Annotated in this window: 55 protein-coding genes (2 of these 55 cut by a window edge); 21 read left to right on the forward strand and 34 right to left on the reverse strand. The window is 57.3% G+C overall.

The features are described from left to right. Positions 1–566 carry the 5' portion of a heat-inducible transcriptional repressor HrcA gene (hrcA, locus tag WNY39_RS09120; protein ID WP_341232795.1) on the reverse strand. The gene continues 499 nt to the left of window position 1, outside the view, so only the first 566 of its 1,065 coding nucleotides appear in the window; it begins with the start codon at positions 564–566; the stop codon falls past the left edge of the window. 99 nt (positions 567–665) lie between these two features. On the opposite strand from hrcA, the gene rph reads away from it, so the two are divergent. From rph to hemW, 3 genes are read left to right on the forward strand one after another with little or no spacing between them, the layout of a single operon-like run. Beyond that, complete coding sequence (gene rph, locus WNY39_RS09125) at positions 666–1,379, forward strand: ribonuclease PH (RefSeq protein WP_342845240.1); 714 nt, start codon at positions 666–668, stop codon at positions 1,377–1,379. Continuing rightward, entirely contained in the window at positions 1,376–1,987 is a 612-nt protein-coding gene (gene rdgB, locus WNY39_RS09130; RefSeq protein ID WP_342845241.1) for an RdgB/HAM1 family non-canonical purine NTP pyrophosphatase, read from the forward strand. Before rph ends, rdgB begins: the two co-directional genes overlap by 4 nt. Further along, positions 1,980–3,137: a radical SAM family heme chaperone HemW gene (hemW, locus tag WNY39_RS09135; protein WP_342845242.1), complete on the forward strand. Its 1,158-nt coding sequence runs from the start codon at positions 1,980–1,982 to the stop codon at positions 3,135–3,137. Before rdgB ends, hemW begins: the two co-directional genes overlap by 8 nt. Here hemW and WNY39_RS09140 read toward each other — a convergent pair. The 7 genes from WNY39_RS09140 to WNY39_RS09170 all read right to left on the reverse strand — a co-directional run bounded on the left by WNY39_RS09140 (position 3,134) and on the right by WNY39_RS09170 (position 10,471). Then, positions 3,134–4,021, reverse strand: coding sequence for a ParB/RepB/Spo0J family partition protein (locus WNY39_RS09140; protein ID WP_342845243.1), 888 nt, complete (start codon positions 4,019–4,021; stop codon positions 3,134–3,136). The genes hemW and WNY39_RS09140 overlap by 4 nt on opposite strands. Positions 4,022–4,031: 10 nt before the next feature. Continuing rightward, complete coding sequence (locus WNY39_RS09145; protein ID WP_342845244.1) at positions 4,032–4,832, reverse strand: ParA family protein; 801 nt, start codon at positions 4,830–4,832, stop codon at positions 4,032–4,034. After that, complete coding sequence (rsmG, locus tag WNY39_RS09150) at positions 4,825–5,433, reverse strand: 16S rRNA (guanine(527)-N(7))-methyltransferase RsmG (RefSeq protein WP_342845245.1); 609 nt, start codon at positions 5,431–5,433, stop codon at positions 4,825–4,827. The genes WNY39_RS09145 and rsmG overlap by 8 nt, the downstream gene beginning before the upstream one ends. Beyond that, a complete protein-coding gene (gene mnmG / locus WNY39_RS09155; protein ID WP_342845246.1) occupies positions 5,430–7,292 on the reverse strand; it encodes a tRNA uridine-5-carboxymethylaminomethyl(34) synthesis enzyme MnmG in 1,863 nt (620 codons plus the stop codon). Before mnmG ends, rsmG begins: the two co-directional genes overlap by 4 nt. 15 nt (positions 7,293–7,307) lie before the next feature. Continuing rightward, complete coding sequence (mnmE, locus tag WNY39_RS09160) at positions 7,308–8,594, reverse strand: tRNA uridine-5-carboxymethylaminomethyl(34) synthesis GTPase MnmE (protein ID WP_342845247.1); 1,287 nt, start codon at positions 8,592–8,594, stop codon at positions 7,308–7,310. Between the two features lie 30 nt (positions 8,595–8,624). Further along, complete coding sequence (rho, locus tag WNY39_RS09165; protein ID WP_341232804.1) at positions 8,625–9,896, reverse strand: transcription termination factor Rho; 1,272 nt, start codon at positions 9,894–9,896, stop codon at positions 8,625–8,627. A gap of 125 nt (positions 9,897–10,021) precedes the next feature. After that, complete coding sequence (locus WNY39_RS09170; RefSeq protein WP_342845249.1) at positions 10,022–10,471, reverse strand: CopD family protein; 450 nt, start codon at positions 10,469–10,471, stop codon at positions 10,022–10,024. A 402-nt stretch (positions 10,472–10,873) separates the two neighbouring features. On the opposite strand from WNY39_RS09170, the gene WNY39_RS09175 reads away from it, so the two are divergent. Genes WNY39_RS09175 through dnaQ form a run of 4 tightly spaced genes read left to right on the forward strand, consistent with a single transcriptional unit; the run spans position 10,874 to position 13,572 of the window. Beyond that, positions 10,874–11,473, forward strand: coding sequence for a nucleoside triphosphate pyrophosphatase (locus WNY39_RS09175; RefSeq protein WP_342845250.1), 600 nt, complete (start codon positions 10,874–10,876; stop codon positions 11,471–11,473). Beyond that, entirely contained in the window at positions 11,470–12,303 is an 834-nt protein-coding gene (locus WNY39_RS09180) for a shikimate dehydrogenase (protein WP_342845251.1), read from the forward strand. The genes WNY39_RS09175 and WNY39_RS09180 overlap by 4 nt, the downstream gene beginning before the upstream one ends. Continuing rightward, positions 12,303–12,893 carry a dephospho-CoA kinase gene (gene coaE / locus WNY39_RS09185; RefSeq protein ID WP_342845252.1) on the forward strand — a complete coding sequence of 197 codons (591 nt, stop codon included), beginning with the start codon at positions 12,303–12,305 and terminating at the stop codon, positions 12,891–12,893. The genes WNY39_RS09180 and coaE overlap by 1 nt, the downstream gene beginning before the upstream one ends. Continuing rightward, positions 12,886–13,572: a DNA polymerase III subunit epsilon gene (gene dnaQ / locus WNY39_RS09190; protein ID WP_342845253.1), complete on the forward strand. Its 687-nt coding sequence runs from the start codon at positions 12,886–12,888 to the stop codon at positions 13,570–13,572. The genes coaE and dnaQ overlap by 8 nt, the downstream gene beginning before the upstream one ends. Here dnaQ and secB read toward each other — a convergent pair. Beyond that, positions 13,569–14,060 (reverse strand): protein-export chaperone SecB, encoded by a 492-nt coding sequence (gene secB / locus WNY39_RS09195; RefSeq protein WP_342845254.1) that lies wholly within the window; start codon positions 14,058–14,060, stop codon positions 13,569–13,571. The genes dnaQ and secB overlap by 4 nt on opposite strands. A gap of 63 nt (positions 14,061–14,123) precedes the next feature. Beyond that, entirely contained in the window at positions 14,124–14,621 is a 498-nt protein-coding gene (locus WNY39_RS09200; protein ID WP_341232811.1) for an FxsA family protein, read from the reverse strand. 102 nt (positions 14,622–14,723) lie between these two features. On the opposite strand from WNY39_RS09200, the gene WNY39_RS09205 reads away from it, so the two are divergent. From WNY39_RS09205 to WNY39_RS09215, 3 genes are all read left to right on the forward strand, one after another. Then, the gene (locus WNY39_RS09205; protein WP_341232812.1) at positions 14,724–15,383 is read left to right on the forward strand and encodes a Tim44/TimA family putative adaptor protein; all 660 of its coding nucleotides are present in this window, start codon (positions 14,724–14,726) and stop codon (positions 15,381–15,383) included. Between the two features lie 77 nt (positions 15,384–15,460). Beyond that, positions 15,461–16,414 (forward strand): MltA domain-containing protein, encoded by a 954-nt coding sequence (locus WNY39_RS09210; protein ID WP_342845402.1) that lies wholly within the window; start codon positions 15,461–15,463, stop codon positions 16,412–16,414. Next, a complete protein-coding gene (locus WNY39_RS09215) occupies positions 16,411–16,992 on the forward strand; it encodes a Smr/MutS family protein (protein WP_342845255.1) in 582 nt (193 codons plus the stop codon). Before WNY39_RS09210 ends, WNY39_RS09215 begins: the two co-directional genes overlap by 4 nt. Here WNY39_RS09215 and WNY39_RS09220 read toward each other — a convergent pair. The 11 genes from WNY39_RS09220 to WNY39_RS09270 all read right to left on the reverse strand — a co-directional run bounded on the left by WNY39_RS09220 (position 16,983) and on the right by WNY39_RS09270 (position 32,153). Then, on the reverse strand, positions 16,983–18,209 hold the full coding sequence (locus tag WNY39_RS09220) for an MFS transporter (protein ID WP_342845256.1): 1,227 nt from the start codon (positions 18,207–18,209) through the stop codon (positions 16,983–16,985). The two genes, WNY39_RS09215 and WNY39_RS09220, sit on opposite strands and share 10 nt — an antisense overlap. A 38-nt stretch (positions 18,210–18,247) precedes the next feature. Then, on the reverse strand, positions 18,248–19,555 hold the full coding sequence (gene hslU / locus WNY39_RS09225) for an ATP-dependent protease ATPase subunit HslU (protein WP_341232815.1): 1,308 nt from the start codon (positions 19,553–19,555) through the stop codon (positions 18,248–18,250). Next, positions 19,552–20,109: an ATP-dependent protease subunit HslV gene (gene hslV, locus WNY39_RS09230; protein WP_341232816.1), complete on the reverse strand. Its 558-nt coding sequence runs from the start codon at positions 20,107–20,109 to the stop codon at positions 19,552–19,554. Before hslV ends, hslU begins: the two co-directional genes overlap by 4 nt. Positions 20,110–20,276: 167 nt before the next feature. Next, on the reverse strand, positions 20,277–20,597 hold the full coding sequence (gene trxA / locus WNY39_RS09235) for a thioredoxin (RefSeq protein ID WP_341232817.1): 321 nt from the start codon (positions 20,595–20,597) through the stop codon (positions 20,277–20,279). Positions 20,598–20,634: 37 nt separating this feature from the next. Then, complete coding sequence (gene addA, locus WNY39_RS09240; protein WP_342845257.1) at positions 20,635–24,012, reverse strand: double-strand break repair helicase AddA; 3,378 nt, start codon at positions 24,010–24,012, stop codon at positions 20,635–20,637. Continuing rightward, complete coding sequence (gene addB / locus WNY39_RS09245; RefSeq protein ID WP_342845258.1) at positions 24,009–26,972, reverse strand: double-strand break repair protein AddB; 2,964 nt, start codon at positions 26,970–26,972, stop codon at positions 24,009–24,011. Before addB ends, addA begins: the two co-directional genes overlap by 4 nt. Beyond that, positions 26,965–27,657: a nucleotidyltransferase family protein gene (locus WNY39_RS09250; RefSeq protein WP_342845259.1), complete on the reverse strand. Its 693-nt coding sequence runs from the start codon at positions 27,655–27,657 to the stop codon at positions 26,965–26,967. The genes addB and WNY39_RS09250 overlap by 8 nt, the downstream gene beginning before the upstream one ends. Next, positions 27,633–28,637 (reverse strand): phosphotransferase, encoded by a 1,005-nt coding sequence (locus tag WNY39_RS09255; protein ID WP_342845260.1) that lies wholly within the window; start codon positions 28,635–28,637, stop codon positions 27,633–27,635. Before WNY39_RS09255 ends, WNY39_RS09250 begins: the two co-directional genes overlap by 25 nt. Beyond that, complete coding sequence (gene tsaE, locus WNY39_RS09260) at positions 28,634–29,104, reverse strand: tRNA (adenosine(37)-N6)-threonylcarbamoyltransferase complex ATPase subunit type 1 TsaE (protein WP_342845261.1); 471 nt, start codon at positions 29,102–29,104, stop codon at positions 28,634–28,636. The genes WNY39_RS09255 and tsaE overlap by 4 nt, the downstream gene beginning before the upstream one ends. A 50-nt stretch (positions 29,105–29,154) precedes the next feature. Continuing rightward, complete coding sequence (locus WNY39_RS09265; protein ID WP_342845262.1) at positions 29,155–30,666, reverse strand: PAS-domain containing protein; 1,512 nt, start codon at positions 30,664–30,666, stop codon at positions 29,155–29,157. A 95-nt stretch (positions 30,667–30,761) separates the two neighbouring features. Then, the gene (locus WNY39_RS09270; RefSeq protein WP_342845263.1) at positions 30,762–32,153 is read right to left on the reverse strand and encodes an ActS/PrrB/RegB family redox-sensitive histidine kinase; all 1,392 of its coding nucleotides are present in this window, start codon (positions 32,151–32,153) and stop codon (positions 30,762–30,764) included. 100 nt (positions 32,154–32,253) lie between these two features. Here WNY39_RS09270 and WNY39_RS09275 point away from each other — a divergent pair, with 100 nt between their 5' ends. Next, the gene (locus WNY39_RS09275; protein WP_342845264.1) at positions 32,254–32,871 is read left to right on the forward strand and encodes an SCO family protein; all 618 of its coding nucleotides are present in this window, start codon (positions 32,254–32,256) and stop codon (positions 32,869–32,871) included. A gap of 77 nt (positions 32,872–32,948) precedes the next feature. Beyond that, the gene (locus WNY39_RS09280) at positions 32,949–33,503 is read left to right on the forward strand and encodes an ActR/PrrA/RegA family redox response regulator transcription factor (protein ID WP_341232826.1); all 555 of its coding nucleotides are present in this window, start codon (positions 32,949–32,951) and stop codon (positions 33,501–33,503) included. A gap of 3 nt (positions 33,504–33,506) precedes the next feature. Here the strand turns inward: WNY39_RS09280 and WNY39_RS09285 are convergent, their stop codons facing one another. Beyond that, entirely contained in the window at positions 33,507–33,992 is a 486-nt protein-coding gene (locus WNY39_RS09285) for a GNAT family N-acetyltransferase (RefSeq protein WP_342845265.1), read from the reverse strand. After that, positions 33,989–34,585, reverse strand: coding sequence for an HD family hydrolase (locus tag WNY39_RS09290; RefSeq protein WP_342845266.1), 597 nt, complete (start codon positions 34,583–34,585; stop codon positions 33,989–33,991). Before WNY39_RS09290 ends, WNY39_RS09285 begins: the two co-directional genes overlap by 4 nt. 186 nt (positions 34,586–34,771) lie before the next feature. Between WNY39_RS09290 and ahcY the strand changes: the two genes are divergently transcribed. Together ahcY and WNY39_RS09300 are read left to right on the forward strand one after the other, a co-directional pair. Further along, a complete protein-coding gene (gene ahcY / locus WNY39_RS09295) occupies positions 34,772–36,160 on the forward strand; it encodes an adenosylhomocysteinase (protein ID WP_341232829.1) in 1,389 nt (462 codons plus the stop codon). A 165-nt stretch (positions 36,161–36,325) separates the two neighbouring features. After that, the gene (locus WNY39_RS09300; RefSeq protein WP_342845268.1) at positions 36,326–37,486 is read left to right on the forward strand and encodes an aminotransferase class I/II-fold pyridoxal phosphate-dependent enzyme; all 1,161 of its coding nucleotides are present in this window, start codon (positions 36,326–36,328) and stop codon (positions 37,484–37,486) included. Here WNY39_RS09300 and WNY39_RS09305 read toward each other — a convergent pair. Further along, positions 37,483–38,598: an aminotransferase class V-fold PLP-dependent enzyme gene (locus WNY39_RS09305; protein ID WP_342845269.1), complete on the reverse strand. Its 1,116-nt coding sequence runs from the start codon at positions 38,596–38,598 to the stop codon at positions 37,483–37,485. The two genes, WNY39_RS09300 and WNY39_RS09305, sit on opposite strands and share 4 nt — an antisense overlap. A gap of 120 nt (positions 38,599–38,718) precedes the next feature. Here WNY39_RS09305 and WNY39_RS09310 point away from each other — a divergent pair, with 120 nt between their 5' ends. From WNY39_RS09310 to WNY39_RS09325, 4 genes are read left to right on the forward strand one after another with little or no spacing between them, the layout of a single operon-like run. Next, complete coding sequence (locus tag WNY39_RS09310) at positions 38,719–39,510, forward strand: cyclase family protein (protein WP_342845270.1); 792 nt, start codon at positions 38,719–38,721, stop codon at positions 39,508–39,510. A 56-nt stretch (positions 39,511–39,566) separates the two neighbouring features. Beyond that, positions 39,567–40,049 carry a MarR family transcriptional regulator gene (locus tag WNY39_RS09315; protein ID WP_342845271.1) on the forward strand — a complete coding sequence of 161 codons (483 nt, stop codon included), beginning with the start codon at positions 39,567–39,569 and terminating at the stop codon, positions 40,047–40,049. 10 nt (positions 40,050–40,059) lie between these two features. Then, the gene (locus tag WNY39_RS09320; RefSeq protein WP_342845272.1) at positions 40,060–42,198 is read left to right on the forward strand and encodes an indolepyruvate ferredoxin oxidoreductase subunit alpha; all 2,139 of its coding nucleotides are present in this window, start codon (positions 40,060–40,062) and stop codon (positions 42,196–42,198) included. After that, the gene (locus WNY39_RS09325; RefSeq protein ID WP_342845273.1) at positions 42,195–43,727 is read left to right on the forward strand and encodes an indolepyruvate oxidoreductase subunit beta family protein; all 1,533 of its coding nucleotides are present in this window, start codon (positions 42,195–42,197) and stop codon (positions 43,725–43,727) included. The genes WNY39_RS09320 and WNY39_RS09325 overlap by 4 nt, the downstream gene beginning before the upstream one ends. Here WNY39_RS09325 and WNY39_RS09330 read toward each other — a convergent pair. The 6 genes from WNY39_RS09330 to xylF form a co-directional block, all read right to left on the reverse strand. Further along, on the reverse strand, positions 43,701–44,393 hold the full coding sequence (locus tag WNY39_RS09330; RefSeq protein ID WP_342845274.1) for a DUF1045 domain-containing protein: 693 nt from the start codon (positions 44,391–44,393) through the stop codon (positions 43,701–43,703). The genes WNY39_RS09325 and WNY39_RS09330 overlap by 27 nt on opposite strands. 30 nt (positions 44,394–44,423) lie before the next feature. Next, entirely contained in the window at positions 44,424–45,722 is a 1,299-nt protein-coding gene (gene xylA, locus WNY39_RS09335) for a xylose isomerase (RefSeq protein ID WP_342845275.1), read from the reverse strand. Positions 45,723–45,744: 22 nt separating this feature from the next. Then, positions 45,745–47,178: a xylulokinase gene (gene xylB / locus WNY39_RS09340; protein ID WP_342845276.1), complete on the reverse strand. Its 1,434-nt coding sequence runs from the start codon at positions 47,176–47,178 to the stop codon at positions 45,745–45,747. Positions 47,179–47,200: 22 nt separating this feature from the next. Further along, positions 47,201–47,947, reverse strand: coding sequence for an ATP-binding cassette domain-containing protein (locus WNY39_RS09345; protein WP_342845277.1), 747 nt, complete (start codon positions 47,945–47,947; stop codon positions 47,201–47,203). After that, entirely contained in the window at positions 47,944–49,257 is a 1,314-nt protein-coding gene (locus WNY39_RS09350; RefSeq protein ID WP_341232840.1) for a sugar ABC transporter permease, read from the reverse strand. Before WNY39_RS09350 ends, WNY39_RS09345 begins: the two co-directional genes overlap by 4 nt. Positions 49,258–49,381: 124 nt before the next feature. Next, positions 49,382–50,404: a D-xylose ABC transporter substrate-binding protein gene (xylF, locus tag WNY39_RS09355; RefSeq protein ID WP_341232841.1), complete on the reverse strand. Its 1,023-nt coding sequence runs from the start codon at positions 50,402–50,404 to the stop codon at positions 49,382–49,384. Between the two features lie 280 nt (positions 50,405–50,684). Between xylF and WNY39_RS09360 the strand changes: the two genes are divergently transcribed. Together WNY39_RS09360 and WNY39_RS09365 are read left to right on the forward strand one after the other, a co-directional pair. After that, the gene (locus WNY39_RS09360; protein WP_342845278.1) at positions 50,685–51,884 is read left to right on the forward strand and encodes an ROK family protein; all 1,200 of its coding nucleotides are present in this window, start codon (positions 50,685–50,687) and stop codon (positions 51,882–51,884) included. Next, positions 51,881–53,395 carry a CRTAC1 family protein gene (locus tag WNY39_RS09365; RefSeq protein ID WP_342845279.1) on the forward strand — a complete coding sequence of 505 codons (1,515 nt, stop codon included), beginning with the start codon at positions 51,881–51,883 and terminating at the stop codon, positions 53,393–53,395. The genes WNY39_RS09360 and WNY39_RS09365 overlap by 4 nt, the downstream gene beginning before the upstream one ends. Here WNY39_RS09365 and WNY39_RS09370 read toward each other — a convergent pair. Continuing rightward, positions 53,392–54,744: a cytochrome c peroxidase gene (locus WNY39_RS09370; protein ID WP_342845403.1), complete on the reverse strand. Its 1,353-nt coding sequence runs from the start codon at positions 54,742–54,744 to the stop codon at positions 53,392–53,394. The genes WNY39_RS09365 and WNY39_RS09370 overlap by 4 nt on opposite strands. A gap of 211 nt (positions 54,745–54,955) precedes the next feature. Between WNY39_RS09370 and WNY39_RS09375 the strand changes: the two genes are divergently transcribed. Beyond that, positions 54,956–55,297: a DUF2853 family protein gene (locus tag WNY39_RS09375; protein WP_342845280.1), complete on the forward strand. Its 342-nt coding sequence runs from the start codon at positions 54,956–54,958 to the stop codon at positions 55,295–55,297. Positions 55,298–55,548: 251 nt separating this feature from the next. Here WNY39_RS09375 and WNY39_RS09380 read toward each other — a convergent pair whose 3' ends face one another. The 3 genes in view from WNY39_RS09380 to WNY39_RS09390 are tightly spaced (at most 1 nt apart) and all read right to left on the reverse strand, a layout consistent with a single transcriptional unit that may run on beyond the window. Continuing rightward, complete coding sequence (locus WNY39_RS09380; protein ID WP_342845281.1) at positions 55,549–55,968, reverse strand: EVE domain-containing protein; 420 nt, start codon at positions 55,966–55,968, stop codon at positions 55,549–55,551. Continuing rightward, the gene (locus WNY39_RS09385; protein ID WP_342845282.1) at positions 55,968–56,240 is read right to left on the reverse strand and encodes a YciI family protein; all 273 of its coding nucleotides are present in this window, start codon (positions 56,238–56,240) and stop codon (positions 55,968–55,970) included. The genes WNY39_RS09380 and WNY39_RS09385 overlap by 1 nt, the downstream gene beginning before the upstream one ends. A gap of 1 nt (position 56,241) precedes the next feature. Continuing rightward, positions 56,242–56,606 carry the 3' portion of an NAD(P)H-dependent glycerol-3-phosphate dehydrogenase gene (locus WNY39_RS09390; protein ID WP_342845283.1) on the reverse strand. Its footprint extends 589 nt past the window's final position, so the window shows 365 of its 954 coding nt (coding positions 590–954); its start codon lies beyond the right edge, outside the window; its stop codon occupies positions 56,242–56,244.

Consider the following 56,606-nt stretch of genomic DNA (forward strand, 5'->3'; position numbering starts at 1 on the left):
AGAAAATTTGCCGCCTCGCGCATGCTGCTGGGGGTTTGGCCGGGCGGCGGAGTGAACAACCGGTTTTCCACATGACCGTCCGAGAATACGAGCACGACCAAGGCTCTATCCTGCGAAAGAGAGACGAATTCGATATGTTTGATCGGGGCCTCGTGTTTGGGGGTCAGCACCAAGGATGCGCCTTGCGTCACGCCTGACAATGCCGATCCGACGCGGTCCAGAATCCCGCTTACATCTGCGCCATTATCCCCCATGGTCGCGTCGATTTTTTCGCGGTCGATATCCGTGGGATCCCCGATTTCAATCATCCCGTCCACGAACATCCGCAGACCCATCTGTGTCGGAATGCGGCCCGCGCTGACATGCGGGCTGCCAAGCAATCCCATATACTCAAGGTCCTGCATCACGTTCCGGATCGTCGCGGCGCTGACCTTTTCGCTGAAATCGCGGGTTAGCGTGCGCGATCCGACAGGATCACCGTTCGCCAGATATCCTTCGACCACGCGGCGAAAAACCTCGCGCGACCGATCATTCATTTCGTCTAGAACTGTAGGTATTTTTTCCATGCTGCCTTAATAGAAGGGCTATGACCGCAAACGTCAATCGGGGTTGCATCAACACAGCGTGCGGCGTTATCCCCAATATAAATCAAAAAGGATAATCTTATGCGCCCCTCCGGTCGGAAACTTGACGAAATGCGTGCCGTGTCTGTTGAAACAGGCTTTACCAAACACGCCGAAGGCTCTGCCCTGATCAAGATGGGCGACACACATGTGCTGTGCACCGCCACCATCGAAGACCGCGTGCCGCCGTTTATCAAAGGGTCCGGTCTGGGCTGGGTCACCGCTGAATACGGCATGTTGCCCCGCGCCACAAACACCCGGATGCGCCGGGAATCTGCGATGGGCAAGCAAGGCGGGCGCACCGTTGAAATTCAACGCTTGATCGGTCGCGCCCTGCGCGCGGGCGTTGATCGCAGCGCCTTGGGCGAACGTCAGATCACCATCGATTGCGATGTATTGCAGGCTGATGGCGGCACGCGCTGTGCATCCATCACCGGCGGCTGGATCGCCTTGAAACTGGCCGTGAACAAGCTGATGAAAGCCGGCGATGTGACCAGCGACCCGCTGATCGATCCGGTCGCCGCAATCAGCTGCGGCATCTACGCGGGGCAGCCCGTGCTTGATCTCGACTACCCCGAGGATTCAGAGGCGGGCGTTGACGGCAACTTCATCATGACCAGCACCGGCCGGTTGATCGAAATCCAGATGAGCGCCGAAGGATCCACCTATTCCCGCGAGCAGATGAACCAGCTGATGGACCTTGCTGAAAAAGGTGTGACGGAACTGGTTAACATTCAAAAAGAAGCCACCGCATGACACGCAAATTCACCGGCGATCAAATCCTGATCGCCACCCATAACGCGGGCAAGCTTGAGGAAATGGCGGAACTCTTCGCCCCTTTCGGTGTGCGCGTTGTGGGTGCCGCCGAGATGAACCTGGCCGAGCCAGAAGAAACCGAAGACAATTTTATCGGTAATGCCCGGATCAAGGCCGTTGCCGCGGTAAAGGCCACCGGCCTGCCCGCCTTGGCTGACGATTCAGGGATCGAGGTTGAGGCATTGGACGGCGCCCCCGGTGTTTACACCGCTGATTGGTCCGAAACCCCCAATGGCCGCGATTTCGTGATGGCGATGACCAAAACCCATAACCTGCTCGAGGAAAAGAACGCCCCCCACCCCCGCCGCGCCCGTTTTTGTGCGACTTTGGTACTGGCATGGCCCGACGGTCACGAAGAGATATTCGAGGGTCGCGTAAATGGAACGCTGGTTTGGCCCATGCGCGGTAACATCGGCCACGGATATGACCCCATGTTCCAGCCTGATGGCAATGATCAGACATTCGCCGAAATGCCCCATGACGAGAAGAACAAGATCAGCCACCGTGCAGATGCGTTCACAAAACTGACCTCGGCCTGTTTTGACTGAAGACTGGCGTCAGGGCGGTTTCGGCCTCTACATCCACTGGCCTTTTTGCGAGGCTAAATGCCCGTATTGTGACTTTAACAGCCATGTTAGTCGCACAATTGATCAACGGGCTTGGCGCGATGCCTACCTGCGAGAGCTTGAACGCGGCGCTGCCGAAACCAAGGGCCGCGTGTTGAATGCAGTGTTTTTTGGCGGCGGCACCCCCAGCCTGATGGACCCCGAGGTCGTCGCAGATATCATCGCAGCCATCTATCGGCTGTGGCCCGTCGCAAATGACATGGAAATCACGCTTGAGGCGAACCCAGGCTCCGTTGAGGCCGGACGTTTCAAGGGATTTCGGGATGCTGGCGTAAATCGCGTGTCGATGGGCATTCAAGCGTTGAACGACCCGGATCTAAAACGTCTTGGCCGTATTCATACAGCGACCGAGGCGATGACGGCGTTCGATATCGCGCGCTCTACCTTTGACCGGGTCAGTTTCGATCTGATCTATGGCCGTCAAAACCAAACTCTTCCTGAATGGCGCACCGAGCTGAAACAGGCACTATCCCTAGCGATAGACCATATTTCTCTGTACCAGCTGACCATTGAACAAGGCACCGCTTTTGGTGATCGCTATGCAATTGGCAAGCTGCGCGGACTCCCTGACGATGATCTGGGCGCCGACATGTACAGTGCCACGCAAGAGATTTGCGATGAAATGGGAATGCCGTCTTACGAGGTGTCAAATCACGCGCGTGACGGCGCACAGTCACGGCACAACCTGATTTATTGGCGCTACGGCGATTACCTTGGCATCGGCCCCGGCGCCCACGGTCGGTTAACGCAGAACGGCACACGATTTGCCACCGAATGCTTCAGCAATCCGCAGCGTTGGCTTGATGCATCTGCCACTGGCAAAACCGAAAAGCCACGCGAGCCCCTCGTCCCCGCAGATCAGGCCAGTGAATTTCTGATGATGGGGCTGCGTTTGAAAGAAGGCGTTGACCTGAAACGTTACACCACGCTGGCAGGTGCACCTCTCTCAAAGAAAAAGATCATCCGGATGCAAGACATCGGGATGATCAATTTGGTAGGCGACCAGTTAAGCGTTACAAACCAAGGATTTATGGTGCTTAACGCGATCTTGGCAGAGTTGCTGTCAGACTAACTGCCCGAGATCAGCCGACACAGCTCGTCCAGCTCGTCCATTGTTTTATAGCTGAGTATCATTTGGCCGGATTCTTGGCCCGGCTTGTGGTTCAGCGTTACTTTTATGCCCAGACTGGCTGTTAGATCACCCTCAAGCGCACGTGTATCGGCGTCTTTCTCGGCAATTGATTTCGGGGCTTTCTTCTCGGCCGCATCGCCGCCGCCAGCCTGATCCTTTTTAACCAAGGCCTCAGCCGCGCGAACGGACAGACCGCCTGCGATAATCTGCTTTGCCAGTTTCACTGGGTCATCCGCAGGCACCAGCGTTCTGGCGTGGCCCGCCGTCAAATCGCCATCACGCACCATCTCCAACACGCTTTCGGGCAGGTTCAAAAGACGCAGCAAGTTTGCAATGTGGCTCCGGCTTTTACCAAGCGCCTCGGCCATTTTCTCTTGGGTGTGGCCGAACTTATCCATCAGCTGACGATAGCCCGCCGCCTCCTCGATCGAGTTCAGATCAGCGCGCTGAATGTTCTCGATAATCGCGACCTCTAGGACCTCTACATCGGTAAATTCACGAACAATAACAGGGAGTTCATGCAGTTTGGCCATCTGCGATGCGCGCCAGCGACGCTCCCCCGCGACGATCTCAAACGTGCCGTCCGCGCGTTGGCGTACGATCAAGGGCTGAATTACGCCCTTCTCCTTGATCGAATTCGCCAGATCTTCCAAATCCTGGGAATCAAACCGCTTTCTCGGCTGCTCAGGGTTGGGGGAAATCTGTTCAATCGGAACAAAGCGTTCGGCCGCGCCTTCGGATGCGACCGTTTGGGTTTCCGCCACATCCGCCATCAAAGCCGAAAGGCCACGCCCCAGCCCGCGCCGTTTTTCTCTGTCTGCCATTGTTGTGCCCCTAGACTACGCCATTAACCAAAATTTCTTGCGCCAGATCGCGGTAGGCTTTTGCGCCCTTGGAACCGCTATCATAGCTGAGCACCGGCATTGCAAAACTCGGTGCTTCGCTCACGCGGACATTTCGCGGGATCACTGTTTTGTACACCAGCTCCCCCAAATTTGCGCGCGCGTCTTCCTCAACCTGCTGAGACAGGTTGTTCCGCCGATCGTACATTGTCAGAACAACCCCTTCAATCCGAAGGTCCTTGTTCCCGCTTTGCCGGACTTCTCTGATGGTTAACATCAGCTGGGAAAGCCCCTCCAACGCAAAAAATTCGCTTTGCAGCGGCACCAGGACCGAATGCGCGGCGATCATCGCATTTACCGTCAAAAGGTTAAGCGACGGTGGACAATCGATCAGAATATAGTCGAACGCATAGCTGTCCATCTGGGTCTGCCGCAAAGCATCATGCAAAAGAAAGCTGCGCTTTTCGTTCGAGATCAGCTCCAGATCGGCGGAGCTGAGATCGACCGTGGCTGGCACGACGTGCAGACCGGGTGTTTCCGTCTTCAATACCACCTTATCCAAGCTGATATCCTCAAGAAGAAGCTCATATGTTGTGTATTCACGATCTTCGACATCAATACCTAGTCCGGTAGATGCATTCCCTTGGGGATCAAGATCAACCACCAAAACCCGCATATGCCGTTCAGCAAGGGCCGCTGCAAGGTTAATTGTCGTTGTCGTTTTACCCACGCCGCCCTTCTGATTTGCCACCGCAATAATCTTTGGGCCCACAGGGCGCGATGGATCAGACATGAGATATATCCTTAATTCTAAGTATCGCCGCAGCGGGGTTTGTTAAACTCGGAACCGGCTCGCAAGTATAGTGCCACAAGGTCTTTGCGTCGGAATCTTCGGCCTTCCAGTTCTCACCCTTCGGAAACAAAGCAATACCGTCACTGCTCAGATGCAGATCAGCGTATTCAAGAAGCTTAGACAAGTCAGAAAGCGCCCTAGCTGACAAAATATCTGCTTCAAGCGCTGGAATGTCCTCAATTCGCTTATTAAGAACTTCTCCGTTCAGTCCCAGCTCGCGGACAGCAGTGCGCAAGAAAACACACTTACGCTGATCGCTTTCTACCATGGTGAACTTGGTATTGCGCCCGTCCTGCTTGGATAGGATCGCAAGAACGATCGCGGGAAAGCCCCCGCCGCTTCCCAAATCGACCCAGTGATCTGCTTCCGGAGCATGGCGATACAGCTGAACGGAATCGTTTATGTGACGTTCCCAAATATGGGGAACGCTTGGCTTGGAAATTAGGTTGATCTTGGTGGTCCACCTCTCAACCAACCCCGCGAATTGCGTAAGCTGATCAAATGTTTCACGTGAAACATCTTCCCCTTCAAATGCGCTCACGCCGACTTCTTTCTGCTTCCACGCTTTAAGTGCGACAGTATGAGGGTCAATGCTGCAGGTGTCATGCCATCAATCCGCGCTGCTTGTGCCAGGTTTGTAGGTGCTGTTTTTTCTAACTTTGATGTTAATTCATTCGAAAGCCCATCGATGACCCGATAGTCGAAACCTGATGGAATAACATGCGCTTCGTCTTTTTGAAGAAGGTCGATGTCCCGCTGTTGCCGCGCGATATAATTGGCATAAAGCGCGTCACGTTCCACCTGCCTGCGGATATCATCCGCTACATCCGCAAGCACAGGATTCAACACAATCAGATCTTCAAAGACAACATCTGGGAACGCGAGCAATTGGAAACCTGTCCGCTTGGTACCGTCTTGGTTAATCCTGATACCTGCTTCGGAAATCTCCTTGGGCGACCATTCTGATCCAAGCAGCGTCTGCATAGCGTCATCCATGCGGCGCATCTTATCCGCAAAAACCTCTGCACGCTCAGCGGATACGCAACCAAGCTGCATTGCAAGGGGCGTCAAGCGTTGATCGGCATTATCGGCGCGCAGAGAAAGCCGGAACTCCGCCCGCGAGGTGAACATCCGATAAGGCTCTGTCACGCCGCGTGTCGTAAGATCATCAATCATCACGCCGATATAGCTTTGCGCACGGCTAAAAATTACCGGCTCTTTGCCTTGCGCCTCAAGCGCGGCGTTGAGCCCAGCAACAAGTCCTTGGGCAGCTGCCTCCTCATACCCCGTCGTACCGTTAATTTGGCCAGCAAGGTAAAGCCCTGGAACACTGCGCACCTTTAGCGTCAGGTCCAGCGCGCGCGGATCGACATAGTCATATTCAATCGCATAGCCCGGCTGAAGAATTTCGACATTCTCAAGACCCGCCATAGACCGGACATACTCAAGCTGCACGTCTTCCGGCAAAGAGGTCGAGATTCCGTTTGGGTAGATCGTGTGGTCGTCAACGCCTTCGGGCTCAAGAAAAACCTGATGGGATGTCTTGTCGGCGAAGCGCACGACTTTATCCTCGATCGACGGGCAATACCGCGGCCCGACCCCTTCGATATGACCACCATACATGGCGGATCTTTCAAGGTTGCGCTTGATAATCTCGTGCGTTTTCTCGTTCGTATGTGTGATCCCGCAAGATATCTGCTTGGCTGATATACCCTTGGACATAAACGAGAAAACGACGGGCTCATCATCGCCGGGTTGCATTTCCAGATTGGTCCAGTCAATTGTGCGACCATCCAAACGCGGCGGCGTACCGGTCTTTAACCGACCCAATGGGAGGTTGAAGGAATCGATGCGCTTCGCCAAATCAACCGAAGCTTTATCACCCATCCGCCCACCGGAGCGGGACACATCACCGATATGGATCACCCCGCGCAAGAAAGTGCCCGTCGTTAGAATGACGGAGTTTGAACGGATCGACATCCCATCGGCCAGAATAGCACCACAAACCCTGCCCTCTTCGACGATGAAATCAACGACCTCGCCTTCGACAATCTCAAGGTTTTCGCGTTGTTCCGTCTCAGCCAGCATTTCAGTCCGGTAGATTCCCCGGTCCGCCTGGGCGCGTGGGCCTTGGACTGCGGGGCCTTTACGTCGGTTAAGTAGTCGGAACTGAATTCCCGCCTTATCAGCGACGCGCCCCATCACGCCGTCCATGGCATCAATTTCGCGGACAAGGTGACCTTTGCCCAAGCCACCAATTGCGGGATTGCACGACATAACGCCGATGCCATCGCGTGACATCGTAATCAGCGCGGTCGACGCACCCATGCGCGCCGAAGCATGCGCTGCTTCGGCACCGGCGTGCCCGCCGCCAATAACGATGACTTCAAAATGTTTCACGTGAAACACTCCAATCTATTTACCCAAGCAAAAGCTGGCGAATATGACATCCAGCAGGTTTTCAGCGTCGATACGGCCCACCAATGCTTCAAGTGCACGAATCGAATGCCGCAACTCTTCTGCAGCTATATCATATTCATCCGGCCCATGATCCAGAACCGACATCGCGAATGCTAGCCCATCAGCGGCTTTCTGCAAGGCCACTCGATGACGTTCATGTGTGGCAAGCCCAGCCGTCAAGCTGCGCGTTGTCAGAACCGATTGAATTTGCGCGATCAGATCAGACACGCCCTGACCTGTTACACCTGAGATAGAACCCGATGGGTCGTCGCGCAAGTCCGCCTTGGGCAAAAGGCGGATATCGTCAGGTTTTGCCTTAACAGGAAGGTCTTCGCCCTCTTCCACCAGAAAAACACGCAAATCAGCGGCGGCTGCACGGGACAAAGCACGGTCGATCCCAATCGCCTCGACCTCGTCAGCGCCTTCCCTGAGGCCAGCCGTATCCAGCAAGGTCACCGGAAGGCCGCCCATATCCATACGTACCTCGATCACGTCGCGGGTTGTACCGGCGATCGAAGAGGTAATCGCCGCGTCCCGACCCGCCAAGGCGTTCAAAAGCGTGGACTTTCCGGCGTTTGGTTTGCCGATAATTGCAACTTCGAACCCGGTGCGAATACGTTCTGCCGTATGGGTGCCTTGGATTTCTTTCAGCAGATCATCATTGACCGAACTCAGAAGCTCGCGAACTTCGCCAGACACATCTACAGGAACATCTTCATCGGCGAAATCGATGGTAACTTCTAACAAAGCTGCGGCGCGGATCAGCTTTTCGCGCCATTCGTCGACGCGTTGACCCAGATGGCCAGACAATACGCGCAGCGCTTGTTTACGCTGTGCTTCGGTTTCGGCCTCGATCAAATCGCCAAGACCTTCGACTTGGGTCAGATCAAGCTTTCCGTTTTCCATCGCGCGGCGGGTAAATTCGCCAGGTTCGGCCAGCCGTGTATCCGGAAAGGTCGAGAGCAGCTCCAACACCGCTTTTACCACAGCGATGCTGCCGTGCAGATGCAGCTCCACCACGTCTTCTCCGGTAAAGCTGCTTGGCCCCTTGAACGCCACGACCAACGCGCTGTCGATGGTGCCGCCATCGAGGCCAGTGATCGGCCGTACGGCAGCGTGACGAATAGCAGGCAGCGGTGTCGCTATTTTCTGTGCAATATCAAACGCTTGAGGACCAGAGATACGAATAACGCAAACCCCAGCACGCCCTAGCGCTGTAGCCTGAGCAAAAATCGTATCCATTGGTCTAACCCACTGTTATAATTTAATAACTTAGGTGTTCATCGAGTCGAAGAAGTCTGAATTCGTCTTGGTTTGCTTGAGCTTGCCAATCAGGAATTCAATCGCATCTGTTGTGCCCATCGGGTTAAGAATGCGACGCAGGACAAAGGTTTTCTGCAGGTCAATTTTATCAACCAACAGATCCTCTTTGCGGGTACCTGATTTGAGAATATCAATCGCAGGGAACACACGTTTGTCGGCAATCTTGCGATCCAGAACGATTTCAGAGTTACCGGTCCCTTTGAATTCCTCAAAGATAACCTCGTCCATGCGGCTGCCCGTATCGATCAGTGCGGTCGCGATGATGGTCAGCGATCCGCCCTCTTCGATGTTACGCGCGGCACCAAAGAAGCGTTTAGGGCGCTGCAAGGCGTTGGCGTCAACACCACCGGTCAGAACCTTGCCCGACGATGGCACAACGGTGTTAAAGGCACGGCCCAGACGGGTGATCGAATCGAGGAGAATGACAACGTCACGCTTGTGTTCGACCAGACGCTTGGCCTTTTCGATAACCATTTCGGATACCGCAACGTGACGGGTGGCCGGTTCGTCAAAGGTCGAGGAAACAACCTCTCCCTTAACCGAGCGCTGCATGTCGGTAACTTCTTCGGGGCGTTCATCGATCAGCAAAACGATCAGATAACATTCCGGGTGGTTTTTTTCGATAGAATTGGCAATGTTCTGAAGAAGAACGGTTTTACCGGTCCGCGGCGGGGCAACAATCAGACACCGCTGGCCCTTACCGATAGGCGAAACCAGATCGATAATGCGGGCTGAACGGTCTTTGACGGTCGGATCTTCAACCTCCATCGTCAGACGTTCATCCGGATAAAGCGGCGTCAGGTTTTCAAATGCGACCTTGTGACGGGCCTTCTCGGGCTCTTCAAAGTTAATCTTGGTGACTTCGGTCAGGGCGAAATAACGCTCTGTATCATCGGGCGCCTTGATCAGCCCTTCGATCGTGTCACCGGTGCGCAGCGAATGCTGGCGGATCATTTCGGGTGAAACGTAAATATCGTCGGGGCCCGGCAGATAGTTTGCCTCGGGCGAGCGCAAAAATCCGAACCCGTCTTGCAGCACTTCCAACACACCGTCGCCCGAGATTTCCCAGCCTTCATCCGCGCGTTCGCGCAGGATCTGGAACATCATCTCGCCTTTGCGCATGGTCGACGCGTTTTCGATCTCAAGCTCTTCGGCCATCGCCAAGAGGTTCTTGGGGGTCTGCGCCTTAAGATCAGCGAGGTTCAGCGTTTCGGTTGTCATGGAAATATCCTGTACCGGCCCAATCAGATCAGGCGGGTCGTATCGTTAAATTTGGCAGACGGATGCGATCCCAGAACTGGGTGCGAGGCGATACATAGTCAGATACGGGGCTTTCGTCAATCCGCTTAGAATTTCACGACCACGGACAGGACGATGATGATCATTAAAACTGTCGGGACTTCGTTCATCATCCGGTATTGTTTGCCGGTTAGGGTGTTCTGACCGTCAGCGAACCCTTTGACCCGCGCGTACAGCCATTCATGGAAGCCTGTCATTGCGATCACGGCACCTGCCTTGGTCCAGGGCCATATCATCGACCAATCGACGATACCGGGCGTAAAAACCAGAGATAGGCCAAAGATCCACGTGGCAATCATTGCCGGGCGCATGATCACATTCGCCAGCTTAAACTCCATCATGGTAAAAAGCTCGTGCGTTTCGCCGCTTAGCCCAACGCGTTCGGTGTGATGCACCAACAAGCGCGGCAGATAGAACAGCGCAGCCATCCACGAGATGACCGCCATAATATGGATCGCCTTTGTCCAAGGGTATGCGAGGGCTAGAAGATCAAACATATCACACTCCGTTCATTGCTCTCTTTCTAATATAAATAAGAAAAGAAGAAAGATGATGATGTAAGTAGGGAGCGTGATTTCTGTGGATTATCGAGATATACTAGGGTTTATCCACTTGTTAACTTTTCAATAAGGTTAGGGCTAACAAAAAGACATGAACAAATAAAATTTAATTTATACAATAGTTTAGAAGATTATTATCTAGCAGAGACCCTGTACAAAACTGTGGATAATTGGGCGGCAAAGTAAAACCACCCACTTGACAAGTTATCCTTATCCCACCCCGCATAAAATTGAATAGTCGGGTTGGAAATCTAAGATATCCGGCAGCGGTGTACTGTCTCTCGTATTCTCAGGGATAAGTCCCTAAAAACTCCTAAACATCGCACACAGGTTATCCACATGGTTCAAACCCTTATCCTTGCCTCGGGGTCGTCGATCCGGGCGCAGCTGCTGACGCAGGCCAATATTCCACATCAGGTGAATGTTGCACGCATAGATGAACAAATGATCAAGGCGGCCATGCTGTCCGAGGGGGCACCGCCCCGCGATATTGCCGATACCCTGGCCGAGATGAAGGCGCGCAGGGTTAGCGACAAAACCCCCGGCGCCTTGGTTTTGGGGTGCGATCAGGTTCTTGATCATCGTGGCACGTTGCTGTCGAAACCCAAAACCCCGCAAGATGCGATTGATCAACTGACCAGCCTGCGCGGGGACCGGCACAGCTTGCTGTCGGCCGCCGTTATTGTTGAGGATGGTAAACCGATTTGGCGGCATGTCGGTCAGGTGCGTTTGCGCATGCGCGATGTGTCAGACAGCTATCTTGCCGATTATGTTGATCGCAACTGGGATAGCATCCAGCACGCCGTTGGATCATACAAACTGGAAGAAGAAGGTGTTCGCCTGTTCAGCGGGATTGAAGGGGATTACTTTAATGTCCTAGGATTGCCGCTGATCGAGCTTATTAACTATTTAACGATCCGAGGGGACCTGCCCGTATGAGTTTGCCAAAAATACCGCTCGCCGCCGTGATAGGATCGCCAATCGCGCATTCAAAATCGCCCCAAATTCACGGGCATTGGCTGGAAACGATGGGCCTTCAGGGGGCCTATATCCCGATGGATGTCTTGCCAAAGGATCTGGAACAGGTGCTGCGGACCATGCCCAAGATGGGTTTTGTCGGCGCAAATATTACCGTCCCGCATAAAGAGGCGGTGATGAACATCGTTGATACCGTAACGGATCGCGCCGCATTGATCGGCGCGGTGAATATGCTGGTCTTTTGCGACGATGGTAAAATTCTGGGCGATAATACAGATGGTTACGGTTTTCTGGAAAACCTGAAATCCGGTGCGCCTAATTGGGTGCCCAGCGATGGCCCGGCCGCAATCTTTGGCGCAGGGGGTGCTGCACGCGCGGTTATTTCGTCGCTGCTGGATGCAGGTGTGCCCGAGATTTTACTGTCTAACCGGACCCGCGTGCGGGCCGAGAACCTGCAATCCGTATTTGGCGCCCGCGTGACCGTTTATGACTGGACCAAAGCTGGCAATATGCTTGAGGACGCAGCCCTGCTGGTGAATACGACCTCCCTTGGGATGTTGGGCAAATCCGATCTCCGCGTGCCGCTGGATGGTTTGCGCGCGCGGACTGTTGTGACTGATCTGGTTTATAATCCGCTCAAGACCAAGTTGCTGGAAACTGCCGAAGGCGTCGGTTGTGTCACCGTTGACGGGCTTGGTATGCTTTTACATCAGGCGGTTCCCGCGTTTGAACGCTGGTTTGGCACCCGCCCCGTGGTGGATAACGCCACCCGTCTGGCGGCGCTGCGCTGATGTTTTTGCTGGGGCTGACAGGGTCGATCGGCATGGGCAAATCGACAACCGCTGCCATGTTCGCCGATGCCGGATGTGCGGTCTGGGATGCAGATGCCGCCGTTCACCGTCTTTATGCCAAGGGGGGCGCCGCCGTGCCCGCATTTACGGAGGCCTTTCCAGAGGCCGTGATTGATGGCGAAGTGTCACGCCCCGCGCTTAAGACAATTATCGCCAACGACCCAACAGCGCTGAAAAAGATCGAAGAAATCGTGCATCCGCTTGTCGGTCAGGACCGTGCTGCCTTTCTGGAAAACGCGAGCTCTGATATTGTTGTTCTCGATATTCCGCTGATCTTTGAAACCGGCGGTAATAAACGCATGGATGCGGTTGCCTGTGTCACCGTTTCCGCAGAAACACAGCAAGAACGCGTTATGGCACGGGGCACGATGACGTTGGAACAGTTCGAAAATATACGGTCCAAACAGATGCCAAATGATGAAAAATGTGCGCTGTCCGATTATGTGATCGAGACGGACACCATCGAACACGCCCGCGCCCAAGTATTGGCCATCATCGACGACATCAAAGGAAAATTAACCCATGCGTGAGATCGTTCTTGATACCGAAACCACCGGTTTTGATCCCGAAAGCGGCGACCGCATTGTCGAGATCGGTGCCGTTGAGCTGATGGGCCACGTGGCGACTGGCGAAACCTATCATCAATATATCAACCCGGAACGCAGCATGCCGGACGAGGCATTTCAGGTGCACGGGCTTGGCGATGAATTTTTACGCGATAAGCCCAAGTTTGCGCATATCGGACAGAAGTTCCTTGATTTCATCGGTGATTCCAAGCTGATCATCCACAACGCGGCATTCGACATCAAATTTTTGAACGCTGAACTCAGATGGATGGGGCTGCCGCAGATTCCTTGGGAACAGGCGCTTGATACGCTGGCCATTGCACGCAAACGGTTCCCCGGTTCGCCCGCATCGCTGGATGCGCTGTGCCGCCGATTTGGGATCGATAACACCTCGCGCACCTTGCACGGCGCTTTGCTGGATAGTGAAATTCTGGCCGAGGTGTATCTGGAACTGATCGGCGGGCGCCAACCGGACTTTGGTCTGTCAACCAAGCCTGAGCGTAAAGCCGGTGATGTTTCACAAGAATGGACGCCAAAACCGCGGCCCAATCCCCTGCCCTCGCGGGTATCGCAGGACGAGGCCGCCGCCCATGCTGAGTTTGTCAGCAAACTGGGCGACGGCGCGCTTTGGAAGACGCTTTAGGCGTCGGCTTTTGGTGGGTTTTCTGCCTGACGGCGGGCAATTTCATTGCGGTAAAGCGCAACAAAATCAATGTTTTCCAAGTTCAACGGTGGGAAGCCACCATCGCGTGTGACGTCGCTAACAACGCGGCGCAGGAATGGGAAAATCATCCGTGGGCATTCGATCAGCAAGAACGGGTGAATCTGATCTTCTGGCACGTTTTCGATGTGGAAAATGCCGACATAATCGATTTCAAGCAAGAACAGCATCGCGTCGCCGTCTTTGGCCTTTGATGTCACTTTCAGCTTGATCGCGGATTCATATTGGTTGTCGGCGGCACGCTTTTTCGCATCCAGATTTACCTGAACCTGCACGTCGGGCTGCACGTCGGTTGGCGCGCCTTTTTGGGCCATAATATTCTCGAACGACATGTCGCGAATAAACTGACCCAGAATGCGCATTTGCGGCTGGGCTGCTAGTGTTGGTTGTGGTGCTGCTTCTTCAGCCATGTTGCGGGCTCCTTGAGGGTAAAAAATGCGTTTGGCTGGCTTTATCAGACCTCGGGGCGGCCCTCAATGCTTTGTCCAGCCGGACGGGTGCTGGGTCTTTTTATCCTCGTCGGACAGCTCGTGATATTCGCCGTCAATCACGTCACCTTGCATGGGGCGGTGTGGCTGTTTGGGGGCGTTCGTAAACCCGCCACTGAAATTCACCGACCCGCTGACGTTAACCCGTGACCGCATCGCCTGAAATACCACCGTGCGGATGCCCGGCACCAACAGCGCAAAGCCAAGGGCGTCGGTGAAAAACCCCGGCGTCAGCAACAAAGCGCCCGCAAACAGGATCATCGCGCCATTCACCAAAGGTTCGGTTGGATCGCGGACTTCGGACAGGGATGATTTGATCTGGCCTAGCGCCATGGCACCCTGCCTACGCATCAAAGACGTGCCGATAAGTGCCGTCACCACGACGATGGCCAGCGTCCAGCCAAGGCCGATTGCCCCACCTATCTGGATAAACAACGCAATTTCGATCAATGGTACGGCAATAAATGCTAAAAACAGCCACATGGGGCGGGTCCTTTCATAAGGGCCAGAGTGGACTTGGCCCGGTTCACACCCTACATAAGGGCAACAGACCCACGTTTCCATGTTTCTCACCAAGAGGTCCCTATGAATTCGCCCCTAATACAGCTTCTGGTGCTTGCCGGCATTGCAGTATTCCTGATTTTGCGTTTGAAAAATGCATTGGGAACACGCGAGGGGTTTGAAAAAACGCCCGAGGTGGACAGCCCCGCCAAGAAATCCGCAGGTCCCGCGTTCGAAGTTATCGAAGGCGGCCCCGATCTGGACATCACCGATCACGCGCCCGAAGGGTCTGACATGGCGATTGCCCTGGCAGACATGAAACGGGTCGAACCCTCCTTTGGCGTCAATGATTTTCTGGGCGGCGCACGTGGTGCCTATGAGATGATCGTGATGGGATACGAGCATGGCAATCTGGACGAAATCAAACCGTTCCTGTCCGAAGACATCTATGAAAGCTTTGTTGACGGTGTTGCTGCCCGCGAAGATCAGGGCCTGACGGTTGAATCCCATTTCGTCGGTATTCGTGAAATGGAGCTGGACAACGCGACGATGGACAACGCCACCAACGAGGCAGAGCTGACCATCCGGTTTGTTGCTGAAATGACGTCGGTCGTGACAGATAAGGAAGGCAACGTTGTTGAGGGCAGCCCGACCGAAGTGATACGTCAAAAAGACACGTGGGTATTCTCGCGCGTCATGGGCTCGGATGATCCAAATTGGCTGCTCGTTTCTACAGACGGTTAATTCGTGCCTGTGCGGGTACACTCCTGTGGGCGGGCCTGACGGTGCCGCCCGCTTTTGCAGATGTGACCTATACCGTTATGGATTTCGGGCAGCTGGACGCGTGGGAAACCGATGACCACGCCGCCGCCCTTGCGACATTCCTGAACACCTGCCGCGATCTGGAAGACGTTGACTGGCGCAACTTGTGCAGCTTTGCCGAAGCCAACCCGGACCCGCGCCAGTTCTTTGAGCTGTTCTTTCGCCCTGTCCTGATCGAAGACGGGCAAGAGGCGATGTTTACCGGCTATTATGAACCCGAGTTGGATGGCGATCTGTACCCGTCCTCGCGGTTTAAATACCCGGTCTATTCCATGCCGAAAGAGGCGAAGTCGAGCAATCCATGGCTGTCGCGACGGGAAATTCTCGATACCGACGTGATGAAGGGCCGCGGCCTTGAGATTGCTTATGTCGACGATCCGGTTGAATTGTTTTTCTTGCAAATTCAGGGGTCTGGCCGCATCCGCCTGCCGAACGGGGAATTTATCCGCGTCGGATACCGTGGCGCAAACGGGCATCCCTATCGGTCTATCGGTGTCGAACTGGTGCGGCGCGGGGTTTATGACGCGCATCAGGTCAGCGCCGAAGTCATCAAAAACTGGGTGCGCCGCAACCCCAACGACGGGCGTGATTTGCTGTATCACAACCCGTCCTATGTTTTCTTTCGCGAGGTCAACCAAGTGCCTGCTGACAAGGGGCCGCTTGGCGCGATGAACCGGTCTGTGACGGACATGCGCACCATTGCTGTTGATCCGAAATTTGTCCCCCTTGGTGCGCCTGTCTGGGTTGAGAAAGACGGCGAAACACCGCTGCACCGCCTGATGGTTGCCCAAGACACAGGGTCGGCGATCAAGGGCGCGCAACGTGCCGATATCTTCTTTGGCACGGGCGAAGAAGCTGGCCGTGCGGCTGGCAAACTGCGCGATCCCGGCCGGATGATGGTGCTGATGCCGATCCAACGCGCCTATGCCCTGCTGCCAGAGCCGTTGCTATGAGCCGCAAACGATTGAACAAAGACGACCTTTCGCTGTGGCAGAAGGTGACGGAAAGGACGGAAAAACTGGACCTGAACCAGCTGTTTCGCGCTGAAATTGACGGCCCTGCCCCAAGCGCCCCGCAAATCCGCAAAACGACGTCGGTGATAATGGGGAAACCGAACCCGAAACCGCGCCGTTTGACCCATGATCTGATGCCATCCCTGCCCGACCAGATTCGCAAATCGCCTGTCCAGATGGACAGCAAGGCATTTACCAAGCTTAAGCGCGGGAAGCTAAGCCCCGAAGGCCGGATTGACCTGCATGGCATGACGCTGGATCGCGCCCACCCTGCCCTGACGCGGTTCATCTTGAACGCGCACAAAAGCGGCAAACGGTTGGTGCTGGTCATCACCGGCAAGGGCAAGATGCGCGACGAAGGCGGGCCCATTCCGGTGCGCCACGGTGTCTTGCGCCATCAAGTGCCGCAATGGCTGTCGATGCCGCCACTGGCCAGCGCGGTTTTGCAGGTCAGTCAGGCCCATATCAGCCACGGCGGCGGCGGTGCCTATTACGTCTATCTGCGCCGTCAACGCTGAGAGCGGGCCAGCCTGCCCTGATATTTCAAGATGCCCGTGGTCGCCATGGCGGCAGCAATCACATAATAGATCGCAATCGGGATCATCTGTTCGGGGAAATCCACGCCCAGATCGATGAACAGGCCCGTGATCCCGGGGCCAATTGCCGATCCGAAAACCATCAACGCGGCCGCAACCGCCTTGATCGACCCGATATAGCGCGTGCCGTAAAATTCAGCCCAGAACACGGATGTCGCGGTGGCCTGCATCCCCTGCCCGATGCCAAAGATCATCAGCCCGACCCCCGCCATCGCAATCGTGTCAGCAAAGGCAAGCACCGCAAAAGACACCGCAAAGGGCAGCATTTGCACGGGCGTCACACGGTTCACCCCGAAACGGTCAACCGCCCATCCGGATACGAACGTCGAAATCACCGATGTGACGGTATAAAGCGGCATCAGCGCGACGAAACTGACCAGTGACCAGCCTTTAACCTCGGTCAGGTGGACCTGTTGGAAAAACAGCGCGGTTCCCCATGCTGCCGGCCCGATAATCATCGGGATCATCAGCCAGAACAGCCCGTGGCGCATCATCTGCATGCGGGTCCAATGCGCCCCATCCATCCCTGCCACCTGCGTGGTTTCAGCCATGGATTGCGGGGTGCGTTCGTGGCGCAACAACGCCAACATCACCGGCATGGTGAGCAGTACCAAAGCAGCGGCCAGAACCCACAGGCTGCGCCAATGAAAACTGGCGAAAAGTGCTACAAATACAATGGGTAAGATGGCTTGGCCCGCAGCAAACCCCATCGACGATAGTGAAAGCGCCTTGCCGCGTGTCGCCTCGAACCAGCGGACCATGGCGACTGATCCCAGCTGTGACATCATCCCCTGCCCGGTCAGCCGCAGCGCGTAAATCACAAAGATCAGCGCGATCCAGTTTGGCACAGCGGCCATCGCCAGACAGGCCGTGGCAAGCGCAATCATCACCCAGAATGACAAACGCCGGACGCGAAACCGATCCGTCAGAACCCCAGCCCAAACCATCGTGATCGCCGAAAGCGTCGTGCCGATGGTATAGATGCCACCCCATTGGCCATCGCTTAGGCCGAAACTGCCCTTAATCTCGCCCGCGAAAAGCGAGATAAAGTAGGTTTGCCCATAGGACGACGTAAAGGTCAGCAGAAAACCTGCCAACAAAAACAGCCAATTGGCGCGGATGAATTGAAAATATGCCATGCGCCATCATTCTCAGGCGCATGGCAGAAAGAAAAGTCCTAAAGCACGTAGCGCGACAGGTCGGAGGAGCGGACAAGCTCGCCCAGGTTCTTTTCGACAAAATCGCCATCCACGGTGATTTTTTCGCCGCTACGGTCGGGCGCGGTGAAGGACAGTTCCTCGAACACCCGCTCCATCACCGTGTACAGACGCCGCGCACCGATGTTTTCAATCGATTGGTTCACATCGGCGGCGATCTTGGCCAGCGCCTTGATACCGTCATCGGTGAATGTCACCTCGACCTCTTCGGTGCCCATCAGCGCGGTGTATTGCAGCGTCAGCGCATTGTCGGTTTCGGTCAGGATGCGCACGAAATCGTCTTCGGTCAGGGCGCGTAATTCGACACGGATCGGCAAACGGCCCTGCAATTCGGGCAAAAGGTCAGACGGTTTTGCAATGTGAAACGCACCGGACGCGATGAACAGAACGTGGTCGGTTTTCACCGGGCCATATTTTGTGGAAACGGTGGTGCCTTCGATCAGGGGCAGCAGATCGCGCTGGACCCCTTCGCGCGACACATCACCGCCACGGGCATCAGACCGCGCGCAAACCTTGTCGATTTCATCCAGAAACACGATGCCGTTTTGTTCAACCGCATCAATGGCGGCACGGTTAACGGTCTCATCATCCAGCAGTTTATCAGCCTCTTCGCCAATCAGTATTTCATAGCTTTCCGATACCGACAGACGCTTCTTGGTTTTGCGACCGCCCATGGCTTTGCCAAACAGATCGCCAAGGTTCATCATTCCCATGCCACCGCCGGGCTGGCCGGGGATATCCATTGTCGGGAACGGGCTAGAGGTATCAGTGACCTCAAGATCGATCATTGTGGCGTCCAATTCGCCCGATTTCAGCTTTTTGCGAAACATCTCGCGGGTGCCTTCGCGGGCGTCTTCACCGGCGATGGCATCAATCACGCGCTCTTCGGCAGCCTTGTGGGCGCTGGCTTTGACGTCTTCGCGCATGTGTTCGCGGGTCATCAGAATGGCGCTGTCCACCAGATCGCGGATGATCTGTTCAACATCGCGCCCGACATAGCCGACTTCGGTGAATTTCGTGGCTTCCACCTTGAGGAACGGCGCGCGGGCCAGCTTGGCCAAGCGGCGGCTGATTTCGGTTTTGCCGACACCTGTGGGCCCGATCATCAGAATGTTCTTGGGGTACACTTCGTCGCGCAGGTCATCGCCCAACTGTTTGCGGCGCCAGCGGTTGCGCAAGGCCACGGCAACGGCGCGTTTGGCGTCGTTCTGGCCGATGATAAACCGGTCAAGCTCGGATACGATTTCGCGGGGGGTTAGATCGGTCATGGTTTGATTTTCTCCACCGTGAGGTTGCCATTGGTGTAAACGCAGATGTCCGAGGCAATTTTCATCGCATCGCGGGCCACGGTTTCTGCATCGCGGTCGCTGTCCATCATGCCGCGCGCCGCCGCTAGGGCATAGTTGCCCCCGGATCCGATGGCCGCGACGTTATGTTCGGGTTCCAGCACGTCACCGGCACCGGTGATAATCAGCAGCTCGGTGCCATCGGTGACGATCAACATCGCCTCAAGCTTTTGCAGGTATTTATCCGTGCGCCAATCCTTGGCCAATTCAACGCTTGCCCGCGCCAATTGGCCCGGTGTCGCCTCAAGTTTGACCTCCAGCCGTTCCAGCAAGGTAAACGCGTCTGCTGTCGATCCGGCAAAGCCCGCAACCACGTCAAAACCACCGGGGCTAAGCCGGCGAACCTTGCGGGCGGTGCCCTTGATCACGGTTTGGCCCAGACTGACCTGACCGTCGCCTGCGATGACCACTTCACCGTCTTTTTTAACGCCGATAATCGTCGTTCCGTGCCATCCGGGAAATTCTTGGCTAGACATGCTCGGTCTCCTTCTTTGACTTCTATATGGTCCCCGAAAACGCAGGGGGCAAGGGTGCGGCCCTTGGCACCGGCGGGTGTTTGCGGGTTTGGGCGCGTCGTGGCCGGACCATACACAAAGGGCGCCCCGTTTCCGGTGCGCCCTTGGCTAAATTACATGAATTTGGTTCAGATCGACTCTTCGATCCAGCTTTGAATCTGGCCCTTTGGGCGTGCGCCGGACAGGTTGGAAACGACTTCGCCGCCTTTGAAAATGAACAGGGCAGGGATGCCGCGAACACCCATTTGCGCCGGGCTGTTGGGGTTTTCGTCAACGTTTACTTTGACGATTTTGACCTTGCCGCCCATTTCTTCGGAAAGCGCCTCAAGGGACGGTCCGATTTGCTTGCAGGGACCGCACCATTCTGCCCAGAAATCCACTACGACAGGGATATCGGAATTTTTAACTTCAGCGTCGAATGTTGCGTCTGTGACTGCGACCGTGGCCATGATGCTCTCCTGCACAAGGAATGATTAGAATGGGAACCTATGTAGCCGCTGTGCCTTCGTCAAGATCGACAGCGCGGGACAGGGCATTTGTGATCAGATCGTCGGGCAGTTCCATCAGGGCGGCATCTCGCGTCCATAAGATTGCCGTGCGAATACGGTGGTTTGGAAAGACTTGCGCCAAGGCGGCGGCATAGGCACCCATTTGGCGCAAAATCCCGTCGGGGCAGGCGGCAGGGGTGGATGGCACTACGCGGTTGGTTTTGAAATCAATGGCCAAGACATCCGTATCCGACACCAGCAAGCGGTCAATCGACCCGTGAATGCGCCATTTGTTGATCTGGGCTGTAATCGGCACCTCTAGCAACGCATCGGGGGCAAAGACGTGGGCGATCTCTGGCTTGGTCATGACGCTCACGGCCTCTTGCAGGGCGCGGTTGGCGACGGTCGGATCATACCCGTCGCTGATGCTGCGCAGCTGATCATCCCAGATGTCAGTGGGCAAGGCGGGCATGGTCTCAAGCAGTTTATGGACAAGGGTGCCATAGGCTTTGGCCTCATCCTCGGTCATGCCGTCCTCTCCGGGCAGTGCTTTGGCACCGCCGAGGTCCGACGGGGATTTGGTTTCAAAGCGGTGTGGTATGTCCGTGACCTTGCTTGCGAAAACAGGCTCTAACGATGGGCGAATTGTGGCATCTGCTTTGTGATCCCGAATGGGCAGCCCGTCCCAATCGCCAGCCTGAAATCGCAGCTTACCGCTTTCTCCGACAGGGGTGGCACCGGCCTGACCCATGGCGGCACCGATCATTTGGTACCAACTGCTGTCATCCTTGGGCAGGTCACCGGCGGCGGCCACGATCAGCCATTTTTCCGCCCGCGTCATCGCCACATACAGCAGGCGCAAACGCTCATCACGTTCGCGATCCTTTCGGGCTTCCAATGCATCGCGCATGGCGCTTGGCATATCGGTATCAGACATCTTCCAGACGGGTGTATCGCCCATTTTGATAATCTCGTCGCGGATCACCAGATTGCGTTTGCCGGTATCGGGCAGGATCACGATCGGCGCCTCAAGCCCCTTGGCACCGTGCACCGTCATCACCCTGATCTGGTCCGACGCATTGTCGATCTGGCGCTTGATCTCAAGGTCGTCGGTCTGCATCCACACCAAAAACCCAGTTAGGCTAGGGATCGCGCCGCGCTCATAAGACAGCGCTTGGGCCAGCATCGCGTTAATGCCATCCTCAGCCTCTGGCCCCAACCGTGCGAGCAGCTTACGGCGACCTTCATGGCGGGTCAGAATACGCTCGATCAGGTCATAGGGCCGCAGAAAATCAACCTTATCGCGCAAATCCCGCAAGATTTCGACGGTTTCGGGGTAATCGGGATTGTCGCGCAACGCCTGCCACAGGTGGTCTTCGGTCCTGTAATGCGACAGCTTGAACAGCATCTGTTCGGACCATCCGAACAGGGGCGATTTCAGCGCCGTGGCCAGCGACAGGCTGTCTTCTGGCGTGGCAAGGAACGACAGCAGCGCCGCCAGATCCTTGACCGCTAGTTCTGCCCCAACCTTGAGGCGATCTGCACCTGCAATCGGCAAGCCCGCTGTCTTGCAGGCGCGAATAATCTCGGAAAACAGGGCGCTGCGCCGCTGAACCAAGATCAGGAAATCACCCGCCCGAATGCGCCGTCGCTCAAACCCGCCGGGCGCATCTGCATCAACGGGGATATAATGTTCGCCCTCGGTCAAGGTCTTGATCTGCGCGGCAATTTTATCGGCCAGAACCACGGTATGATGGTGATCTGATTGTTGATCGACGGGGTCGGACCATTCGCGATCATCCGGTTCTTCTGATTTTTCGACCAGGGGCCACAAATCAACGCGGCCGGGCAGGGCGGATTTGAACGCGATATGTTTGCTATCAGCGGCAAATCCGGCGCTGGCATGGGGGGCAAAGCTGGTATCGACCAATTGCAAAATCGCGGAGGACGACCGGAACGAATAATCCAGACTGCGCCGTTGGAAAACCTGCCCGGCATCGGTGATTTTGCCTTCGAACAGGGTTTGTTTGTGGTCAAATTCGCGCGGGTCGGCCCCTTGGAACGAATAAATAGACTGCTTTTTGTCACCCACCACGAACAGGGTGCGCGCGTCACCCTCGTTGGCACCATCGCCGCTGTAAAATTCATCCGTGAGCCGTTCAATCACGTCCCATTGGCGCGGGCTGGTGTCTTGTGCCTCGTCCACCAGAATATGGTCAATTCCGCCATCGATCCGGTACAGAACCCACGCGGCAACGGCGGGGTTGGTCAGCAAAGCGCGCGCTTTGAGGATCAGATCGTCAAAATCCAGCCAGCCGCGTTTTTGTTTTTCCAGCGCATAGCGTTTCAGGAACGCATGGGCGAATTGATGCAAAACGAATGTTCTTTGCGCCGCTTTCAGCGACAACCGCGCATTGCGGGCGCTTTCCACCCGCGCCATCAGATCATCAACCTGCGCCATGATATGCGACAACGCTTTTTGCGATGCCTTGGTGGGCACACTGCCAATTTTCGCGCTAAACGGCGACGCGGCAGACCCGCCGGTCAGAAACACTCCTTCGAGGACGGGCAGCGCAGTGAAGTCGAGCGCGCCAATCGACCGCAGCTTGTCGGCGTTTTTCTGATCTGTGACGCCTTTGTCTTTCATGACGCTGATCATCTCGTCGATGATGCTGCGTTCGGACCCCAGAAAAACCGAGGCCGCGATGGTGTCTTCGGTCAGGTCAGCGGGTTGATCGAACAGCGCCAGCGCATCACCCCATGTCAAAGGCACCTCGAACCCTTCGCGTTCGCCAACAATGGCGCGGGTCAGTTTGCTGAAATCCTCGCCAGTGTAATGCCGGGCAAGGGCGACCACATATTGCCCATCTTGGTCTTCGACCATTTTATCGACAATCTCGGCCCGCAGCAGATCGGCGGCGCGGTCTTCGATTTCGGTGAACTGCGGGCTTACCCCCGCCTCAAGCGGAAAACGCCGCAGCAAGGACGCGCAAAATGAATGGATCGTTTGAATCTTCAGCCCGCCGGGCGTTTCAATCGCGCGGGCAAACAACGTGCGCGCCATGCGCAGCTTTTCGGGGGTAAATGCGTCGGTGACACCCAGTTCAGCCAGTGACGCGCGCAGATCATTGTCCTTAAGCATCGCCCAAGCGCCCAGTCGTTTGAACAACCGGTTTTGCATCTCTGACGCGGCGGCCTTGGTATAGGTCAGGCACAAAATATGCTGTGGTTCGACCCCGTTCAGCAACAAACGCGCGACACGGTCGGTCAAAACCCGCGTTTTGCCGGACCCCGCATTCGCCCCCAACCAAGTGGACGCATCGGGGCGGGCGGCATCGATTTGCGCGCGGGTTGCATCATCGAAATGCGCGGTCATGTCAGATCCTCCGGCACGGGGTCATTCGTGCCATCCCATTCGCCAAAGCGGGCAAGCTGATCGTAGTCGCCTGCGAAATCGGTGGTTTTGACCATGCGGCGGGACGTGAACCCCTGATCGTCCGACAGATAGCTGGTCATTAGCGCGTGCAGCTTGGCCAGCACCTCGTGCGGCGGCTCTTCCTCGAGCGGGGCAGAAAGCTCGACCGGGTTGCTGCCCAGCCCGATATAGGCGGCATTGGCGACATGGGCGGGGCCGATCTGTTTGAAACCACCTTCCTCGACCATCGCGGCCTCAAGCAACAGTTGTTTATCAAAGGCTTTTTGCTCGGCCTTGCTGGGTGGTGCGCCGGTTTTGTAGTCATAGATCAGGATGTCGCCATCATCCGTGCGGTCGATCCGGTCGGCAAATCCGGTAAGGGTAAAGCCAAGATCGGCAAAGCTGTGGCTGCCCTTTGCGGCCTTTTCAAACGCGGCGGGGCTGGAATAGCTTTGGCGCTTGGTCTCGTTCTCGATGAACCAATCGGCGATGCGTTCGATTTTGGTCAGCCACATAACACGGGCAGCAGGCCAGGGGGCTTCGGCCTCAAGAACCTGCGCGGCAGTCTCTAACAAGTGGGATTTTGTCAGGTTTGCGGGGTTCGCGGACACCGATTTGATGAACCGTTCCATGATTTCATGCACGATGATGCCGCGTACAGGCGCGTCAGGCGATTGAACCAACGGATTGAGCGCGCGCAGTTTCAGGCTGTGTTTGGCATAAACCGCATATGGGTCGCGGATCAGGCGTTTGATTTCGGTCACCGACAGCGCATGTGGCCGCGCGGCCCGCGGCGGCCGGGGCGAGGGGCGTGTCGCGGGATCGACACGGGTGACCGTTTCCAAGGCGCGCGCCTGTTCAAGCCAATGATCACCACGTTTAATCATCGCATTCCACGCGGTTTTGCCGCCCTGATCGGGTAACCCGTTCAGCAGATTGCCAAGCCGGTTCAGCCAGCGCGACGGCACGGTTTCAGCCTCGTCCGACCGGATGGCGCGGGTCAGGCAGACCTCGGGCGCGGCGATGGATTGTTGATAGTCATGGGCAGACAGGCCAATGCGCCGTTCCGGCAACAGCAACCCGGCTTTTAGACGCATTTGACGGTTCAGCCACGGATCGGGCGGCGGTGCCTCGGGCCAAGTGCTGTCGTTCAGACCGCCCATAATGATCAACTCGGCGCCTTGAACGCGGGCCTCCATCGTGCCCCAGATCATCACATGGGGGTGGGGGGCGTCGCGTTCGCGGATTTCGCCGTTTTGCAGCAGGGCACTGACCAGATCGGCATAATCCGACGCAGACATGTCACCGCCATACTGCGCGTTTTCAGCCAGATCGGTCATGACTTTCTGTGCTTCTTCGCCCGCCGTTTGATGCCACAGCCAACTGTTTGATGTGGGGTTTGATCCGTCTGCGATGGCTTTTGCCTGACTTAGATGTTGTGCGACCCAAGCTTCGAGCGGCAGGTCGCCAGCAATCTCAAGATCGGTGAAATTCTCGCCGACCCAAGTGGCCCAAGCGTCCATCTGATCGGGCTGCTTTGACCGCGCCACGGATTTTCGCGCCAAGCGCAAGATACCTTCGGCATCGGGATAGGGCAGACCGTCGCGGCGCAATTGCAGCTCTAACCGTTGGGTGTTGAGCTGATGCAGGTTCCGATCGCCGCCGCTGTGGGTGAGCGGATGTTTGAGGATGGTTAAAAGCGCCTCTGAATCCAGCTTGCGCAGGAACAGATCGGCGATGTGGCGCAGGAAACGGCCGGGGGGCGACAGGTGCAGGGGCGATCCGGCGCTGTCATCGGGCAGGATATTCCAGCGGTCCAATGCCGACGTGACCTGTCGCGACAGCATCCGGTCCGGCGTGATTAACGCTGCGGTTTGGCCGTCTTCCACAGCTTGGCGCAGACGCATCGCAATGGCCAATGCCTCGGCCCGCGGCGTTGGGGCTTGGATCAGGGTTAACCCTTGGGTCGCGCGGTTAAGATCGGGCAGTTTCGGCCCTTCGGTCAGCCACACATGGGTCACCGGGGCAGGGCGCAATGACAATGATACCAATGCGTTACGTTCGGGCGACGGGGGTGGTTGATCCGTCCACGCGGCGACATTTCTGTGCGACATATCAAGCGCGCGCAACATGTCGCGGAACCGGTATTGCGGGTGGTCTTGCGACAGTTTTTCCTGATCCTCGCCCAGATCTGTCCAGACATTTCCGGGCATGTCAAAATCGAAACCGGGCAAGATGATCGCACCTTGGGGCAGTCGGGAAATGGCCTGCATCAACAGTGCTGATGTGCCCCGCGACCCGGTTGAACCGGCCACGATAATCGGATGCTGGGGCGGGTTTTTCGCCCAGCTTGCGATCAGCTGCGCCGCGACCTGACGTTGACGTGCGCGCGGATCAGGGCGGGTGACGCTTTCGCCCAGATAGCGGTGCGCGATGTCCAGAAATTGCTTGGCGCGTTCCCAATGGCCTGACTGATCGCTGACATCCAGATTGGTGATCGCCTCGACCGGAACCCCTTCGCCCTGCATTTCGTCGATCAAACCGGCCAGACTGTCGGACAGATCATAAAGCGACGCGCGCGGGGCCAGATCGGGCGCTTGATCCAGCAGTTTTGACACCAGCGTGATCAGCTCTAGCCGCCGTCGTAACGCGGGGCTGGGGCGGGGCAGGGCCACGCCGGAGGACAGAGTATCAAGGTTGTCAATCATATGGATGCGCGGCAGCAGGCTGGCCGGACCGGTATCAAAGAACCCGCGCAGCCGGCGCTGCATACGGCGGGTGTTTACCACCAGATCAATGCGCGCAATCGCTTGCGGGGGATGCCCCTTTAGTCGGTCAAGCAGACCTTTCAGTAGCTCTTGGGGGAAGTCCACGCCGGGGGCGAGGCCATAGACGCGCGGCGTGCCAGAGGGTTCAAACATCGGCATCCCTTAGCATGTTTTCCGCAAGGGTGATCCCCTCGGGGTGGCCCACGTCGCACCATTTTCCAGTATAGCGCACACCGTACATGCGGCCCATCGTTAGCATCTTGTCCCACAGCAGGTTCAGGGAAAATGCGTGGTCAGGAATAGTCTCTAACAAGTCGGTTTTGATGATTTGTACGCCGCCATAGATCACGCCGGGGCCACGGGTCAGCCGCCCGTCCTGATCCATAACAAAGTCGCCTGTGCCTGAATGACCGACGGCCTGCGCGGTGGGGATGCCGATCAGCAGCGCATCCATGATGTCGGGGTTCCACGCGTCTTGTAGTATCGCCAGCGGGTTCGGCCCGGCCCAGATCGCATCGGTGTTCATGGTGAAAACCGGCCCCTTGCCCAGCAACGGCAAGGCATTGCGCAACCCGCCGCCGGTTTCAAGGATATCTGGCGTTTCAACGATGGTTTGAACGTTGCGGCCCTTAAGGTGCGCCAGCAGCGGTTCGGGTTTGTAATGCAGGTTCGCGACAATGCGATCCGGCGCGATCCCGTTCGCCAGATCAAGCGCGTGATCAATCAGCGGCCGACCAGCGACCTTGACCATCGGTTTGGGCTGATCTTGGGTCAAATGTTTCATCCGCGTGCCAAAGCCCGCGGCGAACATCATCACGGATTTGGGTGTGTCGCGCATCGTGCTTTCAAATCCTCAAGGAAGTCGGGGCTGGGGTTGGGCAGGGTTTCTGCCAGAAATGCGGCCAGATCTGCCAGATCGGGGTGTTCAAGATTGCGCTGTAGATAGCCCCAGACGCGGGGGATGAAATCCACATAATGCGCCTTGCCGTCGCGCAGGCAAAGCCGTGCAAATATCCCCAAGATGCGCAGGTTTCGCTGGGCCCCTATGATGGCATAGGCGGTATGGAATGCCGCAATTTTTGTGCGGGTATTTGCACAGTAACGCGCGATCATCTCGGCCTCGATTTCAGGGGCTACGTCGCGGCGGGCGTCTTGGAGGATCGACACCAGATCATAGGCGGGATGGCCTAGCAGCGCGTCCTGAAAATCAAGCACACCAACACGTGCGATGCCCGTCCGTTCAGGGAGCCACAGCAGGTTTTCAGCATGGAAATCGCGCAGGATCACGACGCGGGGAACGGGGTCAAGCAGCTGCGCCAAGGGGCGGAAGAGCGTGTCAAAACGGGCAAAAGCCGCGCCATCGCCGGCGTACCAGTCAAAAACCAGATCGGTCATGGCAACCAGCCAGTTGGAATCGCAGATCGGCAGTTCCAACGGTTCGGTCTTGTGCAAGCTCACCAGCATGTCGGTGGCGGCTGCATAAAGCGGGCCGGTGATTTCCGGCTGATCGACCATCAGCCGCGCAAATAACGCGTCGCCCAGATCCTCGATCAGCAGAAACCCGTTGTCGGGGTCTTGGGCCAGAATGCGCGGGGCGCTGAGCCCGTTTTCGATCAAAAACTTGGCGATGTGGACAAAGGGGCGCACATCCTCCCCCTTGGCGGGCGGAGCATCCATGAAAATTGCGGTGCTGCCGTCCGGCGCGGTCAGGCGGTCATAGCGGCGGTTAGATGCGTCGCCGGCCAGCAGGGATTGCCGGGCATCGCCCCAACCCGCGGCTTTGATAAACTCTTGTGACGCGGTCTTGCGGTTGGTCATGTGCGCCAGCCTTTCAATTTGGCCACCCATTTATCGTCTTCCCAAGATGCGGTCAGAACCCGGCTGTCTTCGCCCGTGGTTTCAAGGGTGATTTCCAATGCGCCGTCTGGCTTCAACTCTCCAAGGCGATCGGGCCATTCGACCAAGCATATCGCATCCTGAAACGCATCGGACAGGCCCAGCTCCTCAATCTCGAATGTGGATGTCAGGCGGTATAAATCGGCGTGCCAAATCGCCCCCGCCGATGTGTCATAGGTTTGTACCAGCGTGAATGTCGGCGATGGCACGTCTTCGGGTGTGGTCAGCAGGGATTGGATCAAGGACCGCGCAAAATGGGTTTTGCCAGCCCCCACGTCGCCGGTTAACAAAATCGTATCGCCTGCCGTCAACGCGGCACCAAGGGCGCGCGCCGCTTGGCTTGTTTCTTCCGCGTTTTGCAGATCAAGGGAAAGGGTGTGGTCAGACATGTGCCCAAGCTACTTGGCCGGGCAGGTGCGCCGCAAGGCGAAAGGCGACGTTAAACGTTGCTCAGCATATCTTGGGGCGATCCTAGGCGGGCGCGGGCATCAGGCCGTTTGACGATGTGAAACCTGATAAGCGTCGCACCGGCAACGATGGGCGAAATCAGGCATGTCATATGGGTGCCGTCGGTCAGGTAGACCGGAATGCTCCAGCTTTTGCGATCCTCAAAACTGCGCACAAAGCTTTCAATCTCGGGCCACATTGGGTTTTCCGCGGCCTTGCGTTTCCAGTCCTGAATGGAATCGTGGATTGTCACATCGGCAAAGCTGGTTTCGGCGTCTACTTTCCAAAGTTTCTGATAGGCTTTGTTCGAGAATGTCAGAATGCCGGTGCCGGAAAATACCGCGATGCCGTCATCCAGCGTATCGAAAATGGATTGCCCCAGCTCAAGCTCGGCCCGGAAATGACGTGTCAGGCTGACCTCGGCAGTGATGTCTTCGATCAGCAGGGCCGTGGCCCCATCGGGGTGCGGGCGGCCCTTTACCCGAAAGGTCTGACCTGAATCCAGCGACCACGTGTCGTCATACCTGCCATCATTCGCCGCGTTTACCAGTTCGGAAATCGCTGTGCGCCAATTGGCATAGTTCTTTGGCTCGGGCATTTTGCGGGTTTCACGCAGGCGGTCAAAGAAGGTTTGCAGGGCGGGTCTGGTGCTTAAAAACTGGGCCGGGAGGCCGGTCAGATCGACCAGTGCCGGGTTGAACAACGCGAGCTGCCCGTTCCGGTTAAAGATCGCCAGCCCTATCGACAATTGTGCAAATGTCTTGGTCATGGTTTGCACGAAATTGCGCTGGGCCTCTTCGGCGTGGACAAGGTTGCTGATGCAGATGGCTTGGTAATTCAGCACGCCGTCAACCTCGCGATAGGTGACGTCGAACCATTCTTTCTTACCGGTGGATACGTCGCGCACGGAAACCCGCTGGCAGGTTGTTTCGTCTTCAGGCGGGAAAATCAGCTTATCCTCAATAGGAAGGGCCGGAAAAACGCGGGCGTGCAGGGCCTCGTAGGCCGGGTTCCACCAGATCAAGGCACCATCGTTCGAGACCTGCCAAACAGGTATGGTCAGGCTGGCGGTCAAGCCGTGCGACATGATCCGGCTTTCCAGCGCATCTGACGGTTGATCGTCTTCAAGGCTTAGAAACTGCACCCAGTTCAGCCCGTTGTCCCAACTGATGTTGATCTGTGTCGGCCCGTTCATGTCAATCGCATCAAGGGTCATACTGCCGGTGCCGTAAAGCTTGGGCTGCTTTGGAAATAACGTAAAGCGATCTACGATCTTTTCGCGCAGATCGGTCCATTCGTGAAAGCCAGCCTCGAGCGGGACCAGATTTTGGGTCGCTTCTGATGCGTGTTGCAGGACGCCCTGATCAAAAAGATAGACTTGATCTGTCGTGGCTTCCGCACGGCTGGGCGTGGGGTGTTGTTGAGGGGTATTCAGCCAGGCAAAGGCCATCGCACCGCAAACGGTGGCGGCGCAAAAGACTAAAAAGATATCAAAGAGCAGCATCAACCAACACTCCGGGCTTCTTAACGGAATGGTAGGTCCCCAGATATTAACTTTTCGTTAATCGCTTGAGTGGTGTCCGTAAGGTAAATGCACCCCTAGGTAGTGATCGGCATGTTTTTACCGGTGGGGATCGACGTCTCGCCATACACGGCATCAATCTTGCTGCGGGGCCAGACCAGTTCGACCACGGCGCCCAATTTGCGTTGGTCCGCCCGCGATGCGCTGTCTGATCCATTGGCAAAGTGTAGCTCTGCACCGGAGCGTTCCAGCAAGGTTTTCGCGATGAACAGCCCCAGGCCCATCCCTTCGTATTCGGGGCGCTGGGGCGCGCTGCCGTGCGACCGGCGTCTGCGCATCAACGGGTCGCCAATGCGGCCAAGCAGATGTGGGGGAAACCCCTTGCCGTCGTCAAAAATACGTATCGATATCTGCGTGTCGGTCCAGTTTGCCTCGACCCAGACGGTGCTATCGGCAAAATCGACAGCGTTTTGTATCAAATTGCGCAGGCCGTGGATGATCTCGGGTTTGCGCAGAATTGACGGCTGATGGGATGTTGATCCGCTGTCTTGGCCAAAGGAAAACTCGATGGTTTTACCGCGGGCGATATGGGGTTCAGCGGCCTCTTCTATAACCGCGCTTAGCGGGGCTTGCCGCAGGTGCAAATCGTCTTTGCCCGCGCGGCCCATGTCACGCAGAATATCGCGGCACCGGTCGGCCTGATTGCGGATCAACGCGGCATCGGCTGCCAGCTCTGGGTTGTCTTTCAATTCGTCCAGCAGTTCCGCGCTAACCAGTTTGATCGTGGCCAGCGGCGTGCCCAGCTCGTGTGCGGCTGCGGCCACGACACCACCCAGATCGGTCAGCTTTTGTTCACGGGCCAGTGCCATCTGCGTGGCAACCAAGGCGTCTGACATCGAATGGATTTCGGTCGTCACCCGCCGGGAATAGGCGGTCGAAAACAGGATCGAGATCACAAGCGCAATCCAATGGCCGAACACGAAAATGCCGGGCATCATCAACACGCCGCCGTTTTGGGTGTTCAACGGAAAGTGATAGACGCCCAACAGGCTGGCAAGGCCGATTGCGGTGCAGCACAAGATTACCGTCGATCTCAGGCTAAGCGTCGTGGCCGAGATCGTGACCGGCCCCAGCAGCAACAGGCAAAACGGATTGTGCAGGCCGCCCGTCAGGAACAGCAAAAACCCAAGCTGAAGCAGATCGAACAGAACCATCGACAGGTTCTCATACTCTGAAAGGCGCTTGTTTTCGGGGAAAACAAATATCGCGACCAGATTGCCGACCACCGAAACGCCGACGGCGAAATAGCACAGCCCCAGCTCAAGCTGGAGGCCGAACAGACGATCCGCTACGGTAATGGCGGTAAGCTGCCCCGCAATGGCGACCCACCGCAGCACAATCATGGTACGCAGCCTGATCCAATTCGCACGGGTGCGATCGCCCAACGGTTTGATTGTGGCCTGCGTCATTGGCGCACCTTTTCAAGTTAGCCCATTGCATTGATAGGTAAGAAGCGTAGGTCTGCCGTAATCAGTGATCAAGAGCGCCTTTTGGCGTAGGAGAATGGATATGAACAAAATACTGGCAATAGGTGCCGTCGTCGTAGCGGTTGGGTTTGTTGCGATTTCCTATGTAATGGGCCTGAATGGTGATGGCGATGACAAGTATGCGCAATGTAAAAATTCTGCCGTTGCCGGCGGTGATAATCTGGGCGGCCCGTTTGAGCTGGTGAATGCCGAAGGTCAAACCGTGACCGACGCGGATGTCATTACTGAACCCAGCTTACTCTACTTTGGTTACACTTTCTGCCCTGATGTTTGCCCCCTTGATGTTGCCCGCAACGCAAGCGCGGTTGATGTGCTTGCTGAACGCGGCATGTCGGTCACGCCGGTCTTTATCTCGATCGATCCGGCGCGGGACACCCCCGAAGTCGTGGGCGATTTTGCCGATAACATGCATCCCAAGATGATCGGCCTGACCGGGTCACCGGAACAGGTAAAAGCCGCAAGCGAGGCATATCGCACCTATTACAAGGCCCATGACGCCGAGGATGAATTCTATCTCGTGGATCACTCTACCTTTAGCTATCTGGTGATGCCCGGCGAAGGGTTTGTGGATTTCTTTAGGCGCGATGTCACGCCCGAGCAAATGGCTGACAAAATTGGTTGTTTCATCGATTATCAGTGAAAAGTTGACATAAATTGGGCGGCACTACATAGCTGCTTGGTAATGTGACGACGAAACCAATGATTGCGAGGCATGAAATGGCTGAGAATAACGCGCTTGATCTAGGTGAAGATCCGACATTGCTGTTGGTGGATGACGACGAACCGTTTCTGCGTCGTCTGGCCAAGGCGATGGAAAAGCGCGGGTTTTCCGTTGAAACTGCCGGCTCTGTCGCCGCTGGTCGGGCCATCGCAACCGCGCGTCCGCCAGCTTATGCCGTGATCGATCTGCGTCTGGAAGACGGCAACGGTCTCGACGTCGTCGAGGTGTTGCGCGCCAAGCGTCCTGATGCGCGTGTTGTCGTGCTGACCGGATATGGTGCGATTGCGACGGCTGTGGCTGCCGTAAAGATCGGCGCGACCGATTACCTGTCAAAACCTGCGGATGCGAATGATATCACCAATGCCCTGCTGGCGACGGGGGATGATCTGCCACCGCCCCCTGAAAATCCGATGAGCGCGGACCGCGTGAAATGGGAGCATATTCAGCGCGTATACGAGCTGTGCGACCGCAACGTGTCAGAAACCGCGCGGCGCCTGAACATGCACCGCCGCACATTGCAGCGTATTCTGGCCAAACGAAGCCCGCGCTAGGGTTTAGATGTCGTACCGCTTGCTGATCCTGTCCACGACCAAGCCCGATGCAAGCTCGACCCCTTCGTCATAGTGCCAGTCGCGAAAGCCGCGGCTTTGGTAATAGGTCAGCCCGCCGGTATTATCGGCGCGGATTGTTGCGTTGATCCAGACATAGCCCAACTGCCTTGCCGCGTCAGAGGTGGCGTTAAACAGCCCGGACCCGATGCCAAGGCCGGTGCGCCCGACCTGCACGAATGTCGCGATATCGCAGGCTTCGGCTGGCAACTTGGTATGGGGGCTGATCCATTGAAACCCGACGACCTTTTCATCGCTATCCAAGGCAACATGCCATGCGCTTTGGTCCGGGTTTGCTGCCATCCGTTCTTTTAGATCATCGCCGGTGACCGGCCGCGTCATCGCAGTGGTCCCGCCAATTTCGATAATCTCGTTCAGCAGTTGCGCCATACTTGCGGCGTCCAGCGCGCTGGCGCGTCTTACGTTGATCATGACATCTCCGCTAGCAGGGCCGCATGACGGGCCGTGAAATCATTGCGGGTTTCAACCGGGGGGCGCAGCACGATTGTCAGGTCTCGGGTAATGCTGGTATCGGGCTTGCCGAAAAACCGTGTGGCCTCGGCCTCTTCAAACCCGGCGATTTGGGTGGCTTCCATCCAGGCGCTGATCCTGTCGGCCTTTTTTATCTGCTGCTTGACCGTTTTGGGGATCGCTGCAGGCAGTCCAAACCGGATGTGGATCGCCGCCGTTAACCGTTCGTCCAATGCACCATACCCCGGCCCGACCGCCGATTTAACGGGTGAAATCATATCGCCGATCACATATTCCGGCGCGTCATGCAAAAGCGCCGCCAGCTTCCATTTCGTCGGTGCCTTTGGGTTCAGCCGCGCAAACAGTGTCTCCACCAACAGCGAATGTTCGGCAACGGAATAGGCGTAGTCGCCGTGGGTTTGGCCATTCCAACGGGCAACAAACGCCAGCCCATGGGCGATATCTTCAATCTCGATATCGACCGGGGTGGGGTCTAGCAGGTCCAGCCTGCGACCCGAAAGCATGCGTTGCCACGCGCGGGGCTGCTGCGCCATATCGGTTCTCCGTTTCTGTGTGTCTGTCCGTTCTTCCCACGAAGCCCGCGATCATGAAACCGTAAATACACGCGGCATCGGCGCAAAATAGCGGTGGTACGCCACCATTCCCATCAATCGTTGAGATTAAAGATTTAAAGTGCTACGCGCGTGGCAAATATCCGATCTTTTGAAAAGGGATGCCAAATGGCCAACGATTATATCGTTAAAGACATTAGCCTTGCCGCGTATGGCCGCAAGGAACTTGATATCGCCGAGACTGAAATGCCGGGCCTGATGGCGTTGCGTGCCGAATATGGTGAAAGCAAACCGCTGGCCGGTTCGCGCATCGTCGGGTCGCTGCACATGACGATCCAGACCGCTGTTCTGATCGAAACGCTGGTTGTGCTGGGTGCCGATGTGCGCTGGGCGTCCTGCAATATCTTTTCGACCCAAGACCACGCCGCCGCTGCAATTGCTGCGGGCGGTACACCTGTTTTCGCGATCAAAGGCCAGTCGCTGGAAGAGCATTGGGATTACCTGGATAAATCATTCCAGTTCCCCGAAGGCCCGAACCTGATTTTGGACGATGGCGGCGACGCGACGTTGTACATCTTGCTGGGTGCCCGCGCCGAAGCAGGCGAAGACGTGATCGCCGTGCCGACTTCCGAAGAAGAAGTCGCGATCAAAGCGCAGATTAAAAAGCGGATGGAAGCCTCCCCCGGTTGGTTCACCAAGATGCGCGACCAGATCAAAGGCGTGTCCGAAGAAACAACAACCGGCGTTCACCGCCTGTACGATCTGGTGAAACAGGGCCAGCTGCCCTTCCCCGCGATCAACGTAAACGATAGCGTGACCAAGTCGAAATTCGACAACAAATACGGCTGCAAGGAATCGCTGGTCGACGGTATTCGCCGCGCCACAGACACGATGATGGCCGGTAAGGTCGCCGTGGTTTGCGGCTATGGTGATGTTGGCAAAGGGTCGGCGGCATCGCTGGCCGGCGCTGGCGCACGGGTCAAAGTCACCGAAGCCGACCCCATTTGCGCGCTGCAGGCCGCAATGGATGGTTTCGAAGTCGTGCTGTTGGAAGACGTGCTGGCAACCGCTGACATCTTTATCACCACCACCGGCAACAAAGACGTGATCCGGATCGAGCATATGCGCGAGATGAAGGACATGGCGATCGTTGGCAACATCGGCCACTTCGACAATGAAATTCAGGTCGCCGCGCTGAAGAACCACAAATGGACGAACATCAAAGAACAGGTCGACATGATCGAGATGCCTTCGGGCAACCGCTTGATCCTGCTGTCCGAGGGTCGTTTGCTGAACCTTGGTAACGCCACCGGCCACCCGTCGTTTGTGATGTCCGCGTCCTTTACCAACCAAGTGTTGGCGCAGATCGAACTGTGGGAAAACACCGGCAAATACAAAAACGAAGTGTACATCCTGCCCAAGCATCTGGACGAGAAAGTCGCCCGCCTGCATCTGGATCGTATCGGCGTAAAGCTGACCCAGCTCAGCAGCGAGCAAGCGGCCTATATCGGCGTCAAACCCGAAGGTCCGTTCAAGCCGGAACACTACCGCTACTAACTTCGGGCCAACCCGCCCAAGATCGCGCCGCTTCGACATCTGTCGGGGCGGCGTTTTTCGTTTCAGGGGGCCGCAATTCCTGTCACCCTTTAAGCTTGGCTTTTGATCCCGGACCGCGTTATCAAAATAGGTGCAAACGCATGTATCTCATGCAAGGAGAGCCTGATGCCCATTCGCCCTGCCCGTCGGATTACCGACACCAGCCCGAAAAACTTTGGGATGTTCTCCAAAGCCGTTGGGATGTCGGAGGATTTGATCCATCTGGAACTGGGGATGCCCGCCGAAGACACCCCTCAGCATATCAAGGACGCGACGATTGCTGCGCTGCAAGCCGGGGCCGTTCATTACTCCGATCTGCAAGGCCTGCCCGAACTGCGCAGCGCGCTGGCGGAAAAGCTGCGGGATCAGAACAAGCTGGACGTTACAGCCGATAATGTGTTGATCACCAACGGCCTAACCCAAGGGTCCTTTGCCGCGTTCATGGCGTTTCTGGATGACGGTGACGAGGCGCTTTTGCTGGCCCCGTATTACCCCCAACATATCGGCAAGGCCGAGCTGGCCGGGGCCAAAGTGACCATCGCGCCCTTGGACGCAAGCAATGGGTTTTCGATCAATCGCGCCTTGATAGAGCCGCATATTACCCCGGCGACCCGCGTGATCGCCTTGATCAATCCGTGCAATCCGACGGGCCGTGTCTACACCCGAGCTGAGCTGCAAATCATTGCCGATCTCGCGCAAGAACATGATCTTCTGGTGATTTCGGACGAGGTGTATGAAGAGATCACCTATGGCGAAACGCATATCTCGATCGCGTCCTTGCCGGGCATGAAGGAACGCACCATTTCGATGTTCGCCTTTACCAAAGCCTATGCAATGGACGGTTGGCGGCTGGGCTATGTGGTGGCGGACGCGGCGTTGATGGGCCCGTTGATGAAAATCACCACGAACGAGGTCACCCATGTGAACACGTTCATCCAGCACGGTGCACTTGCCGCTGTCACGGGGGACGCGTCTGTTCTGGCGGGTATGGTCGCGCGGGATCGCGCCCGCCGTGATCTGGTGGTTGGACGTCTGAACCAGATGCCCGGCGTCACCTGCGCCCCGGTTGAGGGCACGATTTACGCCTTTCCCAGCATCGCTGCGACGGGCCTAAGCGCGCAGGATTGCGCGGACCGTTTGCTGGAGGAAACCGGCGTCGTGGTCGAGGCAGGCAGCTTTTACGGGGATGTGGGCGAGGGGCATTTGCGCGTGTGTTTCGGCTGCGCGGAAATTGACGTGCTGACCGATGCGATGGACAGGATGCAGCGGTTCTTTAACGCGCTTTAGATCACCGCCTTCAGCGCCTGAAACAGACCCTCCACATGCGCCGCTGATGTAATCGCCCCCGGCGACAGACGCAGGATCTGCCCGCGACAATCGACGTGGATGTTCTGCGCGCGTAACGTGCCAACCAGCGCCGGCGCGTCAACAATTTCCGGTAATTTTACCATAACAGACCCGCCGCGCTGTTCAGCATCCCTAGGCGTGGCAAGGGTTAGGCCCGCATCATCCGCAGCCGTAATGATTTGATCGGTCAGCGCGCGGTTATGGGCCAACAGATCAGACTGCCCCGCATGCCAGCGCAATGCAGGAATAGACCCTAAACAGGCCAAAACGGATGGTGTGCCATGATCAAACCGCCGCGCATCGGGGGCATAGTCAAAACCGTTCAAATCCCACGAAAACGGGTTATCCTGCGAAAACCAGCCGCGCAGCTCGGGCGTTGTTTGCTCGATCAGATCACTCCGCATCTGGATAATACCCGCACCCGGCGTTCCGCACAGCCATTTCAAACTGGTCGAGATCACAAAATCGGCGGCATAGTCATTCAGCGAAAACGGGATGATCCCGATCCCTTGGGTCAGGTCCACCCCGATCAGCGACCCCATCGCGCGCCCATGTGCGATCAGCCGCTGCAAATCACAGCGGTGCGAACTGGTCGAGGTGACAAAGGTTAACAGCGCGAGACCAACATCCGCGCCCCACGCATCAAGCAGATCATCATCCGTCACCCAAAATGCGCCGTCGCGTATCGGCACGGTATGCAGGGTGAACCCCATGCGATCTGCCAACCCGTTCAGCAGAAAATGCAGCGAGGGAAAGCAATCTGCCCCGATCAACACCCGCTTGCCGCGCAACTGTCCGACGGGCAGGCCGCCAAGGATCGAAAACAGCGCCGTGGTGACATTTTCAGCGCTGGTCAGCGTGTCATCTGGTGCGTCTATCAGATCGCGCCAAAGGGCCAGGAAATCTTGTCTTTTGGTTAGAACCGACGGCCATTGGCTGTCATCTGGCGTGCCCCAGACATCTGAAAAATCGGCCAAAGCGGCGGCCATATCCTGCGCTTTTCCCGGATATTGACCGATAGAATGATAAAGAAAGTAGCCGAGATCAGGCATAAGTCCCTCAATTTATTACGTAAATTCGTTAGCACGCTAATTTTATTGCAAATGCATATAACGCTACGTAGCATCCTTTATCAACAACAGTGCAACAGCATACCCACGGGAGATATGATGATGAGCGGCGCAGAAACTCTGACGAACCTTGCAATGATGTTGGCAACTGGCGGTGTTGAGGTGATCGACTGTTCAAGCAGCCTTGGCCCCGATACGCCGATTTTAGAACTGCCCGAGGATTTCGCCAAGAACACCCCAAAGATCGAAATTCACAAGATCAGCGAATATGACAATGACGGTCCGTTTTTCGCGTGGAACTGGCTAAAGCTGGGCGAACATTCCGGCACCCATTTCGACGCGCCGCACCATTGGATTACCGGCAAGGATTACGAGGACGGCTATACCGATACGCTGGATGTGCAACGCTTGGTCGCGCCGGTTAATGTCATCGATTGCGCCGCCCAATCCGCCGAGAGCGAGGATTTCCTGCTGACCGCCGATGGTGTGAAAGCTTGGGAAGCTGAACATGGGGCGATCGGCAAGGGCGAATGGGTCGTGATGCGCACCGATTGGGACAAGCGCGTGCATGACGCCGCAAAGTTCCTTAACGCCGATGACGCTGGCCCGCACAGCCCCGGACCGACGCCTGATTGTATCGAATATCTGCTGTCCAAGGGGATTGTCGGTTGGGGCACACAATGTATTGGCACCGACGCGGGCCAAGCGGGCGGAATGGAACCGCCATACCCCGCGCATAACCTGCTGCACCTAAACAATTGTTTTGGCCTCGCCTCGCTTGCCAATCTAGACAAGCTTCCTGCCAAGGGGGCCATTCTGATCGCGGCACCGCTCAAGATTGAGCGTGGCACAGGCAGCCCGATCCGTGCGCTCGCGCTGGTTCCAAAAGGTTAATTCACACATCATGCTCGGCCCGATCACCCCTTCTGCATCAGGGAAAGGACCCTTGAATGGACGTCAAAGACAGCCCTGAAAAGCACGACAATACGACATTGGGCGAGGTGGGGCTGGATCAGTTCGCGCCTTACCTGATGAACCGGATTATGGGGCGCTATAATGCGGCCATGCAGGAAGAAATGGCTAAGCTGGGCCTGACAACCCCGCAGATGCGGTCGCTTGCGGTGTTGTCCGTACGCGACGGTATTTTGATCCGCGAATTGGCCGTTTTTGCGGTCGTGCAGCAATCTACGCTTAGTCGTGCCTTGGATACATTGGCGCAAAACGGGTTGGTTCGCCGCCAGCCCGACCCCGACGACAGCAGGGCCACCCGCATCTTTCTGACCGACAGCGGGCGCGCGGCGTTTCAACGGCTTTGGCCGCATATGTCCGATGCCTATCAGGCGATGTTCGCGGGCATTGATGCTGACGAAAAACAGGCCTTTGTCGGCACGTTGCAAAAGATGCTGAAAAACATCCGTAAACACGACTTTTGAAAGGGCCCAGATGGCCGAACGTTCCTTCAAAAAAGAGGTAGAGCACCTGCGCAAAGGCGAGGGTGATGTCTTTACCGGCGAAGGTATATTGGCCCTGACCAAGGCGCTGTTGGAAAATGGCGTGGGCTATGTTGGCGGCTATCAAGGCGCGCCGATCAGCCATTTGATGGATGTGCTCGCCGACGCGCAGGATGTGCTGGGTGAACTGAGCGTCCGGTTCGAGGCAAACGCAAGCGAGGCCGCCGCCGCCGCGATGTTGGCCGCCTCTGTCCACTATCCCATTCGGGGCGCTGTCACCTTCAAGGGGCCGGTTGGCGTCAATGTCGCGTCTGACGCCTTGGCCAACCTCAGCTCGTCCGGTGTGACGGGCGGTGCGCTGGTGATTGTGGGCGAGGATTACGGCGAAGGATCGTCGATCATGCAAGAGCGGTCCCACGCCTTTGCCATGAAATCACAGTTCTGGATGCTGGACCCTCGCCCGAATTTACCCAGTATTACCAAGGCCGTAAAAGACGGGTTCGAGCTGTCGGAAGCCAGCAATACCCCGGTGATGTTGATGGTGCGGATCAGATCGTGCCATGTCACGGGCAGCTTCGAAACCCGCGATAACGTCCCGCCGCCGCTGACCGTGCGCGACGCGCTGTCCGCCCCGCGCAGTGATTTCGCCCGCGTTGTCCTACCCCCAATGAGCTATCTGCACGAGCAGGATAAAATTCAAAACCGCTGGCCTGCGGCTGAAAAATTCATCGTTGAAAACAAGCTGAACGAGGTGTTCGGCCCCGACCGCGCGCCTTTGGGCATTGTGGTTCAGGGGGGCATGTACAACGGCGTTGTGCGCGCGCTTCAGCGGCTTGGGTTGGCCGATATCTACGGCAACAGCGATGTGCCACTTTATGTTTTGAATGTCACCTATCCCTTGGTCAAAGACGAATTTGACCGGTTTTGCCAAGGCAAAGAACACGTGCTGGTCGTCGAGGAAGGGCAACCCGACTTTATCGAACAGCAGCTTGGCAGTTTTCTATACAAATCGCGCAGTTCGGTCGAATTGCACGGCAAGGATATGCTGCCGATGGCGGGCGAATACACCGGGCAAGTCATGCTGGACGGCGTGACCGCGTTCCTGAAAACCGCCGCGCCCGAGATGCTGCCCGGAACGGTGCGCGCCCCAAATGCCGAGGCACCAAAGATACCGGATTTATCGAAAACCGTCCCGATCCGTCCGCCAGGCTTTTGTACGGGTTGCCCCGAACGGCCCATTTTCGCCGCGATGAAACTGACAGAACAAGAGCTGGGCAAACACCAGATCATCGGCGACATCGGTTGCCATCTGTTCGCGGCACTGCCCCCGTTTGAAATTGGCGGCGCGACCATGGGCTACGGGCTTGGGCCCGCGTCAAATGCGGCGTTTGACGGGGGCGGCGAACGGCGCGCGATCTCGATCCTTGGGGATGGTGGTTTTTGGCACAACGGGCTCAGCTCTTCGATCGGGAACATGGTTTTCAACAAATCCGACACGGTCGCGGTGATCGTCGACAACTATTATTCCGCCGCAACAGGTGGTCAGGATGTCCTGTCGAGCCGCGCAAAAAACGATACTAAATCAACGAATAACCCCATTTCGGCGGCGCTTAGGGGGGTTGGCGTCGAATGGGTGCGCCAGATCGACCGCACCTATGATGTTGGCAAAATGCGCGAGGTTCTGCGCGAGGCGTTAACCACAGATTATGACGGGCCAAAGGTCATCGTGGCGTCGTCGGAATGTATGCTGAACAAGCAGCGTCGCGAAAAGCCGCTGCGCAATCAGGCGATCAAGGAAGGCCGCCGCGTTGATATCCCGCGCTTTAGCGTCGATCCCGATGTTTGCACGGGCGATCACGCCTGTATCCGGCTGTCCGGTTGCCCGTCGCTGTCGCTGAAAAAGCTCGATGACCCGCTGCGCGATGATCCGGTGGCCCATATCGATCAAACCTGTGTCGGCTGCGGCAATTGTGGCGAGGTGGCGGATACCGCCATTCTGTGCCCGTCCTTCTATCAGGCCGATGTTGTGCATAACCCGACGCGGTTCGAATCCTGGCGCACCAAACAGCGCAGCAAGGTGATTGGTTGGCTGCAATCCAGACGCGACGCCAAACGGTTGATGCTGCAATGAACGCGCTTTTCACCGAACAAACCGCTGATCCCCGCGCCGCCCAGATCACCAAACTGGCGGTCATGGCTGTGGGCGGGCAGGGCGGTGGCGTTCTGACGGGGTGGATCGAAACCATGGCCCGCGCCCAGGGCTATGCCGTGCAGGCCACCAGCGTTGCCGGCGTCGCGCAACGCACCGGTGCCACGATCTATTACCTTGAAATGACGCCAAAGACCGATCAACAGCCGATCTTTGCCTTGGCCCCGTCGGCCGGTGACGTCGATATTCTGATCGCGGCTGAGATGATGGAGGTCGGGCGCGCCATCATGCGCGGCTTTGTCACGCCGGACCGGACCGTACTGATCGGGTCAAGCCACCGCGCCTTGGCTGTGTCGGAAAAGATGGCTCCGGGGGATGGGATCGCTGACGCAGAGGAGGTCCGCGCAGCCGCTGAAATCGCCGCGCAGAGACTGGTCCTAGCGGATATGGAGCAGTTGGCCGTCGAGCAGAGATCCGTCATTTCTGCCAGCCTGTTTGGGGCACTTGCAGGGACCGACGCCTTGCCCTTTCCCCGCCCAGCGTTCGAAGATGCGATCCGGCAAAGTGGCAGAGGCGTTGATGCAAGCTTGCGTGCTTTTCATGCGGGGTTTGATGCAGCGCAGAATGGCGATGCGGACAGGGTAAAGGAAGCAGAGACCCTGCCCGAAATCACAGGGCCGCAGGGTTTGTTGCGCGAATATCAAGCCTTGCGGGACCGTATCTATGCCATGCCGCCGATGGTTCAGCAGATGGCCACTGCCGGCCTGCATAAGGTTGTGGATTTTCAGGACCACGCTTACGGCGCGGCCTATCTGGATCGGCTGGACGAAGTTATCGCCCGTGACAGCGCGGCGCATGATTGGCTGCTTAGTATCACGGCGGCGAAATATATCGCCAATGCAATGGCTTATGATGACATGATCCGCGTCGCTGACATTAAAACACGCGGCCCCAGATTTAGCCGCATCCGTAATGAAATGGGCGCAGAACCGGATCAGGTCATGCAACTGACCGAATATTTTCACCCAAGGGCCGAGGAGATTGCGGGCCTGTTGCCTGTAAGGTTTGGCGCTTGGGTCGAGGGGCGGCCCAAGGTGATGGCGTGGCTGGACCGGTGGTTTGGCAAAGGGCGGCGATTGCGAACTGACAGCTTGCCAGCATTCGTGATGCTGTACGTCTTGGGCGGGTTGAAATCCTATCGTCTGAAAACCCGCCGTCACGCGGTCGAGCGTGCCCATCTTGAAGCGTGGTTGGACAGTTGTTTTGCTGTGCTCGAAGAAGATTATGCGCTGTGCGTCGAGATGTTGCGCTGCCGACGGTTGATAAAGGGGTATTCCGATACCCATGCACGGGGGCTGACCAAATTTGACAGCGTGATGAACGGTGCGCAGATGGTGAAGGGGCGCAAAGATGCGGCAGATTGGGTCGCCCGCCTGCGCGAAGCGGCGTTGCAAGACCCCGAAGGCAAGGCGCTTTCCGGCGCGTTAGAGACTATTCGCAGCTTTGCCTAACCCAAATCGTGCGACCTGATGAAACCTGCCATCCGCATCTTCGCCGCATAAGGTCAGGCTATCAATATCAAACGGCGCGGGGATCGCTGGCATCAAATAGGCCTCAATCGCTTGGCGCACTTGCGCCAGTTCCGCGTCAGGGATCGGTCCCGTCAGGGTGATATGAAAGCGAAAGAATTCTTCGACATGGGGGTATCCCCATTGCCGCAATAGCTGGCGCTGCCGATCCGACATATTGGGCCGGTTCTTGCGATTAAATTCCGCCTCACTTAGAGGCGCACGAAATGTATCCAGCGACTGCATGGCAGCCGATGCTAGCCCGTTCAGCGCTGACGTGTCGCCCGCAGGCGTCAGCGCCAAAAACCGGCCGATCTGCGTCAGCTCCAACCCCTCAAGAATCACAACCGGATGGCCCGCACAAAATGCGCTTAGCGCATCGGTCAAACCCTGTTCGGTCACGCCATCGGCAAGGGTAAACGGTGCCTTGATCGTGGCATGCAGCCCGTATTTGCGCGGCCGTTCGGTAAGGGCCGCGACATTTACCCCTGGGATATCGGGATGCGGAACGGCGCACCCTTGCGCCAAATCCCACCCCAGCCAAGCGGTCGCCAATTGGCTGAAACCACCGGGCGGGGGCGTGAAATATATGGCGTAGCGCTTGAACATGGGTTCAATTACTCCGCCATTGGCGATAGGTCAAAGATATCTGTTAACCAAGTTTTCCAACGCTTCTTGACGACCTGATGCGGGTTGCGGGTTCAATGCATCCGCCTTGACCTGCGCGTTGATCGTCTCAAGGTCGGCATTCAACAGCCCCTGACCGCGCGCTGACCCCCAACCGGCGTACCGCGCCTCGCGAGCGTCCTCCAGCTTGCCATCTTCCAGCATTGCGGCGGCTGCTTTCAACCCGCGTGCGCAGACATCCATCGCGCCGACATGGGCAAGGATCAAATCCTGCGCGTCCAGCGATTGACGGCGCAGCTTGGCGTCGAAATTGGTGCCGCCGGTCGTGAAACCGCCAGCCTTCAACACTTCGTAATAGGCCAATGCGACTTCGGGCACGGAGTTGGGGAATTGGTCGGTGTCCCAGCCCGACTGGTAATCGTTGCGGTTCATGTCGATGGACCCGAAAATCCCAAGCGCAGAGGCAAGCGCCAGCTCGTGTTCAAACGAATGTCCGGCCAAGATCGCGTGACCCTGTTCGATGTTAACTTTGACCTCGTTCTCAAGCCCGAAATCCTTGAGGAAACCATAGACGGTTGCGACGTCGTAATCATACTGATGTTTGGTGGGTTCCTGCGGTTTAGGCTCGATCAGGATGCCGCCTTTGAACCCGATCTTGCGCGCATATTCGACCGCCATTTGCAGGAAACGACCGGCCTGTTCACGTTCGCGTTTCATGTCGGTGTTCAGCAGGGTTTCATAGCCTTCGCGCCCACCCCACAGGACATAGTTTTCACCGCCCAGCTTGTGTGTGACGTCGATGCATTCTTTGACGGTCGCGGCGGCATAGGCAAACACGTCGGGGTCGGGGTTTGTGGCCGCGCCCGCCATATAGCGACGGTTCGAAAACAGGTTCGCGGTGCCCCACAGCAGTTTGGTGCCGGTCTGCTCCATCTTCTCGCCGAAATAATCGGTGATCTCGTGCAGGCGCGCTGTGCTTTCGGTGAAAGTATCGCCTTCGGGGCGCACATCGGCGTCGTGGAAACAGAAATACGGCTGGCCAAGGATTTTGAACATATCAAAGGCAGTGTCGGCCTTGATCTTGGCGTGCTCCATCGTGTCGCCGAACCACGGGCGCTCGAATGTTTGACCGCCAAACGGGTCGCCGCCTTCCCACGCAAAGCTGTGCCAATAGGCCACGGCAAAGCGCAGATGCTCGGCCATGGTTTTTCCCATCAGAACCTCGTCCGGGTTATAGCTGCGATAGGCGAAATCATGGGTCGCGTCGGGGTCATAGGTGATCGCTGGGATGCCATCGAAAAAATCAGTCATGGGAGGGGTCCTTATCTCTAGGTCAGCGCAAAGATTTGATTGCGCGGTATGTCTCGGAATAGCGGGCGTGGGCCTCTGCAAAGGCGGGGACCAGCTTTGAATCAGGCTCTATTACGCGGGAAATCGGGGGCGGTACGGCAATCTCGGCGCCTGCGCCAGTCGCTGCCATGCGGCCAAGACGCGCGGCACCTAATGCGGCACCAAAGTCGCCAGCGGCAGGCAGTTGGATGGGCATATTCAGCGATGTTGCGATGGCCTGAAGCCAATATTCGGACTTTGATCCGCCGCCGACGGCGATCAGGCTGTCGATTTTGGTGCCGGTCATCGCCATGGCGTCGAAACTATCGCGCAGGGCGTGAGTGACGCCTTCTAGAACCGCTCGGACCATCGCGGCGCGGTCGGTTGCGTGGCCAAGATGCAGGAAACCCGCGCGGATTTGCGCATCGTTATGTGGGGTACGTTCGCCGCCCAGATAAGGCATGAAAATCGTCCGGCTGGGGGCCTGTAGTTGCCCCAGATCACCGGTCAGCGATTGCGCGTCTTCTTGCAACACACCTGCCAGCCAATTCAGCGCGTCGGTCGCAGACAGGATCACCCCCATCTGGTGCCAAAGCCCGGGCAAGGCATGGCAAAAACTGTGTAAGGCGCTTTCGGGGGCGGCGGCATAGTTGGGCGTGGCGGCGAACAATACGCCAGAGGTGCCCAGTGACACAAAGGCCTGCCCCGGTTTCACAACACCCATCCCGATGGCCGAGGCGGCGTTATCCCCGCCGCCACCCGCAACGGGAATGCCCGCGGGCAGGCCAAGTTTGGCGGCAATTGACCCGCTTAGGGTGCCAGAAACGGCGGACCCTTCGACCAGCCGGGGCATTTGCGCCCGTGATAGGCCTGAGAACGCCAGCAATTCATCAGACCAATCGCGCGCGCCGGTATCCAGCCAGCTGGTGCCCGCAGCGTCCGACATCTCGGATACGGCATCGCCTGTTAACCAAAACCGCAGGGCGTCTTTGGGCAGCAGCACCTTGTCGATCTTGGCAAATATTTCGGGCTCATTCCGCCGGACCCATTCGACCTTGGGCGCGGTAAAGCCGGGGAACACAATATTGCCCGTCACCTGCCGCCAGACCGGATTGGCGTCGAATTCAGCTGCCTCAACCGCCGCGCGGGTGTCATTCCACAACATACAGGGGCGCAGGGCGGTGCCGTTTGCGTCAAGCAGGGTCGCGCCATGCATGTGCCCGCTTAGCCCGATGCCCTGAACGGCACTTAGATCGGCGTCAAGACCGGCGATTGCAGCCGCGCAGGCGGTGAACCAATCATCTGGGTTTTGCTCGCTCCACCCGTCGTGGGCGCGCGATACTTGCAAGGGCGCGCTGGCCTCGGCGATGATGTTTTCATCGGCGTCGACCAACAGCGCCTTCAAGCCCGAGGTGCCCAGATCAAGACCCAAAAACATGCGTTTTCCCCTTTGTCAGAGCCTAAGCAGCGTCGCGCGCTTTGCCCATGATGATCATGCTCAGGATGTCATCCTCGGTCACGTCGCCCACCTTTTCGGTGCCGATTAACGTGCCGTTTTTCATCACCGACACTCGATCACACAGGTCCAGCATTTCGCGGGTGTCGTGGCTGATCAGGAAAATACCCAAACCTTGGGCCTTTAGTTCTTTGATCAGGTCCGCGACCATCTTGCTTTCATGCACGCCCAGGGCGGCTGTGGGTTCGTCCATGATCAGGATTCTTGCGTTGAAATATACGGCACGCGCAATCGCCACCGATTGTCGCTGACCCCCGGAAAGCGCTGAAACAGGCTCGTTTATCTTTTTGAAATTGGGGTTGAGACGGGCCATGATCTTGCGGGTCTCAGCCTCCATCTGGGCATCGTCGACCAGACCGAAACGATTGGTTAATTCACGCCCCAGAAACAGGTTGCTTGCCGCATCAAGGTTGTCGGCCAGCGCCAGCGTTTGATAAATCGTTTCGATGTTGTGACGGCGGGCGTCGCGGGGCGAATGAATGCTGGCCTTTTTGCCTTCGATCCAGATCTCGCCCTCGTCCATTTGATAGGCACCGGCAAGGATCTTGATCAGCGTTGATTTGCCCGCGCCGTTATGGCCCAGCAGGCCGACAACTTCGCCGGGATACAGGTCAAGCGACACGTTATCGACGGCACGCACACCGCCAAAAGACAGCGAGATATTCTTGAGCTCTACTAAAGGTGTCATCATTTCCCTCCCGTGCGGCGGCGATAGACAATGTCGATCCAGACGGCGAGGACCAGAACAGCCCCCACAACGATGTTTTGCAGCGGCGCGTCGACGCCAACCATCGCCATGCCCGATTGCAGGGACTGCATGATCAGCGCACCCAAGATCGCGCCGTGAATGGTGCCGATCCCGCCAGCAAGGGCGGTGCCACCGATCACAGCGGCGGCGATGACGCGCAGTTCATCCAGCGTGCCGATGTCGTTTGAATGGTTGGTTAGGCGGGCCGATGCGACAACCGCAGACAGCGCCACTAAGGCACCCATCAGGGCAAATACCTTAACCGTCAGCAGGCGCGTATTGATGCCGGACAGTTCGGCCGCATCAGGGTTGCCGCCCGTCGCAAAGATATAGCGCCCCAGCCGTGTGCGTTTGGCCATCACCGTCATGGCAATTGCAATCGCGATCAGCAGCAAGACGGAATAGGGAATGCCATATGCAGCGGCATAGCCGTCTGGCATCACCTCGCCGCGCGCCTTGAATTCACGGAGCAGACGGGCCGTTGGCACCTCATACGCGTTCAGGATCGCCACAAAGCCAAGGATACCCGCGGCGATGATCAGCCCGACAAGGGCTTCGGCCCAGACGGGTTTGACAGGAAAGCCATGCCCGATCTTGTTGCGCCGCGCGGCCCAAAGCGCCCAAAGCGCCAGCACCACAGCGATAATCCCGACGACCCAAGACCATGTTTCACCCAACGTGCCGTTGATGCCGCCAAGTTTGCGGAATGTTTCATCAAGCGGGCCAATGGTTTGGCCGTCCGTCATGTACCACGCCACGTTGCGCCAGATCAAAAGGCCGCCCAGGGTCACGATAAAGGCGGGGATCGTCAGATAGCCGACCAGCCAGCCCTGAAGCGCGCCGATAATGGTGCCGATCAGCAAACCGACGGCAATGCTGATCCAAGGGATCAGCGGATGACCCAGGCCAAGCCCCAGCATTTTCGGCAAAATATCGGTCTGCGTCATGGCCATCGCGGCAGAGCATGTCGCCAGCATGGCCCCCACAGACAGATCGATGTGGCGGGTGACGATCACAAACACCATGCCTGTGGCCATAATGGCGACACTGACGGTTTGGATGGTCAGGTTAAAAATATTGCGCGGTGTCAAAAACCGGCCATCGGTCAGCACGTTGAACACCAGACACACCAGCACAAAGGCACCGATCATGCCCAACAGGCGTGTGTCGATTTCAAGCTGCGTTAGAAACGAACGTTTGGGGGCAGTCGGTGACGGATGTGTATCTGTCCCGGGTGTCGATGTGTCTGTCATGTAATTGGCTTCCGGATTGGGATGCGGTGTCTTTCAGCGGTGGGGGCACCCGTAGGTGAACGGCCCGCGCTTGAAAGGATAATGGGGGTGCATCCCGGCCAATGCCGGGATGCGTTAGCTTAGATTATTCGCAGGCGGCGACGTCTGTAACACCTTGGCAAAGCGATTCCTTGGTGATCCAGCCGGCGTCAAGCACAGCGTTCAGGTTGTCGAGGGTAACCGGCACAGGTGCCAGGAACTTGGCCGACAATGTTGTGCCGCCGGGTGATGTCCATTCGGACGCGCCGTCAATGGCACCCATTTCGGTCCCACCGGCAAGGGCAACTGCGATTTCAGCAGCGTTTTTACCCAGATCGCGGGCGTCTTTCCAAACGCTAACGGTCTGTGTGCCCTTGGCAACGCGGTTCAGCGCAGCATGGTCGCCGTCTTGGCCAGACACGGGTGTGCCTTCCATGCCTTGAGCTGTCAGGGCTGCAACAACACCGCCAGCTGTACCGTCGTTGGATGCAACAACCGCGTCAACTTTGTTGTCCTGTGCGGTCAGGATTTGCTCCATGTTGCGCTGCGCGTTGGCAGGCAACCAGCCATCTGTATACGCTTCGGCAACGATGGTGATGTCGCCCGCGTCAATCGCCGCTTGCAGCACTTCTTGTTGACCGCCACGCAGGAAATCGGCGTTCGGATCGGTGGGCGACCCCTTGATCATGACGTAGTTGCCTTTTGGCATGGCTTCGTAAACAGCGCGGGCCTGCATGCGGCCAACTTCGACGTTGTCGAATGTCAGGTAAAACGCACGTGGGTCTTCGATCAGGCGGTCATAGCCGACAACCGGAATACCTTCGTCAGCGGCGGCTGTGATGGCCGGGCCGATGGCTTGGCTGTCTTGGGCCAGAATGATCAGGGCATCAACGCCTTGGGCGATCAGGCTTTCCACGTCGGACAATTGCTTGGCCGAGGACGACTGCGCGTCAGAGCTGACGTATTTGGCACCGGCAGCATCCAAAGCAGCTTTGATCGCAGCTTCGTCAGTTTTCCAGCGCTCTTCTTGGAAATTGGACCAGCTTACGCCGACTGTAATGTCTTGCGCTGTGGCGGCATGGGTGAATCCGGCAGTGGCGACAGCCGCTGCCATAAAGAGTTTACGCATTTCTTTCCTCCCAGATGAAATGATTCCGATGTCCTAAGCGGCATCGATTTTTTCCGTGTACTGAGGTTGCGCGTTTTAATTCAGTTGTCAAAATAAATTTTTAACAATCGGACAAATAATTTGACAGGTATCGGCAAAATGAGGCCTATTTCGGGGGATCGAGGGAGAAGTGATTAGATCGAACGATCTGATGGGGGGATAAAGTTTGGCCAGCGAACTAATTAGGCAAGGCAGCCTTGAGAGGAGCGAAACGGCCACATTTGGTTGTGGACCGCGGCTTATGCTGTCGAAAGACGACACACGCCCCCTGCGCCAACAGGTGTTCGAACAGGTGCGCGCGGCCGGTCATATGCCCCGCATGGATGTGGCGCGCACCCTTGATATCAGCCCCGGCTCTGTCACCACCATCACATCTGATCTGATTACGCGCGGCCTGCTGCAAGAGGTCGAGGATAACCAGCGCGGCCCCAGCCGTGGCCGCCCGCCGATCGCCCTGCGTGTCGCACCTTGCAGCCGTTTTGTCATCGGGATGAAGCTGTCAGACGAACGCCATACCGCGATCTTGCTGGACCTTGCCGGGACCGTCATCGCCGAGGCGCATCTGGCCAGCGGTGCCTTGCGCCAGACCACGACCGAGGTGCTGGCCGAAGTGTCGACCCTGATCCGCAAGCTGTTGCAAAAGGCCGGTCAAACCCATGATTCGATCAGCGCCATCGGCATCGGCTTGCCGGGCATTGTGGATGCGCAGACCGGTATTGTGCAATGGTCGCCTGTGCTGACCGATACCAATATTCCCCTGCGCGAAAAGCTGGCGCAGGAACTGGATTTGCCCGTGTCGCTGGACAATGACACCAACCTGCTGACACTGGCCGAACTGTGGTTCGGGGCCGGTCGGGGGACGTCGAATTTTGTTGTCGTGACCATCGAACGGGGCGTCGGCATGGGGCTGGTGCTGAACAACCGCCTGTTCCGTGGTGCGCTTGGCCCGGGGATGGAGCTGGGGCACACCAAAGTGCAGCTTGATGGTGCGCTGTGCCGCTGCGGCCAACGCGGCTGTCTTGAGGCCTATGTCGCTGATTACGCCCTTGTCCGCGAAGCTGGAACCGCGCTGGACAGCGACCCGAGGGCCAGCAGTTCCGCCGTGACCATGATCGAAACCCTGTATGAAGAGGCGAACGCCGGAAACGAGGCCGCGCTGGCAATCTTTCGGCGGGCGGGGCGGTTTTTAAGCGTCGGCTTGGCGAATATTGTGCAGCTGTTCGACCCCGAACGGATAATCCTAAGCGGCGAGCGGATGCGCTATGATTATCTGACCACAGACGACATGTTGGCGGAAATGAACAGCATGATTCTGCCCGCTGGCCGCACGCCCACCCCCGTGGATATCCACGCGTGGAGCGGCTCTGTCTGGGCGAAAGGTGCGGCGGCGCTGGCGCTGTCCGAGGTTACCGATGCCTTGCTGGGTGAAAACGCGGCATGATCCGCTGGTTGCCCCTGATCGGTGTCATCGTGGCGGGATCGGTGCAGGCCAATCCGGTCTTTCAAGACATCACCGACAGGGTGCCAAAACACGAATACACCGGCGGGTGGGAACATTTCGTCGGCGGTGGCGTGTCGGTCTTCGATTGCTCGGGCGACGGGTTGCCCGACATCGTGGCCGCTGGTGGGGCGTCGCCGATGACCTTGCTTAAAAACGTCTCTGACATAGGGGAAATCGCGTTTCAGCCATTGCCTTCGTTGGGCGATGTAACGGGCGTGACCGGGGCTTATCCCGTTGATATCGATGGCGATGCGGTCCTGGATCTATACGTGATGCGTGTCGGGCCTGACCGTGTGCTGCGCGGCGGGCCTGATTGCAGTTTTACCGATGTGACCGAACGCTGGGCCATCCCCCAAACCGATCAATGGACAACCGCCTTTACCGCGTGGTGGGACGCGGGCGCGCAATTTCCTACGCTCGCCGTCGGTCACTATGTGGACCGTACAAACCCCGACGGGCCGTTTGGCACCTGCGACACCCACACCATCCTGTCGCCATCTGCTGGAAATGCGCCAAGCTATCGCGCGATGACGCTGGAACCGGGCTATTGCACCTTGTCCATGCTGGCCGCCCAAGATGCGCGCGGGGTGATGTCGCTGCGTATCTCGAACGACAGGCATTACTATTTGACCGGCGGGGCAGAGCAGCTGTGGGACATTCTTGAGCGCCGCTTTCTAACCCCTGATGACGGGTTTCCGGCGGTCTCCCTGTGGGGCATGGGGATCGCCAGTCGTGATTTGACCGGCGATGGCCGGGACGAGCTGATGTTGACGTCCATGGGGGATCAGCTGATGCAGATCGCCCAGTCAGACGGCACATATGCGAACGCGCCTTACGACATCGGAACCTATGCGCATAACCCTTATCTTAAGGGTGACGGGCGGCCATCGACGGGCTGGCATGCCACTTTTGGCGACGTGAACAACGATACCCTGCCCGATTTGTTTATCGCCAAGGGCAACGTCGACCAGATGCCGGGCATGGCCATGCGCGACCCCAATAACCTGTTGATCCAAGGGCCTGATGGCAAATTTACCGAAGCGGGGGAAAGCGCAGGCATTGGCGATGTTGCGCGGTCGCGGGGGGCGGCGCTGGCCGATTTTGACGGCGATGGCCTGCTTGATTTGGTGGTGGTGAATCGCCGTGCGCCGATGCGGCTGTATCACAATGTCACTCAGGGTGCGGGCAATGCCGCATGGGTGCAGGTGCAGGGCGCAGGCGGCAACCGCTTTGCCATCGGCGCGCGGGTCAGCATCCGCGCGGGCGATATGCAGCAAAGCCAACAGGTTACCATCGGCGGCGGGCATGCTGGTGCCGTTGCGCTGCCACTGCATTTCGGGCTGGGGCAGGCGGATAAGGCGCAGGTGACGGTGCGCTGGCCGGACGGATCACAAAGCGACGGATTTACCGTGAACGCGGGCGAAACCCTGACGATCCGCCAGGCCGATTAATTCGCGACACCGCCGACCGCCAAACCGCTGGGCACGGCATCTGGAATGCCCAACCGCCCGCTTAGCGCTGTGTTGTCGTCCAAGGTTTTCAGGAACGCCACCAATGCCGCGATGTCTGGTGGATCAAGGGCAACGGGTGCGCGGGTCAGCGCGGCCTGAACGATGCGATCACGTGCGATTGGATCATCCATCTCGCGCCAATCATCCGACTTAAGCGGGGGAAGTTGCACGGTTTTACGCGCCTCTGCATCAGGGCCAAACCGATCAGCTGCAGCTACCGGATCAAGGTGATCACGAATGAACTCATCAATCTTGCTATGGGCACCGGCATGGCCCCATGGCCCGGTCTGCATGACATTGCGCAAAGACGGTGTGCGAAACGCAAAATCATCCGCCGGATCGCCGGTTACCCGGTTCCGGCCCAGATCATGCGCATGATTTTCGAACACGGCGGCCTTGCCGGGGCCAAGCTGGGGCGCGCCCATGGGGTGAAAGCTGTGATCCGTCTGGAATGGCCCGCTGTGACAGCTGCTGCATCCTGCGTCGCCATAGAACAGGGTCATTCCGCGGGCTGCATCCACCGGATAGGCCGTTTCGGGATCTTGTAGATAGGCATCAAATACCGATGTGTCCGACCGCCATTCATGCGCAACAAACACCGCAATCGCGTTCGAGATATCGGTAAAGGCTATCTGATCCGGGCTGTCGATATGGTCATACACTGCCTGAAATTGTTGGGCATAGTCGGGAAGGGCGGCAACCCTGCGCGCCAAAATACTCCACGCGCCGCCGTCGCCCGTGATCAACCCCTGACGCACGGCTTTGGACACGTCATTCTCAAGCTCTTGGCCAGCCATTTCATCGGGGCTGAGAACGGGAAACATGGTCTGCGCTGACAAAAGCGAGGCAAACCCGTCTAGCATGTCGTCATCCAGCGGCGTCCGAAAGCCGGAGGGCGTGGTATCATCAACCTCGATCCGGCCATCGTGGAACATGACCGTAAACTCAGCCGCACCAAGGTTAAACAACGCGGGCGAATTGCGCGGAATCCGGTCGGGGGGGATGTTGTTCGGGTCACCGCGCCGTGCTGGCCCCAGCCCAATGCCGCCTTCGCCGATGCCCAGCGATACCCCGTCGCTGGTGGCAAATTTCGGGTGGTGGCAGGTCGCGCAGGCGATGTTTTTGTTGCCCGACAGAATTGGGTCGTAAAACAGCAACTGGCCCAGCAATGCTTCGTCCATGTTTACAGGGGCGTAGGCCGATGCCGGAACCGGATCAGGCAACGGCCCCGCAAAGGCACCAAGGGCGCTGGCGATAAGGATGAAAGCTGAGGGGCGAAACAAAACCATGCGGCCAGCATTGCGCAGTTTCTTTCCGTCAACAAGGTGATCTGCGCCCCCTTCGCGGTCATGTTTCACTCTGCAAACCGATAGTTGTTAAGAATTGGTTAACGTGGTCCCGGCCCAAGGGAACATAAATAACTTTTGCCAAAGCAAAATTCTGACTAGGGTCTAGCGCGAGGCCGCAATGAACGGTCAAGGACAAGCATGGAGCTAAGTAATGGGTAAGAGAGACGAATGGATCGCGAAATACGCGGATGATCTGACAAACAAATGTGGCATGACACCTGATATGCCGTTGCTGACCAAGGTGACAATCGGTTGCGGGCCAGCGATTTACAACGCGGATGCACAGACCGTCGCGGCCAGCCAGGAAAGCGAACTTGAGCTGGTTAAACAGAACTTTCTGATGAAAAAGCTGGGCATGGCCGACGGCCCCGAGCTGATGGAAGCGATCCATAAAGTAATCGATATCTACGGCAAATCCGAGCGCAACAAATACCGCGCCGTGATCTATTACATGCTGACCAAACATTTCGGCAAAGAGGCTGTGTACGGCTAAGCCGCGCGCCCTTTCAAAGTGAACCCGAGACAGGAGCGCCCAATTGGTTAATTGGGCGTTTCTTTATTACATCCCCTTTGAAACACTAGATTCTTGCGCTGAACCGTTCGGGGGGGTACCACATACAAGTCGGCCAGGATGGCCAGAACATATTTCGATACACGCGAGGTGGCCTTTCGGGGAACGCGTGGGGTGAGAAAGGGTTCTGGCACTGCGCCGGAACCCTTTTTACATTTCAGACACCCAGTAAGTTACGCTTCGGTATCGCCCATGGCGCAAATCTGTTGCCATTGTTGGTCTGTGACAGGCTGCACCGACAATCGCGGGCTTTTGACCAAGAGCATATCGTCAAACCTGCCATCACCCTTAATCTGGTCCAGCGTGACCGGGTTTTTAAACGGACGTACGGCCTTGATATCGACGCAGGTCCAACGCGGATCGTCGGTTGAACTGTCCTGATGGGCCTCGGCGCAAACCTCAACAATGCCGACGATGGCGCGCTCACCCTGCGAATGATAGAAAAACCCACGGTCGCCGATCGCCATATCGCGCATGAAATTGCGGGCCTGATAATTGCGCACGCCGTCCCATTCCTCGCCCGCATCCCCTTTGGCAACCTGATCATCCCAGCCCCATGTCGAGGGTTCGGATTTGAACAACCAATACGCCATCAGCCGATGACCCTGTTCCACGCAACCAGTTGCACATCTGCAAACAGGCCGGCCTTGGCATAGGGGTCATTATCCGCCCAGCTTCGCGCGGCGGCCATATCGGCGACGTCCAAAATCACCAGTGATCCGCACATTTGCCCGTCGGCATCCAGCAACGGGCCCGCTTGTGCAACGCAGCCGGTTGATTTCAGGTAATCGACATGGGCGGGGCGGTTTTCCTGACGCACAGGCAATGCGCCGGGTTTGTCATGGGCAAATAGGGCAACGAGCATATTATTCCTCCTTTAGCGGACGGGTCAAAAGCGATTTCATAGCGCTGGGCACATCTAATCGGTTCTCGACCAACCCTGCAACGGCCGCAGTGATTGGCAGATCAAGGCCCTGTTCCCGGGCAAGCGCATCAACAGCGCGGGCGGTGGCTGCCCCTTCGACAGTTGTGGTGCTGTCGAAGGGCTGGTTTTCCCCAAAGGCGAGGCCAAGTCGATAGTTGCGCGATTGGGCGGAGGTGCAGGTCAGTACCAGATCGCCAAAGCCGGACAGCCCGGACAAGGTTTCAGGCCGGGCCTTTAGATGCTTGGCCAGCCGCTGCATTTCCGCAAATCCACGGGTCAGCAAAGCGGCGCGTGCGCTTTCGCCCA

This window comes from Sulfitobacter sp. AS59, assembly GCF_038899995.1.
GTDB lineage: Bacteria > Pseudomonadota > Alphaproteobacteria > Rhodobacterales > Rhodobacteraceae > Sulfitobacter.

What these genes read in the sequence shown, in the direction of transcription:
- WNY39_RS09290 (WP_342845266.1), bottom strand. Translation starts at nt 34,585, where the DNA reads ATGGCGCAGCAGCCCCGCGCGTGGCAACGCATGCTTTCGGGTCGCAGG.
- rph (WP_342845240.1), top strand. Translation starts at nt 666, where the DNA reads ATGCGCCCCTCCGGTCGGAAACTTGACGAAATGCGTGCCGTGTCTGTT.
- WNY39_RS09360 (WP_342845278.1), top strand. Translation starts at nt 50,685, where the DNA reads ATGCTGTCGAAAGACGACACACGCCCCCTGCGCCAACAGGTGTTCGAA.
- WNY39_RS09210 (WP_342845402.1), top strand. Translation starts at nt 15,461, where the DNA reads ATGGATTTCGGGCAGCTGGACGCGTGGGAAACCGATGACCACGCCGCC.
- WNY39_RS09370 (WP_342845403.1), bottom strand. Translation starts at nt 54,744, where the DNA reads ATGGTTTTGTTTCGCCCCTCAGCTTTCATCCTTATCGCCAGCGCCCTT.
- WNY39_RS09310 (WP_342845270.1), top strand. Translation starts at nt 38,719, where the DNA reads ATGAGCGGCGCAGAAACTCTGACGAACCTTGCAATGATGTTGGCAACT.
- WNY39_RS09280 (WP_341232826.1), top strand. Translation starts at nt 32,949, where the DNA reads ATGGCTGAGAATAACGCGCTTGATCTAGGTGAAGATCCGACATTGCTG.
- secB (WP_342845254.1), bottom strand. Translation starts at nt 14,060, where the DNA reads ATGGCTGAAGAAGCAGCACCACAACCAACACTAGCAGCCCAGCCGCAA.
- rdgB (WP_342845241.1), top strand. Translation starts at nt 1,376, where the DNA reads ATGACACGCAAATTCACCGGCGATCAAATCCTGATCGCCACCCATAAC.
- hslV (WP_341232816.1), bottom strand. Translation starts at nt 20,109, where the DNA reads ATGTCTAGCCAAGAATTTCCCGGATGGCACGGAACGACGATTATCGGC.
- WNY39_RS09330 (WP_342845274.1), bottom strand. Translation starts at nt 44,393, where the DNA reads ATGTTCAAGCGCTACGCCATATATTTCACGCCCCCGCCCGGTGGTTTC.
- trxA (WP_341232817.1), bottom strand. Translation starts at nt 20,597, where the DNA reads ATGGCCACGGTCGCAGTCACAGACGCAACATTCGACGCTGAAGTTAAA.
- WNY39_RS09205 (WP_341232812.1), top strand. Translation starts at nt 14,724, where the DNA reads ATGAATTCGCCCCTAATACAGCTTCTGGTGCTTGCCGGCATTGCAGTA.
- WNY39_RS09200 (WP_341232811.1), bottom strand. Translation starts at nt 14,621, where the DNA reads ATGTGGCTGTTTTTAGCATTTATTGCCGTACCATTGATCGAAATTGCG.
- WNY39_RS09250 (WP_342845259.1), bottom strand. Translation starts at nt 27,657, where the DNA reads ATGCGCGACACACCCAAATCCGTGATGATGTTCGCCGCGGGCTTTGGC.
- WNY39_RS09220 (WP_342845256.1), bottom strand. Translation starts at nt 18,209, where the DNA reads ATGGCATATTTTCAATTCATCCGCGCCAATTGGCTGTTTTTGTTGGCA.
- WNY39_RS09365 (WP_342845279.1), top strand. Translation starts at nt 51,881, where the DNA reads ATGATCCGCTGGTTGCCCCTGATCGGTGTCATCGTGGCGGGATCGGTG.
- WNY39_RS09145 (WP_342845244.1), bottom strand. Translation starts at nt 4,832, where the DNA reads ATGTCTGATCCATCGCGCCCTGTGGGCCCAAAGATTATTGCGGTGGCA.
- WNY39_RS09180 (WP_342845251.1), top strand. Translation starts at nt 11,470, where the DNA reads ATGAGTTTGCCAAAAATACCGCTCGCCGCCGTGATAGGATCGCCAATC.
- WNY39_RS09385 (WP_342845282.1), bottom strand. Translation starts at nt 56,240, where the DNA reads ATGCTCGTTGCCCTATTTGCCCATGACAAACCCGGCGCATTGCCTGTG.
- dnaQ (WP_342845253.1), top strand. Translation starts at nt 12,886, where the DNA reads ATGCGTGAGATCGTTCTTGATACCGAAACCACCGGTTTTGATCCCGAA.
- WNY39_RS09170 (WP_342845249.1), bottom strand. Translation starts at nt 10,471, where the DNA reads ATGTTTGATCTTCTAGCCCTCGCATACCCTTGGACAAAGGCGATCCAT.
- ahcY (WP_341232829.1), top strand. Translation starts at nt 34,772, where the DNA reads ATGGCCAACGATTATATCGTTAAAGACATTAGCCTTGCCGCGTATGGC.
- xylA (WP_342845275.1), bottom strand. Translation starts at nt 45,722, where the DNA reads ATGACTGATTTTTTCGATGGCATCCCAGCGATCACCTATGACCCCGAC.
- addB (WP_342845258.1), bottom strand. Translation starts at nt 26,972, where the DNA reads ATGTTTGAACCCTCTGGCACGCCGCGCGTCTATGGCCTCGCCCCCGGC.
- WNY39_RS09380 (WP_342845281.1), bottom strand. Translation starts at nt 55,968, where the DNA reads ATGGCGTATTGGTTGTTCAAATCCGAACCCTCGACATGGGGCTGGGAT.
- hslU (WP_341232815.1), bottom strand. Translation starts at nt 19,555, where the DNA reads ATGACCGATCTAACCCCCCGCGAAATCGTATCCGAGCTTGACCGGTTT.
- WNY39_RS09350 (WP_341232840.1), bottom strand. Translation starts at nt 49,257, where the DNA reads ATGACAGACACATCGACACCCGGGACAGATACACATCCGTCACCGACT.
- WNY39_RS09265 (WP_342845262.1), bottom strand. Translation starts at nt 30,666, where the DNA reads ATGCTGCTCTTTGATATCTTTTTAGTCTTTTGCGCCGCCACCGTTTGC.
- WNY39_RS09375 (WP_342845280.1), top strand. Translation starts at nt 54,956, where the DNA reads ATGGGTAAGAGAGACGAATGGATCGCGAAATACGCGGATGATCTGACA.
- xylB (WP_342845276.1), bottom strand. Translation starts at nt 47,178, where the DNA reads ATGTTTTTGGGTCTTGATCTGGGCACCTCGGGCTTGAAGGCGCTGTTG.
- WNY39_RS09315 (WP_342845271.1), top strand. Translation starts at nt 39,567, where the DNA reads ATGGACGTCAAAGACAGCCCTGAAAAGCACGACAATACGACATTGGGC.
- coaE (WP_342845252.1), top strand. Translation starts at nt 12,303, where the DNA reads ATGTTTTTGCTGGGGCTGACAGGGTCGATCGGCATGGGCAAATCGACA.
- WNY39_RS09175 (WP_342845250.1), top strand. Translation starts at nt 10,874, where the DNA reads ATGGTTCAAACCCTTATCCTTGCCTCGGGGTCGTCGATCCGGGCGCAG.
- WNY39_RS09300 (WP_342845268.1), top strand. Translation starts at nt 36,326, where the DNA reads ATGCCCATTCGCCCTGCCCGTCGGATTACCGACACCAGCCCGAAAAAC.
- WNY39_RS09325 (WP_342845273.1), top strand. Translation starts at nt 42,195, where the DNA reads ATGAACGCGCTTTTCACCGAACAAACCGCTGATCCCCGCGCCGCCCAG.
- rho (WP_341232804.1), bottom strand. Translation starts at nt 9,896, where the DNA reads ATGACAACCGAAACGCTGAACCTCGCTGATCTTAAGGCGCAGACCCCC.
- addA (WP_342845257.1), bottom strand. Translation starts at nt 24,012, where the DNA reads ATGACCGCGCATTTCGATGATGCAACCCGCGCGCAAATCGATGCCGCC.
- WNY39_RS09285 (WP_342845265.1), bottom strand. Translation starts at nt 33,992, where the DNA reads ATGATCAACGTAAGACGCGCCAGCGCGCTGGACGCCGCAAGTATGGCG.
- mnmE (WP_342845247.1), bottom strand. Translation starts at nt 8,594, where the DNA reads ATGGATACGATTTTTGCTCAGGCTACAGCGCTAGGGCGTGCTGGGGTT.
- WNY39_RS09270 (WP_342845263.1), bottom strand. Translation starts at nt 32,153, where the DNA reads ATGACGCAGGCCACAATCAAACCGTTGGGCGATCGCACCCGTGCGAAT.
- xylF (WP_341232841.1), bottom strand. Translation starts at nt 50,404, where the DNA reads ATGCGTAAACTCTTTATGGCAGCGGCTGTCGCCACTGCCGGATTCACC.
- WNY39_RS09320 (WP_342845272.1), top strand. Translation starts at nt 40,060, where the DNA reads ATGGCCGAACGTTCCTTCAAAAAAGAGGTAGAGCACCTGCGCAAAGGC.
- WNY39_RS09275 (WP_342845264.1), top strand. Translation starts at nt 32,254, where the DNA reads ATGAACAAAATACTGGCAATAGGTGCCGTCGTCGTAGCGGTTGGGTTT.
- WNY39_RS09140 (WP_342845243.1), bottom strand. Translation starts at nt 4,021, where the DNA reads ATGGCAGACAGAGAAAAACGGCGCGGGCTGGGGCGTGGCCTTTCGGCT.
- WNY39_RS09255 (WP_342845260.1), bottom strand. Translation starts at nt 28,637, where the DNA reads ATGACCAACCGCAAGACCGCGTCACAAGAGTTTATCAAAGCCGCGGGT.
- WNY39_RS09215 (WP_342845255.1), top strand. Translation starts at nt 16,411, where the DNA reads ATGAGCCGCAAACGATTGAACAAAGACGACCTTTCGCTGTGGCAGAAG.
- WNY39_RS09305 (WP_342845269.1), bottom strand. Translation starts at nt 38,598, where the DNA reads ATGCCTGATCTCGGCTACTTTCTTTATCATTCTATCGGTCAATATCCG.
- WNY39_RS09345 (WP_342845277.1), bottom strand. Translation starts at nt 47,947, where the DNA reads ATGATGACACCTTTAGTAGAGCTCAAGAATATCTCGCTGTCTTTTGGC.
- tsaE (WP_342845261.1), bottom strand. Translation starts at nt 29,104, where the DNA reads ATGTCTGACCACACCCTTTCCCTTGATCTGCAAAACGCGGAAGAAACA.